54 protein-coding genes, 6 tRNA genes and 1 pseudogene (2 of these 61 running past the window's edge) are annotated in these 57,671 nt (G+C 35.6%); 7 read left to right on the top strand and 54 right to left on the bottom strand.

From position 1 onward, the window contains the following. Nucleotides 1-47, bottom strand: the start of a protein-coding gene (locus OTK01_RS06375; protein WP_029227679.1) for an acyl-CoA dehydratase activase-related protein. It extends 829 nt beyond the left edge of the window; the window shows 47 of its 876 coding nt (coding positions 1-47); the start codon lies at nt 45-47; its stop codon lies beyond the left edge, outside the window. A 94-nt stretch (nt 48-141) separates the two neighbouring features. Further along, nucleotides 142-777 carry an endonuclease III gene (gene nth, locus OTK01_RS06370; RefSeq protein WP_013432734.1) on the bottom strand — a complete coding sequence of 212 codons (636 nt, stop codon included), beginning with the start codon at nt 775-777 and terminating at the stop codon, nt 142-144. A gap of 49 nt (nt 778-826) precedes the next feature. Here nth and OTK01_RS06365 point away from each other — a divergent pair, with 49 nt between their 5' ends. Next, nucleotides 827-1,312: a GNAT family N-acetyltransferase gene (locus OTK01_RS06365; protein WP_029227680.1), complete on the top strand. Its 486-nt coding sequence runs from the start codon at nt 827-829 to the stop codon at nt 1,310-1,312. Here OTK01_RS06365 and murJ read toward each other — a convergent pair. The 14 genes from murJ to pstB form a co-directional block, all read right to left on the bottom strand. Beyond that, the gene (gene murJ, locus OTK01_RS06360) at nt 1,290-2,861 is read right to left on the bottom strand and encodes a murein biosynthesis integral membrane protein MurJ (RefSeq protein WP_029227681.1); all 1,572 of its coding nucleotides are present in this window, start codon (nt 2,859-2,861) and stop codon (nt 1,290-1,292) included. The genes OTK01_RS06365 and murJ overlap by 23 nt on opposite strands. Before the next feature lie 47 nt (nt 2,862-2,908). Further along, nucleotides 2,909-3,988, bottom strand: a complete 1,080-nt coding sequence (locus tag OTK01_RS06355) for a mannose-1-phosphate guanylyltransferase (protein ID WP_014042311.1) — start codon at nt 3,986-3,988, stop codon at nt 2,909-2,911. Nucleotides 3,989-4,086: 98 nt separating this feature from the next. After that, a complete protein-coding gene (hisIE, locus tag OTK01_RS06350) occupies nt 4,087-4,704 on the bottom strand; it encodes a bifunctional phosphoribosyl-AMP cyclohydrolase/phosphoribosyl-ATP diphosphatase HisIE (RefSeq protein WP_013432738.1) in 618 nt (205 codons plus the stop codon). 1 nt (nt 4,705) lies between these two features. Next, entirely contained in the window at nt 4,706-5,458 is a 753-nt protein-coding gene (gene hisF / locus OTK01_RS06345) for an imidazole glycerol phosphate synthase subunit HisF (protein ID WP_014042312.1), read from the bottom strand. Between the two features lie 25 nt (nt 5,459-5,483). Continuing rightward, nucleotides 5,484-6,197, bottom strand: coding sequence for a 1-(5-phosphoribosyl)-5-[(5-phosphoribosylamino)methylideneamino]imidazole-4-carboxamide isomerase (gene hisA, locus OTK01_RS06340; protein ID WP_029227682.1), 714 nt, complete (start codon nt 6,195-6,197; stop codon nt 5,484-5,486). Continuing rightward, a complete protein-coding gene (hisH, locus tag OTK01_RS06335; RefSeq protein ID WP_014042314.1) occupies nt 6,194-6,799 on the bottom strand; it encodes an imidazole glycerol phosphate synthase subunit HisH in 606 nt (201 codons plus the stop codon). Before hisH ends, hisA begins: the two co-directional genes overlap by 4 nt. Nucleotides 6,800-6,802: 3 nt before the next feature. After that, nucleotides 6,803-7,387 (bottom strand): imidazoleglycerol-phosphate dehydratase HisB, encoded by a 585-nt coding sequence (hisB, locus tag OTK01_RS06330; RefSeq protein WP_029227683.1) that lies wholly within the window; start codon nt 7,385-7,387, stop codon nt 6,803-6,805. Between the two features lies 1 nt (nt 7,388). Further along, the gene (gene hisC, locus OTK01_RS06325; protein ID WP_029227684.1) at nt 7,389-8,441 is read right to left on the bottom strand and encodes a histidinol-phosphate transaminase; all 1,053 of its coding nucleotides are present in this window, start codon (nt 8,439-8,441) and stop codon (nt 7,389-7,391) included. Further along, on the bottom strand, nt 8,434-9,729 hold the full coding sequence (gene hisD / locus OTK01_RS06320; protein WP_029227685.1) for a histidinol dehydrogenase: 1,296 nt from the start codon (nt 9,727-9,729) through the stop codon (nt 8,434-8,436). Before hisD ends, hisC begins: the two co-directional genes overlap by 8 nt. After that, the gene (gene hisG / locus OTK01_RS06315; protein ID WP_013432745.1) at nt 9,726-10,355 is read right to left on the bottom strand and encodes an ATP phosphoribosyltransferase; all 630 of its coding nucleotides are present in this window, start codon (nt 10,353-10,355) and stop codon (nt 9,726-9,728) included. The genes hisD and hisG overlap by 4 nt, the downstream gene beginning before the upstream one ends. Continuing rightward, nucleotides 10,352-11,533, bottom strand: coding sequence for an ATP phosphoribosyltransferase regulatory subunit (locus OTK01_RS06310; protein WP_029227686.1), 1,182 nt, complete (start codon nt 11,531-11,533; stop codon nt 10,352-10,354). The genes hisG and OTK01_RS06310 overlap by 4 nt, the downstream gene beginning before the upstream one ends. Before the next feature lie 139 nt (nt 11,534-11,672). Continuing rightward, nucleotides 11,673-12,239 (bottom strand): QueT transporter family protein, encoded by a 567-nt coding sequence (locus tag OTK01_RS06305; RefSeq protein WP_029671850.1) that lies wholly within the window; start codon nt 12,237-12,239, stop codon nt 11,673-11,675. Next, nucleotides 12,209-12,886 (bottom strand): phosphate signaling complex protein PhoU, encoded by a 678-nt coding sequence (phoU, locus tag OTK01_RS06300; protein WP_013432748.1) that lies wholly within the window; start codon nt 12,884-12,886, stop codon nt 12,209-12,211. Before phoU ends, OTK01_RS06305 begins: the two co-directional genes overlap by 31 nt. A gap of 27 nt (nt 12,887-12,913) precedes the next feature. Next, nucleotides 12,914-13,663: a phosphate ABC transporter ATP-binding protein PstB gene (pstB, locus tag OTK01_RS06295; RefSeq protein ID WP_013432749.1), complete on the bottom strand. Its 750-nt coding sequence runs from the start codon at nt 13,661-13,663 to the stop codon at nt 12,914-12,916. Between the two features lie 223 nt (nt 13,664-13,886). On the opposite strand from pstB, the gene OTK01_RS06290 reads away from it, so the two are divergent. Both OTK01_RS06290 and OTK01_RS13350 read left to right on the top strand, forming a co-directional pair. Further along, nucleotides 13,887-14,513, top strand: a complete 627-nt coding sequence (locus tag OTK01_RS06290) for a DUF47 domain-containing protein (protein WP_013403149.1) — start codon at nt 13,887-13,889, stop codon at nt 14,511-14,513. Further along, a pseudogene (locus OTK01_RS13350) lies at nt 14,506-15,505 on the top strand (anion permease). Before OTK01_RS06290 ends, OTK01_RS13350 begins: the two are co-directional and overlap by 8 nt. A 17-nt stretch (nt 15,506-15,522) precedes the next feature. On the opposite strand, the gene OTK01_RS06275 reads toward OTK01_RS13350, so the two are convergent. From OTK01_RS06275 to OTK01_RS06250, 6 genes are all read right to left on the bottom strand, one after another. After that, nucleotides 15,523-17,250: a sensor histidine kinase gene (locus tag OTK01_RS06275; protein ID WP_029227687.1), complete on the bottom strand. Its 1,728-nt coding sequence runs from the start codon at nt 17,248-17,250 to the stop codon at nt 15,523-15,525. Nucleotides 17,251-17,253: 3 nt separating this feature from the next. Further along, nucleotides 17,254-17,952, bottom strand: a complete 699-nt coding sequence (locus OTK01_RS06270; protein WP_013432752.1) for a response regulator transcription factor — start codon at nt 17,950-17,952, stop codon at nt 17,254-17,256. Next, a complete protein-coding gene (gene pgeF / locus OTK01_RS06265; protein WP_029227688.1) occupies nt 17,953-18,747 on the bottom strand; it encodes a peptidoglycan editing factor PgeF in 795 nt (264 codons plus the stop codon). It lies immediately after the preceding gene. 55 nt (nt 18,748-18,802) lie between these two features. Further along, nucleotides 18,803-19,456, bottom strand: a complete 654-nt coding sequence (gene fsa, locus OTK01_RS06260) for a fructose-6-phosphate aldolase (protein WP_013430193.1) — start codon at nt 19,454-19,456, stop codon at nt 18,803-18,805. Nucleotides 19,457-19,519: 63 nt separating this feature from the next. Beyond that, complete coding sequence (locus tag OTK01_RS06255; protein ID WP_029671852.1) at nt 19,520-20,833, bottom strand: bifunctional folylpolyglutamate synthase/dihydrofolate synthase; 1,314 nt, start codon at nt 20,831-20,833, stop codon at nt 19,520-19,522. Continuing rightward, complete coding sequence (locus OTK01_RS06250; protein WP_029227690.1) at nt 20,833-23,457, bottom strand: valine--tRNA ligase; 2,625 nt, start codon at nt 23,455-23,457, stop codon at nt 20,833-20,835. The genes OTK01_RS06255 and OTK01_RS06250 overlap by 1 nt, the downstream gene beginning before the upstream one ends. A 150-nt stretch (nt 23,458-23,607) precedes the next feature. Between OTK01_RS06250 and OTK01_RS06245 the strand changes: the two genes are divergently transcribed. Further along, complete coding sequence (locus OTK01_RS06245; protein WP_013430190.1) at nt 23,608-23,985, top strand: desulfoferrodoxin; 378 nt, start codon at nt 23,608-23,610, stop codon at nt 23,983-23,985. Between the two features lie 75 nt (nt 23,986-24,060). Here the strand turns inward: OTK01_RS06245 and OTK01_RS06240 are convergent, their stop codons facing one another. Further along, nucleotides 24,061-25,260, bottom strand: coding sequence for an acetate kinase (locus OTK01_RS06240; protein WP_029227691.1), 1,200 nt, complete (start codon nt 25,258-25,260; stop codon nt 24,061-24,063). A gap of 26 nt (nt 25,261-25,286) precedes the next feature. Further along, the gene (pta, locus tag OTK01_RS06235) at nt 25,287-26,285 is read right to left on the bottom strand and encodes a phosphate acetyltransferase (RefSeq protein ID WP_029227692.1); all 999 of its coding nucleotides are present in this window, start codon (nt 26,283-26,285) and stop codon (nt 25,287-25,289) included. Between the two features lie 198 nt (nt 26,286-26,483). Here pta and lexA point away from each other — a divergent pair, with 198 nt between their 5' ends. Beyond that, a complete protein-coding gene (gene lexA, locus OTK01_RS06230) occupies nt 26,484-27,092 on the top strand; it encodes a transcriptional repressor LexA (RefSeq protein WP_013403138.1) in 609 nt (202 codons plus the stop codon). Nucleotides 27,093-27,094: 2 nt separating this feature from the next. Here the strand turns inward: lexA and OTK01_RS06225 are convergent, their stop codons facing one another. The 6 genes from OTK01_RS06225 to miaB form a co-directional block, all read right to left on the bottom strand. Further along, on the bottom strand, nt 27,095-28,375 hold the full coding sequence (locus OTK01_RS06225; RefSeq protein WP_029227693.1) for a methionine gamma-lyase family protein: 1,281 nt from the start codon (nt 28,373-28,375) through the stop codon (nt 27,095-27,097). A gap of 90 nt (nt 28,376-28,465) precedes the next feature. Next, entirely contained in the window at nt 28,466-28,756 is a 291-nt protein-coding gene (hfq, locus tag OTK01_RS06220) for an RNA chaperone Hfq (protein WP_013403136.1), read from the bottom strand. Nucleotides 28,757-28,820: 64 nt separating this feature from the next. Further along, the gene (miaA, locus tag OTK01_RS06215; protein WP_013432760.1) at nt 28,821-29,759 is read right to left on the bottom strand and encodes a tRNA (adenosine(37)-N6)-dimethylallyltransferase MiaA; all 939 of its coding nucleotides are present in this window, start codon (nt 29,757-29,759) and stop codon (nt 28,821-28,823) included. 24 nt (nt 29,760-29,783) lie between these two features. Continuing rightward, nucleotides 29,784-31,550, bottom strand: coding sequence for a DNA mismatch repair endonuclease MutL (gene mutL / locus OTK01_RS06210; RefSeq protein ID WP_013432761.1), 1,767 nt, complete (start codon nt 31,548-31,550; stop codon nt 29,784-29,786). After that, on the bottom strand, nt 31,547-34,138 hold the full coding sequence (gene mutS, locus OTK01_RS06205; protein ID WP_029227694.1) for a DNA mismatch repair protein MutS: 2,592 nt from the start codon (nt 34,136-34,138) through the stop codon (nt 31,547-31,549). The genes mutL and mutS overlap by 4 nt, the downstream gene beginning before the upstream one ends. 3 nt (nt 34,139-34,141) lie before the next feature. Then, nucleotides 34,142-35,557, bottom strand: coding sequence for a tRNA (N6-isopentenyl adenosine(37)-C2)-methylthiotransferase MiaB (gene miaB / locus OTK01_RS06200; protein WP_029227695.1), 1,416 nt, complete (start codon nt 35,555-35,557; stop codon nt 34,142-34,144). 177 nt (nt 35,558-35,734) lie between these two features. Between miaB and OTK01_RS06195 the strand changes: the two genes are divergently transcribed. After that, entirely contained in the window at nt 35,735-35,932 is a 198-nt protein-coding gene (locus OTK01_RS06195; RefSeq protein WP_013403131.1) for an alpha/beta-type small acid-soluble spore protein, read from the top strand. Between the two features lie 64 nt (nt 35,933-35,996). Here OTK01_RS06195 and OTK01_RS06190 read toward each other — a convergent pair whose 3' ends face one another. The 22 genes from OTK01_RS06190 to OTK01_RS06085 all read right to left on the bottom strand — a co-directional run bounded on the left by OTK01_RS06190 (nt 35,997) and on the right by OTK01_RS06085 (nt 55,255). Next, on the bottom strand, nt 35,997-36,428 hold the full coding sequence (locus OTK01_RS06190; protein ID WP_013430180.1) for an ACT domain-containing protein: 432 nt from the start codon (nt 36,426-36,428) through the stop codon (nt 35,997-35,999). Nucleotides 36,429-36,494: 66 nt separating this feature from the next. Continuing rightward, nucleotides 36,495-37,796 carry a phenylacetate--CoA ligase family protein gene (locus tag OTK01_RS06185; protein ID WP_014042337.1) on the bottom strand — a complete coding sequence of 434 codons (1,302 nt, stop codon included), beginning with the start codon at nt 37,794-37,796 and terminating at the stop codon, nt 36,495-36,497. A 2-nt stretch (nt 37,797-37,798) separates the two neighbouring features. Further along, on the bottom strand, nt 37,799-38,392 hold the full coding sequence (locus tag OTK01_RS06180) for an indolepyruvate oxidoreductase subunit beta (RefSeq protein ID WP_013432765.1): 594 nt from the start codon (nt 38,390-38,392) through the stop codon (nt 37,799-37,801). Between the two features lie 4 nt (nt 38,393-38,396). Continuing rightward, a complete protein-coding gene (gene iorA / locus OTK01_RS06175; RefSeq protein WP_029227696.1) occupies nt 38,397-40,133 on the bottom strand; it encodes an indolepyruvate ferredoxin oxidoreductase subunit alpha in 1,737 nt (578 codons plus the stop codon). A gap of 22 nt (nt 40,134-40,155) precedes the next feature. Continuing rightward, nucleotides 40,156-41,457, bottom strand: a complete 1,302-nt coding sequence (locus OTK01_RS06170; protein WP_013432767.1) for a phenylacetate--CoA ligase family protein — start codon at nt 41,455-41,457, stop codon at nt 40,156-40,158. Nucleotides 41,458-41,610: 153 nt separating this feature from the next. Beyond that, complete coding sequence (gene clpB, locus OTK01_RS06165; RefSeq protein WP_029227697.1) at nt 41,611-44,205, bottom strand: ATP-dependent chaperone ClpB; 2,595 nt, start codon at nt 44,203-44,205, stop codon at nt 41,611-41,613. Nucleotides 44,206-44,289: 84 nt separating this feature from the next. Further along, complete coding sequence (locus tag OTK01_RS06160) at nt 44,290-44,736, bottom strand: Hsp20/alpha crystallin family protein (protein WP_013432769.1); 447 nt, start codon at nt 44,734-44,736, stop codon at nt 44,290-44,292. Between the two features lie 184 nt (nt 44,737-44,920). Then, nucleotides 44,921-45,382: a transcriptional regulator NrdR gene (nrdR, locus tag OTK01_RS06155; protein WP_013432770.1), complete on the bottom strand. Its 462-nt coding sequence runs from the start codon at nt 45,380-45,382 to the stop codon at nt 44,921-44,923. Beyond that, the gene (locus OTK01_RS06150; protein WP_029227698.1) at nt 45,379-47,052 is read right to left on the bottom strand and encodes a sensor domain-containing diguanylate cyclase; all 1,674 of its coding nucleotides are present in this window, start codon (nt 47,050-47,052) and stop codon (nt 45,379-45,381) included. The genes nrdR and OTK01_RS06150 overlap by 4 nt, the downstream gene beginning before the upstream one ends. 309 nt (nt 47,053-47,361) lie before the next feature. Then, nucleotides 47,362-47,448: transfer RNA gene (locus OTK01_RS06145), tRNA-Leu, on the bottom strand. Between the two features lie 70 nt (nt 47,449-47,518). Then, nucleotides 47,519-48,628, bottom strand: a complete 1,110-nt coding sequence (locus tag OTK01_RS06140) for an ABC transporter permease (RefSeq protein WP_029228840.1) — start codon at nt 48,626-48,628, stop codon at nt 47,519-47,521. Nucleotides 48,629-48,657: 29 nt separating this feature from the next. Beyond that, nucleotides 48,658-49,380, bottom strand: a complete 723-nt coding sequence (locus tag OTK01_RS06135) for an ABC transporter ATP-binding protein (RefSeq protein ID WP_029228841.1) — start codon at nt 49,378-49,380, stop codon at nt 48,658-48,660. A gap of 31 nt (nt 49,381-49,411) precedes the next feature. Beyond that, entirely contained in the window at nt 49,412-50,509 is a 1,098-nt protein-coding gene (locus OTK01_RS06130) for an HlyD family secretion protein (RefSeq protein ID WP_029228842.1), read from the bottom strand. A 3-nt stretch (nt 50,510-50,512) separates the two neighbouring features. Further along, nucleotides 50,513-51,124, bottom strand: coding sequence for a TetR/AcrR family transcriptional regulator (locus OTK01_RS06125; RefSeq protein WP_029228843.1), 612 nt, complete (start codon nt 51,122-51,124; stop codon nt 50,513-50,515). 193 nt (nt 51,125-51,317) lie between these two features. Then, nucleotides 51,318-51,392 (bottom strand) — tRNA-Glu (locus OTK01_RS06120). Nucleotides 51,393-51,412: 20 nt separating this feature from the next. Further along, nucleotides 51,413-51,489: transfer RNA gene (locus tag OTK01_RS06115), tRNA-Met, on the bottom strand. Between the two features lie 22 nt (nt 51,490-51,511). Then, nucleotides 51,512-51,587, bottom strand: a tRNA-Met gene (locus OTK01_RS06110). Nucleotides 51,588-51,592: 5 nt separating this feature from the next. Continuing rightward, a tRNA-Leu gene (locus OTK01_RS06105) sits at nt 51,593-51,682 on the bottom strand. Nucleotides 51,683-51,737: 55 nt separating this feature from the next. Continuing rightward, a tRNA-Leu gene (locus OTK01_RS06100) sits at nt 51,738-51,822 on the bottom strand. 123 nt (nt 51,823-51,945) lie between these two features. Beyond that, complete coding sequence (locus OTK01_RS06095) at nt 51,946-52,338, bottom strand: secondary thiamine-phosphate synthase enzyme YjbQ (protein WP_013430170.1); 393 nt, start codon at nt 52,336-52,338, stop codon at nt 51,946-51,948. Between the two features lie 20 nt (nt 52,339-52,358). Then, nucleotides 52,359-52,871 (bottom strand): nitroreductase family protein, encoded by a 513-nt coding sequence (locus OTK01_RS06090; protein WP_029228844.1) that lies wholly within the window; start codon nt 52,869-52,871, stop codon nt 52,359-52,361. Between the two features lie 20 nt (nt 52,872-52,891). Next, on the bottom strand, nt 52,892-55,255 hold the full coding sequence (locus tag OTK01_RS06085) for an ATP-binding protein (RefSeq protein ID WP_029228845.1): 2,364 nt from the start codon (nt 55,253-55,255) through the stop codon (nt 52,892-52,894). 186 nt (nt 55,256-55,441) lie between these two features. On the opposite strand from OTK01_RS06085, the gene OTK01_RS06080 reads away from it, so the two are divergent. Beyond that, the gene (locus OTK01_RS06080; protein WP_029228846.1) at nt 55,442-56,200 is read left to right on the top strand and encodes a DUF6062 family protein; all 759 of its coding nucleotides are present in this window, start codon (nt 55,442-55,444) and stop codon (nt 56,198-56,200) included. A gap of 8 nt (nt 56,201-56,208) precedes the next feature. On the opposite strand, the gene OTK01_RS06075 is transcribed toward OTK01_RS06080, so the two are convergent. After that, nucleotides 56,209-57,012, bottom strand: coding sequence for an Asp23/Gls24 family envelope stress response protein (locus OTK01_RS06075; protein ID WP_014042379.1), 804 nt, complete (start codon nt 57,010-57,012; stop codon nt 56,209-56,211). A 56-nt stretch (nt 57,013-57,068) separates the two neighbouring features. Further along, nucleotides 57,069-57,671, bottom strand: partial view of a 2-C-methyl-D-erythritol 4-phosphate cytidylyltransferase gene (gene ispD, locus OTK01_RS06070; RefSeq protein ID WP_029228848.1) — the 3' portion only. The gene runs 72 nt beyond the window's last position; only the last 603 of its 675 coding nucleotides appear in the window; the start codon falls outside the window, past its right edge; the stop codon is at nt 57,069-57,071.

The raw sequence follows: 57,671 nt of genomic DNA, 5'->3' as shown, positions 1-57,671 counted from the left end.
TTTTCCATTCCAGCATAGCAAAAACTATTTGGAACTCCAACCTTCACTTTTCAATTCTCCCTTTCAAAGATTGAGACCGTTTTTTCTATTTACTTATTTTTCACCACTTTGGCAGTAAAAATACAAAAAAAATAGGCCCTTCTATTTTCGGGCCTTGAAATACTCACAAACATCTTTTATAGTACACACTTCACATTTTGGTTTTATTGCCTTGCAAACTGCTCTCCCATGGTAAACCATCAAATTGCTAAATATAGTGTACAACTGAGGCTCTACAATCTTCTTTAGCTCAAACTCTATCTTTGTTGCATCTTTACTATTTACAAGTCCAAGCCTGTTTGAAAGTCTTTTGCAGTGAGTGTCAACTATTATGGAAGGTATTCCATAGATATTTGCCATTATTACATTTGCTGTCTTTCTCCCAACTCCTTTAAGTTTTACAAGTTCTTCAATAGTAGTTGGCAACGTACCATTATATTTTTCAACTAATATTCTTGCAGTCTCTTTTATACTTTTAGCTTTATTTTTATAAAACCCAACAGGCTTTATGTCGTTCTCAAGCTCAGAGATATTTGCCTCTGCAAAGCTTTCAAGTGTAGGATACTTTTTGAAAAGCTCAGCGGTAATCTTATTTACACGCTCGTCTGTACTTTGTGCTGCCAAAATGGTTGCAATCAAAAGCTCATATGGTTTATTATAATTTAAAGTACAACTTGGTTGTGGATAAATTTTTAAAAGTTCTTTTATTACATAACTTGCTTTTTCTTTTTTAGTAATTTTCGTTCACTCCCTAATAATTTTTTGAGGAAAGGAGAAAAAAGGTAAAATGAATATTCGCAAAGCAACAATTTCTGATATCCCAGACCTGCTTTATATCTACAACTATGAAGTTTTGAATTCAACATCCACATTCGATATTCATCCCAAGACCACAGAAGATTTTTTGAAATTGCTTGACAGCCATAGCAACAAATACCCTATTTATGTAGCAGAAGAAAATTCCACTATATTGGGATATGGGTATCTTTCTCCATTCTCAGAAAAAGAAGCTTATTCAATCACAGTTGAAGATACCATATACATACATCCATTGCACAGAGGCAAAGGCATTGGCAAGCAGATTTTAAAATTCTTAATAGAAAGAGCTAAAGATACAGGAGCTGCCAACATAATTGCAAAAGTGTGTGCTGAAAACTATATAAGTTTGCATCTACACAAATCATTTGGTTTTGTAGAAGTCGGAAAGCTAATCAAAGTTGGTAGCAAATTTGGTAGGTTTTTGGATGTTATTATTTTGCAGCTAATCCTCTAACCTTTTTAAGCACTTTTATTGAGTTTTCCAATATCCACTGAGCTTCTTTTATTTTCAATAAATATATTACTGTACTATATGAAATTACACCGACAAATCCCCAGATCAAAAGATTAGTTACCTTAGTTATAAATGTCACAGACGTTTTTATTTGTATCAGATTTTTTGCTAAAACAATACTTACAACCATTACAAAAGAAGCAAATAGTGCTTTTACAAAGACTATCATTGAGCTTTTCAGCTCAATCTTTCCTATCTTTTTAAACAAACTACGCATAAGCAAAAATACTGATACATACGCAACAATGCTTGTACCCAGTGCTAAACCTTTGTGTTTTAGGTATTTGACAAGAACGATATTTAAAACTATATTAATTGCTACAGCTAAAATACCATTTTTCATTGGTGTAATGGTATCCTGGATTGAATAGAAAGTTCTGCTAAGGATTTCTCTCACTGCATACCCTAAATACCCTAAGGAAAAAAACATAAGCGCTCCACTTGTCAGATAAGTTGAACGGCTGTCAAATGCCCCTCTTTCATATACAAACTGGACAATCTCGCGTGATAATACCAGAACCGCAGCTGTAATTGGCACCATAATCAATATGAGAGAATTTATAGAAAGTACCAAATATTTTTTGAACTCATCTTTCTTTTCACTTGAAAAAAATCGTGATAAATACGGATAAATTACAGCCGAGATTGAGCTACTAAATATGCCATAAACCACTCCATTTAGTTTATCTGCAAAGTTCAAAGCTGAAATACTCCCCTCAGGTAAAAACGAAGCCAAGTACCTGTCAACAAAAGAATTAAGCGACATAACCGATGAACCAATAAATACAGGCAGAACAAGCTTAAAAAGTTTGATTATATATGGGTCACGTAAATTAATATCTAATTTAAACTTAAACCCCTTTTTGATTGCAAACGGCATTTGAAATAACACCATCGAAAAGTATCCAAGTACAAACGCAACAGCAACACCATAGATGTCAAATTCTTTCTTTAAAAAAGCTGAAAAGATGATAATTACATTGAATGGTAGTCCTACAAGTACAGGCACCACAAAATTTTCATTAGACTGAAGAAATCCTTGCAAGATATAGTTAGCTCCTAAAAAGATTATATAAAAAAATGTAATTCTCATCAGTTGCCAAGTTAAGTTTTTTGCAGACTCATCAAATCCCTTAAAGATTGTTTTAACTATAAAAGGCGAAAGAAAAGAACCTACTACTGCCACAATGAGCGCAGCTATCACAATTAAAAAAAGTGATTTGCTGGCAAATCTGCTTGCTTTCTCTTTGCTTTCTTTTACTAATATCTCATTGTATATAGGGATAAAGGTAGTAGAAAAAGAAGCCAAAATACTTGCAAAAAAAACGCCCGGCAACAGCTGGGCTGCAATTAAAGAGTCCAATTTATAACTTGTTCCGTAAAAAGCACCTAAAACAACTTCACGCAAAAATCCAAACAATTTTGACAGTATAGTTGCAACGATAACAAAAAAAGTAGCTTTGGTAATTCTTTTGGCACTGTCAGACATATAAGACCGCCCTTCTTAAAAAAATAATGATGAGTTATTAAAAAAGATTATATAAACTTGTCCAGTTTTCGTTCTTTAAGAATTTCAACAATCTTTTTAACATCCTGTGCTCTGTTTTTTGAACAAACAAGAACTGCATCTTCTGTCTCAGCAATAATTACATCAGACACATTAATTGTGGCGATAAGCCGGTTGTTTCCATAAATTATGCAGTCACGCGTATCAATCCCAACATGCAAAGCTTTCACAATGTTACCATCATCGTCTGGTGGAAATATTGCTCCAAGAGAGTCCCATGACCCTACATCATTCCAGCCAAAATCGCCAGGTACAACTACCACCTCGTCAGCTCTTTCCATTATTCCATAGTCAATAGATATATCCTGAAGAGATGGATATATCTCTCCTATCTTCTCAAACTCTTGGTCTGTCCAAAGATACTCATATACAGAATAAAACCTATTGTAGATCCTGGGCAGGAATCTATTGAAGTTTTGAATGATTGTGTCTATCTTCCACACGAACATTCCACTGTTCCATAGGTAATTACCGCTTTTTATATACGCTTTTGCTCTGTCAAATGATGGCTTTTCGACAAATTCCAAAACCTCATAAGCTTTTTTCTCATATTTGTCACTGGAATCTCTGTCAAATTTTATATAACCGTAGCCAGTTGATGGAAAAGTGGGGTTTATTCCAATTGTTATGAGCTTGTCATGCTTTTCAGCAATTTCAATGCAGGTATTTATTACTTCAGCAAATCCCTCGTTATCTTTAATATAGTGGTCAGATGGAAATACACACATTATTCCATCTTCATGTATTTTTTTAATTTTAAGTGCAGCATATAAAATACAAGCTGCAGTGTTTCTTCCAATTGGCTCATAAATGATGTTTTTTCTATCTATCTCTTCATCAAGGACCTTTTCTATCATCTCTTTTTGGTTTATGTTTGTGACAATAAAGATATTTTTCTTGGGAATGACCTTTGATATCCTATCAATTGTTTCATTTATCAAAATGTCATTTCCAGAGAGGTTTAAAAATTGCTTTGGCGACGAGCTTCGTGACAAAGGCCAGAACCTTGTACCGCCACCACCTGCCATAACCACTGCAAATCTTTGCATTTTTAAACCCCTCCTCTTTAAGAAATAGTAGAAATCTTCAACATTTATATTATACAATATTTTTCAAATTTTAAACAATGGAAAAATGCCAAATAGCATTATTTCCTTCTCCCCTCTAAGCTTTTAAAAATATCTGTCCAGTCAAGATCAAAATACGCCAGTAAAACACTCAAGTGGTACATTAAATCAGATATCTCATAAATTATCTCTTCTTTTTGACCATTCTTTGCTCCAATTACTACCTCTGTTGCTTCCTCGCCAATCTTTTTAAGTATCTTATCAAGCCCCTTTTCAAATAAGTAACAGGTATACGAACCTTCCACCTTATTTTGCTTTCTATCATTAATTGTTTTCATCAGTTCAAAGATAATATCAGTTGTAATCTTTTTTTTATCACCTTCCAAAGCAGTGAAAAAACATGTTTTGTTGCCAGTATGACATGCAACCCCTGTTTGTTCAACAATGGCAAGCAAGGTATCACCATCACAGTCTAAAAACAAACTTTTCAATTTTTGAACGTTGCCTGAAGTCTCCCCTTTTTTCCATATCTTGTTTCTGCTTCGACTAAAATAGTGCATATACCCTGTCTGAATGGTAAGTTCTAAAGCTTCCTTGTTCATGTACGCCAGCATAAGTACTTCGCCTGTTGAGCTATCCTGTACAACAACAGGCACAAGTCCATTTTGGTCAAACTTCAAAGCTGAAATATCTATCATTTTATATCCTCACCTCAATGCCGTGATTTTTTAAGTAACTCTTTAAATCTCCAATTAAAATCTCTCCAAAATGAAATATAGAAGCAGCCAAAGCAGCTTCTGCTCCAGCCTTGAAAGCCTCCAAAAAATGCTCTGGCCTGCCAGCACCACCTGAAGCAATGACAGGAATGTTTACGCTACTACATACAGCCTCTAAAAGCTCTAAATCATACCCTGCTTTTGTCCCGTCTCTGTCCATTGAGGTAAGTAGTATCTCTCCTGCCCCTCTCATTTCAACTTCTTTTGCCCATTTTACGGCGTCAAGTCCTGTGTCTATCCTTCCACCGTTTATATACACATGAAAACCGTTACTGTGCCTTTTTGCATCAATTGCCACCACAATACACTGCGAACCAAAAACCTTTGCAGCTTCATTTACAAGGTCGGGGTTTTTAACCGCTGCAGAATTAATCGAAACCTTATCAGCCCCAGCCAAAAGCAAATTTCTAATGTCATCTAAATTTCTTATTCCACCACCTACTGTAAAAGGAATAAAAACTTTTTCAGCTACATTCTTTACAACCTCTATCATTATATTTCTCTCTTCATGTGAAGCTGTAATATCTAAAAATACCAGCTCATCAGCACCGAGCTGATTATACTTTTGAGCACTTTCGACCGGGTCGCCAGCATCAACAAGGTTGATAAAGTTTATACCTTTTACAACCCTTCCTCTGTTGACATCAAGACATGGAATTATTCTCTTTGCAACCACTTTGTCTCTTCTCCTTTTTGAAATTTTAAAGTATATTAATTATCTCCTCTAACTTGAGCTGACCTGTATAAAGGGCCTTTCCTACAATTGCCGCATCAACCCCTATACTTTTAAGTCTTATAATATCCTCTTTTGATGAAATCCCACCTGATGCTGTCAAAAAACCATCAAAAAGTTTGCGAATATGTTTTGCAGCTTCAAAGTTATGTCCTTTCAGCATTCCATCAGTTGTTATATCTGTGTAAATAAGTCTTTCAAACCCCAGATCTTTTATCTTAATAATTCCTTCTTCAATAGAAATTTTCGTTGTTTCCTGCCACCCGGAAAGTTTTACAAAACCATCTTTAAAATCAAGAGAAGCAATAAATTTTTCTTTCCCAAACACTTTCATAACTTCATTTACAAAATCAGGATTTTTAAAGATTACAGAACCCAAAATGATATAGTCAATTCCTGAAGAGAGATAAAGCTCAACTGTAGCCTTGTCTCTAATGCCCCCACCGCATTCAACTGTCAAGCATGTAGCTCTTTTTATGTTTCTTATAACTTCAAAATTCACTGGCCTCCCAACTTTTGCTCCATCCAAATCAACAACATGGATGTATTTAGCACCACTTTTTTTAAAAAGTTTTGCCTGCTCAATTGGATCTGAATTGAACAGTTGAACCTGGTTATAATCTCCCTGAGTAAGTCTTACACACTTTCCATCTATAAGGTCTATTGCAGGTATAACAATCATAGCAATCCCCCAAAATTTTTAAGTATTTGTAGGCCTACTTCTCCACTCTTTTCAGGATGAAACTGAGTGGCAAATATATTGCCACTTTCTATTGAGGAGTCAAACTCAATACCATGCTCACAAACAGAGGATACTATCGATTTATCTTTATTTTCCACATAATATGAATGAACAAAATAGACAAACTGTCCATCCAAGCCTTTCAAAAGCTTTGAGTTTCCTTTTATTTTTATCCTGTTCCATCCCATGTGTGGGATTTTGATGTTCTCTTTTTGAGGAAACTTTTTGACCTCTCCCTTGAAAATTCTTAAACCCTCACAACCGCCTTCTTCGCTAAATTCGTACAATAGCTGATAACCTAAGCAAATACCCAAAAATAAAGACTCTTTTATTTTTCTTCTCAAGACGTCAACAAGACCAAATCTTTCAAGATTTAAAATAGCCACATCAAATGCTCCTACCCCTGGCAGAACAATTGCTTCGGCCCTTTCAATTTCATCTTTGCTTGACGTAACAAAAGCTCCAAAGCCTATGTATTCAAATGCCTTTTGCACACTTCTCAAGTTACCCATCCCATAGTCCACAATGCATATCCTTTTCACAACTTATAGCACTCCTTTTGACGATGGAATTCTATCATCGATTATTGTACAAGCCTCTTTTAAGGTTCTTCCAACAGCTTTAAAAATAGCTTCGCAAACGTGATGGTCATTCTCACCAGCAAGTTTTTTTATATGAACTGTGGTTTTAGAAGTCCAAACAAAAGCTTTGAAAAACTCTACAACCATCTGAGAAGTCATATCTCCAAGCTTCGGTAGCTTAAAATCTACATCAAACGCCAAATAAGGCCTTCCTGAGATATCCACTGCCACCATTACAAGTGCCTCATCCATAGGGAGAATAATATGTGCATATCTTTTTATACCTCTTTTATCTGACAAAGCCTTTAAAATAGCCTGGCCTAAAACTATTCCAACATCTTCTATGGTGTGATGGTCGTCAATGAATATATCACCCTTCGCTTCAAGCTGAATATCAAATTTCCCGTGATGAGAAAATAGTTGAAGCATGTGATCAAAAAAACCTATTCCTGTTGAAATTTTGTAATCACCATTTCCATCAATATTCAAAATTAATTTAATATCTGTTTCTTTTGTCTTTCTCTGAACTTCAGCAATCCTTTGACTCATTTCATGCATTCTCCTTCTTAAACTGAATGAGATTTTCTATTATTATATCATTATCTTGAGGCTTGCCCAATGTAATTCTTAAAAGTTTGTGGCTTCCCACCTCAAACTTTTTTACAAGAATTTTGTTCGCAACTAGATATTCAAATATTCTGTCAGCATTCTCATCAACAACTGTTACAAAATTTGCTTCTGATGGAATAACATAGTAGTATTCTTTGAGTTTTTGTATCATCTTATCTCTTTCATCTTTTATTAGCTGGATGTTATTTTTTAGCTTTTCGAAATTTTCAAGCACCTTGATAGCTATGTTTTGGGTTAAGACATTGACATTATAGGGGGGTTTTACTTTGTGAAGGTTTTCTATAATATTTTCATTTGCAATGCCATAGCCACATCTTATACCTGCAAAACCTATTTTAGAAAAGGTCTTAAGAATTATTGCATTATTGTATCTTTTTGTAAACTCTATATAGTCAATATCGCTGTATTCACCGTAGGCATTGTCAATTACCACAAGCTTTGAAGGAAATGCTTCCACAACAGCCTTTAAATTTTCAGCACTCCATGCAATCCCAGTTGGATTATTGGGAGTATCAATAAATATTACCTTTATTTTTTCATTCGTACTTATCTTATCAATCACCTTTTCAACGTCAATTTCCCATTGGGAAGTAACATCAAAAAAACAAAACCCTACGTCAAAAAGTTCAGCAGTTATTCTATACATGGTAAATGAAGGATATAGGAAAAATACCTGGTCATCCTGCTCACAGCATGCTTGAACAATAAGCTGAATTATCTGGTCTGAACCATTTCCTACAATAAAATTTTCACTTTTCAAACTGTAAAACCTTGCTAAAGCATCTTTGAGTGGTTGAGAATTGATTTCTGGATAAAAACACAAATTAGGTATGCTATTTTTTAAAGTATCCCAAATTATATCTTTTAACTCTTCAGGAAGTTCAAGAAGATTTTCGTTGGCATCTGCTTTAACCAAACATTCTATTTGGGGCGTTGTATAGTTTGAAAAATTTTTTAATCTTTTTCTAAACATCTTCTAACCTCACCTTCAACGAATTTGCATGAAAGAGGAAACCTTCTTTTTGCGCTATGTTTATTGCATGTGGTGCATCTGTTAAAAACTGTTCTTTTGAATACTTTATTAAACTCATTCTTTTGACAAAATCATAAACCCCGAGGGGAGAAAAGAAACTTGCTGTACCAGATGTTGGCAGCACGTGATTTGGTCCTGCAATATAATCGCCAATAGGCTCAGGGGAATATTCACCTATAAAAATTGCACCAGCGTTTTTAATTTTAAGCAAAACTTCCTCTGTATCATTGCAACAAATCTCTAAGTGTTCAGGTGCAATTATGTTCGCAATCTCGGCAGCTTCAGAAAGACTATCAACAACTATTATCACACCGTTTTTTTCGATAGCTTCTAAAGCAACTGAGTTTTCAAATCTCGCAAGCATCTTCTCAACATTTTCAGAAACCTCTTGAGCTATTTTCATTGATATTGTAACCAAAATACACCTTGCCATGGGGTCATGTTCTGCCTGGGACAGCAAATCTGCAGCAATATATCTCGGATTTGCAGAACCATCTGCAATAACCATAACTTCACTTGGCCCTGCTACTGAGTCAATATCTACATATCCAAACAACAATTTTTTAGCAGTTGCTACATAGATATTTCCTGGCCCTACAATCTTATCTACCTTGGGTATAATCTGTGTTCCAAATGCAAGTGCTGCAACTGCTTGAGCTCCTCCCACTTTATAAATCTTATCAACACCGCAAATTTTTGCTGCTGCCAAAGTGTATTTGCTGACACTCTTGTGCTTGTCAGGTGGAGTTACCATAATTATTTTTTCAACGCCAGCAACCTTTGCAGGAATTGAATTCATTAAAACTGTGGAAGGATATGCACCTTTTCCTCCCGGAACATAAATCCCTACCTTTTCAAGAGGCTTTATAATCTGGCCAAGTAGCGACCCATTTTTTACATAAAACCAGCTTTCCTCTTTTTGTCTCATGTGATACTCATAGATATTTTTATACGCAGCATTCAAAGCATCTATGAAATCTCTATCTTCTCTTTCACATTCGAAATACGCTCTTTCAATTTCTTCCTGGGCCACTTGCAGTTCATCTAAGCAAATATCATCACAATCAAAAAGTTGGGTGTAGTAAAGCACAGCTTCATCTTTTTTATCTTTTACATCAGAGATTATTCTGCGAACTCTCTGTTCAATCTCTTCCTCGTTTTCCCATTTTCTTATTAGAGCCGTCTCCATGTAGTTTTCAATCTCTTGTTTGCTGTACAAGATTCTCACTCTTCAATCATCCTTTCTAAACGATTTATAATATCATCTATCTGAGTTTTTAATTTTAGACTTGCCCTGTTTGCAATAAGCCGAGCACTAATGTCGTATAGCTTTTCATACACTTCAAGTCCATTTTCTTTCAAAGTCCTGCCACTTTCCACAATGTCTACTATCATGTCTGAAAGTCCTAAAATAGGAGCAAGCTCTACTGAACCATTGAGCTTTATTATCTTTACATCTTCTCCTCTAACATTTTCAAAATACTCTTTGGCAATGTTAGGAAATTTAGTTGCGATTGTCTTATCAGGCTTTTTCAAAAGAGCTTCGCTCATCCCTTTAGGTCCTGCCAAGGCTACAAAACATTTCCCAATTTTTAAATCCAAAAGTTCATACACCCTTTTGTTCATTTCAAGCAGAACATCTTTGCCCACAACACCAATATCTGCAACTCCATATTCCACATAAGTTGGTACATCAAAAGGTTTTACCATGAGAAAACGTAAAGAACTTTTATCATCTTCCATCACTAATTTTCTGCTCTCATCAGATATATCAATGTCCACAAGCGATACTTTCTTCAAAAGTTCAACTGTTTGCTGAGCTAATCTCCCCTTTGGTAGCGCTATAGTAATCATCCCAAATCCTCCAAAACATACGTTTTTGTACCATCTTCATTTACATATATAAATCTCTCTGCTTTCATACTTTTGCTAATAAGAAAGGCTTCTTCTATATTTGCTGGTACTGTATGAAAATAAATTTTCTGGCTTTTGTTATCCGAGTTGAGAAGAAGCTTCAACGCTATTTCAAAGTACCCTTCCTTATAAAAAACAAGGCTATCGTATAACTTATCATTCCTTGGAGTATTTTTTAGTTTCCACTCTAAAATTCTGTCTACACCAATTGCAAATCCAATGGCATATAGTTTTCTACCAAATATTTCACACAAGTTATCGTATCTACCACCATTTAGTACAGGATAGCCAAGTTTTTGCAGATAGCCAGAAAATATTATACCTGTGTAATAGTTCAGGTGTTTTACCATTCCAAAGTCAATAGTAATATAATTTTGGTAACCCAGTTTTACCATATTATTATATATCTCGCTTAGTCTCTCTATCGCCAGTTTAGATATCTCATTGTTTGCAAACTTTTTAGCTTCTTTTATCTTATCCTCTCTACCATAAAGTCTTGTGAGGCTCCTGAAAACATCTATCACTTTTTGGGAAATGCCCTTTCGAATCAAAAAGTTTTCAATCCCTATATAGTCCTTCTTGTCAACAAGCTTGCAGAGCACCTCTGATGAAGTCTCGTCAATCTCACAGTCCTTAGCAATTCCCTTAAAGAAATTTACCTCACCAACATCTATTGTAAAGTTATTCACTCCAAGTTCAAGTAAACTTTCTACCGCAAGCACTAATACCTCTAAGTCTATATAAAAACTATCAGATGTATGAAAGTTTTCTACGCCTGCTTGAAAAAATTCCCTCAAATCCCCTGCTTCCTGTTGAAGAAACTGATATGCCTTGCCAAAGTAACACAATTTGAGCGGATAAACACTTGTTTGAAACTTAGCTGCAATCTCTGCAACCTTTGGAGTAAATTCATTTCTCAAGGCAACTACAGTTCCATCGCTGTCCATAAATTTTATAGTGTTGCTGCCATTTAAGCTTTTTGACTTTTCATAATCTTCAAAAGTTGAAGGTTCAATCAATCTGTACCCAAATTTTTTAAATAAAAAGATAGTCCTTTCTCTTACCTCTTCTAAGGTATCAGACACTGGAGGATAGTAATCCACAAACTTTTTGCTCATCTTTTTCTTCCTTTCATTACTTTATCATAATGAAGTGATGAACAGATATCATGTTATATTATATTACAAAAGATCTGAAAAAGCAACAAAAAAGTGGAGCCATCATCTGAATCATATAAGGCTCCACTTGTTAAGAATCTTATAAGAGATTTTTGCCTTTTAGCTGCTTTTCAAGTGCCAAAAATAGAGGTAACCCTAAGAAGTATGTGGCAATTGTCTCTCCCATTCCAATAGACACTACTGTAAAAAGATACCTGATAATTGGACTTAGATTTTTCAACCACTCAATTTTCAAGCTGTCTATAAAATATTGCCATATATAAGCTGATACAACCACAGCATTTACTATAATAGTGGGCAGAGGCAAAAAAGGTTTTTTCTTTATTCTGGTTGTAAGCAGCGCAGCTACCAGTGTCGCAAGAGAACCAAAAATAACATCATATATACCTGTTATACTTACTACCATGCCATATAGGTTTGCTAAAAAACACCCCACAAACAGACCAATGGTGGCTGAAACTGGCATCAGGGCAGGAAGAAGAGTAAGTGCCTCTGATACTCTTATCTGCAGTGGTCCATATGATATAGCTGGCAAAAACGCGGTTAAAACAAAATATAGCGCTGCAATCAGAGCAGCCCTTGCAATTACTTTACTGTCAATCTCAATTTTCTTTTTCACTTTGTTTCCTCTTCCCTGCCTTCCCATTCATGTTTATGCATACCTGTTATCTTGTACACAACCCATTCGGCTATATTTGTAGAGTGGTCTGCTATTCTTTCTAAATACTTTATGACCAATAAAAACTGAACGCATTGAGAAACTGCTGCCGAATTTTCTTTCATTATTTGCTCAAGCTCATCAATAAGGTTTTGATACATTGTGTCAACCAAATCATCACGCTTGACAACAGACTTTGCAAGTTCTATGTCAGAATTTACATACGAGTCTAATGCATCTTTTAACATCGAACGAGTGATTTCAGCCATTTTAGGAATGTCAATTAAAGGTTTTACATAATCCTCTTTTGCAAGCTTGAGCGTTATCTGAGAAATATCCTCTGCATGGTCAGCAATCCTCTCAATATCTGTTGCAATTCTCATTGCAGTTATTATAAGCCTTAGGTCACTTGCAAGTGGCTGCTGGGTGGCAATAACAATAGCACATTTTTTCTCTATCTCTTCTGTAAGCTCATCAATCTTATCATCGTTATCTATTATTCTGCGTGCAAGTTCAACATCTTTTGTCTTAAGTGCCAAAATTGCTTTGTCAATAGCTTCTTCTGCCATAGCTCCCATCTTGAGAATATCAAGATGGATTTCTTTGAGCTCATTTTCAAATGTTGGTCTTGTCATATCAAAAATTCACCTCTCAACATATAATTATCCGAACCTGCCGGTAATATAGTCCTCTGTTCTCTTGTCCCGTGGAGTATTAAATATAGTAATTGTCTTGTCAAACTCTACAAGCTCCCCATTCAAGAAAAATCCTGTGAAGTCAGAAATTCGAGCAGCCTGTTGCATATTATGAGTGACTATTATTATTGTGTAGTTTTTCTTGAGCTGCTCTAAAAGCTCCTCTATTTTTAATGTTGAAATTGGGTCAAGGGCAGATGTTGGCTCATCAAGCAAAATTACCTCAGGCTCGACTGCCAAAACCCTTGCAATACAAAGTCTCTGTTGCTGACCTCCAGAGAGCGAAAATGCACTTTTTCTCAGCCTATCCTTTACTTCATCCCACAGATAGGCTTTTTTAAGACTGCTTTCTACAATCTCATCAAGTACTTCTTTCTTTTTAATACCATGAATTCTTGGACCATACGCTACATTATCATATATGCTCATTGGGAATGGATTTGGTTTTTGAAATACCATTCCAATTTTTTTTCTGAGCGTGATAACATCAATCTCTTTGTAGATGTCTTTGCCTTCAAAATATACATTTCCTTCTATTTTAACGTTTTCAATAAGGTCATTCATTCTATTTAAGGTCCTCAAGAAAGTAGATTTTCCACAGCCAGATGGTCCTATCAATGCAGTTATAGCTTTTTCGTTTATCTTTATGTTTATATTTTTCAGAGCATGGTTTTCACCATAATATAGATTTAAATCCTTTGTTTCTATTATTACCATCTTGAAGCAACCTCTCCCTACTTTTTGATAGCTACAACTTATATATTTTATAACTCCAACATTAAATTCTTGTTTAATGTATGTTAAAACTGTGTTAAATATTATATAATATTCTTTGTGTGATGTAAAACTTTTTATAAAATTCGCAGGATTGATAAATAAAAATCTCTTTTATTAAAATGGTCTTTGTGACAAAAATTCTACAAAGAAGGGGTCGTGAAATATGTGGAGTATAATTCCAAAAGAAAATCAGTTTTTTGTTTTATTGGAGAACGCTGTTGAAAATGCTTATCAATCAGCAGTGATGTTAAATCAACTCCTCAATAACCTTTCAAATATGCAAGAGCTCATCTCAAAGCTTGAAAAAGCTGAAAACAAAGGGGATGATATTACCCACCAAGTGATTGAACTTCTCAACAAAACTTTTATCACACCTCTTGACAGAGAAGATTTGTTTGCAATAATCAAAGAGATTGACAACATTGTCGATTCGCTCGAAACAGTTGCGCATAGGTTTGAAATCTATAATGTAGACACCGTCAAGCCTGAGGCAAAGATCTTATCGGAGATGATCATAAACTGCACAAAAGAATTAAAAGGAGTTGTGGAAAACTTAAAGGATTTAAAAAATACCAAACTCATAAAAGAAAAAATAATAGAAGTAAATAGAATTGAAGATGAGGGCGACATTGTGTACAGAAACGCAATCAAAAAACTTTTTGCCGAAAATAGGGACAAGCCTATTGAAGTAATCATTTGGAAAGAAATTTTTGGCTTTTTGGAAGACACGCTTGATGCGTGCGAAGATGTAGCAAATGTAATAGAAGGGGTTGTGACAAAAAATGCATAACATACCACTTAATTTACTTTTAATAATCATTTTAGCCCTGACTTTTGATTTTATAAACGGTTTTCATGACACAGCAAATGCTATTGCAACATCAGTTTCAACAAGAGTGTTAGCACCGCGCACTGCCATATTTATGTCAGCAGTATTTAACTTCTTTGGTGCGATGATAAACACAGAGGTTGCAAAGACAATTGGCCATGGAATAGTTGACCCGAGATTTGTTACACAAAACCTTGTGCTTGCGGCTGTAATTGCAGCAATTGTGTGGGACTTGATTACATGGTGGTGGGGAATACCTTCTTCCTCGTCACATGCAATAATTGGTGGTCTTGTGGGTGCTGCAATTGCCGCCACAAAATCACTTGCCGATATAAATTGGATAGGGTTTGTCAAAAAGATTGTTCTTCCTTTGATTGTCTCCCCTATCTTAGGTTTTGTATTTGGATATCTATTTATGATGATTCTTTACATAGTGTTTGCTAAAGTACATCCAACTATAATTACATAGATATTTCTCAAAGCTCCAAATACTCTCTGCAATGTGGATGGCATATAGTCATGGTTCAAACGACGCTCAAAAATCCATGGGAATAATAACCATGGCGCTGGTAGGAAGTGGAATCTTAAATGAGTTTGTTGTGCCTGACTGGGTAAAATTTGCCTGTGCTCTTGCCATGGCTTTGGGTACATCAGTAGGCGGCTGGCGAATAATTAAAACAATGGGAATAAAGATAATAAAACTTGCACCAATAAACGGCTTTGCAGCAGAAACCGGCGCAGCACTAACAATCCAGTTTGCAACTCATATTGGTGCACCAGTTTCCACCACTCATGTCATCTCGTCCTCTATTATGGGGGTAGGTGCATGTAAAAAGTTTTCAGCTGTTAGATGGGGGGTTGCAAGAAATATTGTTATTGCATGGGTTTTGACAATCCCAATGTGTGCTATTTTGGGAGCTATCATTTCTATTTTAATCAATTGGATAGCATAGCTATAAAAAAGGCTGGCCTATTGATGTGGGTCAGCCTTTTTTACAATTGGAATTGTTACCGTAAACTCACTGCCTATACCTTCCTGGCTTTCAACCCAAACTTTTCCTCCATAAAGCTCTACTATGTGCTTTACAATAGAAAGACCCAAGCCTGTGCCTCCAAGCTTTCTTGACCTTCCCTTATCCACTCTGTAAAATCTTTCAAATATTCTCTCAATTTCTTTTTCAGGAATTCCAATTCCTGTATCCTTAACTTTTATAGTTACTGTGCTATCTGATTTCTCCACTGTCACCCATACTTTCCCATTTTCTTTGTTATACACAATTGCGTTATCTATTAGATTTATAAAAATCTGCTTTAGCCAATCGCGATATATGTTCATCTCAAGACCCTCTTGGACCTTTACATCAAGTTGAATATTCTTCTTCTCAGCTTTTATTTTTAAAAGTTCAATGCTCTCAAGCATAACTTCTTTAACCACCACTTTTTCTTCTAAAATGGGCATTGCCGCATTCTCTATTTCCGAAAGATAGAGAAGGTCATTGATGAGTCTCACAAGCCTTTCTACCTCAACCTCAATAATGTTGAGAAACTTAATGGCAACATCTTTATCATCAATCGCACCATCTTTAAGTGTTTCTACAAAACCCTTTATTGAAGTAAGTGGTGTTTTGAGTTCATGCGACACATTAGCCACAAAGTCAGACCGAATTCTTTCTAACTTTTTCAAAAAGGTAATATCACTTAGTATAAAAAGTACCCCTTCTTTATTGTCTTCATATGAAATTCTCTTCTTGCTTACTTTTAAAAATTTTGTTTTATTACTGATGCTAACTTCCAGCTCTTTTTCATTTATATCCTGCTGGAAAAGAAACTCGAAAAGTTCATATACTCGGGCGCACTCAAGCAAACTAAATCCAACCTTGAGGTTTGTCTCTAAAATGTTTTCTGCTCCCCTGTTGAACATGAGTATTCTTTTATTCACATCAAAAAAGATTATACCAATGTCTAATGAGTCTAAAAGAGAAGTGAGTCTTTTTCTCAATACGTTAGATTCGTTTATCTTTTCCTCTAAAAGTTGATACATCTTTGAAAAGCTAAGACTAAGCCACTTCAAATCTTTTGGACTTTTCACATCTTGAATGCTAAACTTTTCAAGTCCTTCTGAAATAAGCGAAATCAGCCCTTTTAACGGCTGATATAAAACAGATGAGATTCCTATTGCCAATGCTATACCCAGAAAAATACACATCACTGCAAATTTTAGAGTATTTAATAAAACCTTTTTTAAGATTGTGTCAACTTTGTCAAGAGGAACTGAAACTCTTATAAACATTGATGTATCGTGAATTTTAACCTTTTTGGCTGCATACAAAAAGTAATGTCCCAATGTTTTACTTTTTCTTATTGAAAACTCTACTTTTCCAAAAACTTTATTAGCATTTGCAATCTCTGGTCTTTTTAAGTGATTTTCCATTTTCTTTACATCTGCTTCAGAGTCGTAAAGAACAATTCCATTACCACTTACAATGGTTACTCTAAAATACCCCTTGTCATAGATTTCTTTTAGCTTTTCAATGTCAAAAGACCAAATGTACTTCTCCACTTCATTTATTTTAGCAACAAGCCATCTTTTGTTTTCGTCTATATATATATTTTTATAAGCCTCATAAGAAAGAATTCCTTGAAGAAGTGTAATGACCACCACAACTAATATGGTATAACCAAAAAGCTTTGACCTCATGCTTTACTCAGACCTTTCATTAAACCTGTAACCTACGCCCCTGACGGTTTCTATGTAACGCGGATTTTTCTCATCGTCCTCAAGTTTTCTCCTCAAAAACCTTATGTGTACATCAACCGTTCGTGTATCTCCATCAAACTCGTATCCCCATACCCTTTGCAAAATAAAGTCTCTGTCCAACACCCTGCCTTTATTTTCGATAAGAAGCTTCAAAAGCTCAAACTCTTTGAACGAAAGAGATACATCCTGATTATTTTTCTTGACAGTTCTTTTTGAAAAATCTACTTCTACATCTCCAAACTTGACCTTATCTTCAACCTCAGGCTTTAAACTTTCTACTCTTCTCAAAAGTGCCTTCACTCTTACAACCAGCTCTTTTACACTAAAAGGCTTTGTTATATAGTCATCTGCACCAAGCTCAAGCCCAAGTATCTTATCAATTTCTTCAGATTTCGCAGACAGCAATATCACCGGAAGATTTTTTGTATCTCTATTGAATCGAATCTCTTTTAAAACTTCATATCCATCCTTGTCACTCATCATAATATCAAGTATGACAAGGTCAACTTTGTTATGCTTCAAAATCTCCAGTGCCAGTACGCCACTATCTGCTTCAAATGTATTATATCCTTCTTTTCTAAGATTAAATTTAAGAAGCTCAAGAATATGCTGCTCATCATCAACTATTAAAATATTCTTCATTTACCTTCTCACCATCCTCAAGATTGCCACCATACTTCCCAATTTCTCTGGTCTGTTTAGGTCTCTTCTGTACGAAAAGAATAGGTCTGCATCTTCATATGTGCACATATCGCAGGATATTATCTGACAGCTCTCAATACCATTCTTTTTCAAGTCAATCATTATTGCTTTTTTCAAATCGATAAAAAAACTCTCTTTAGACTCCAAACAAACCTCATCTCCAAATTCTCTCAAAAACATCTCGTAGACATCTTTGCCCACCTCAAAATGTCTTCTACATATTCCTGGACCAATTGCAACAAGTAAGTCTTCAGCTGAAGATGAAAATTTTTTCTTCAGAATCGCAAGAGCATTTTGAGTTATATGTTTCAAGGTCCCTCTCCAACCAGAATGAATCAGAGAAATTACTCTTGTCTTTGTATCAACAATATAAACAGGAATACAATCTGCATGCATTGTTATAAGTGTAATTCCAGGGACATTTGTTACAAGTCCGTCAGCCTCTGCCTCTTGATTATATTCAAAAAAATCAAACCCTCTTTCTACAATTATTATATCATTTTTATGCACCTGTTTTGCATAGAAAATATTTCTGTAGTCTATTTGCAAAGCTTCAAAAAGAATGCGAAAGTTTTTGTCTATATCCTCTTTTCGTTCTGCCCATTTATAGCTCAGATTAAAATTATCATGTCCACAACCTTGCCGTGTTGTGAAAAAACCCTCTATACCATAATCTTCAAATTCACTTATTCTAAATATCTCTATCCCATTTATATTCTCTTTTACAAATCCCATCTTTCCCCTCCAGTCAAAAATTTAAAAAAACAGCAACCCTTCTTTCAGGGTTGCCTTAACTCTTCTTAGGTACCTTTTCCCAGTCTTTTAAGAATCTTTCGATACCAACATCAGTCAGAGCATGTTTTGTCATCTGCTCTAAAACCTTAAATGGTACTGTGGCTATATGAGCACCTGCTTTTGCAGCCTCAATGACATGTATAGGATGTCTTATACTTGCCGCAATTATCTCTGTTTTAATATCAGGATAGTTCTTGAATATTTGTACAATCTCCTTTATAAGCTCTATACCATTTTGCCCAATATCATCAAGTCTTCCCACAAATGGTGATACATAAGTTGCACCAGCTTTTGCTGCTAAAAGTGCCTGAGCTGCTGAGAAGATGAGAGTAACATTTGTCTTAATACCTTCTTTTGAAAGAACTGACACAGCTTTGAGCCCTTCTGCAGTCATTGGAATTTTAATAACTATATTTTTATGAATCTTAGCTAAATCTCTTGCTTCCTCAATCATCCCTTCTGCTTTAAGAGAAATTACCTCTGCAGAGATTGGGCCATCTACAATAGAACAAATCTCATTGACCACTTCTTTGAAATCTCTGCCCTCTTTCGCAATCAAAGAAGGATTTGTGGTGACACCACAAATTATTCCCCATGAATGAGCTTCTCTTATCTCATTCACATTTGCAGTATCAATAAAAAGTTTCATTTTTTACAACACCTCTTTCTTTTAATTTTCTTCGTATAATATTTTATACCAATTGCTGTATAATTACAACACATCGAACATGCTTTTGAGAAAACTTCTCGCTGCCCCCACAAGATATAAAGAACCACAAATTATAACTGCACCATCTTCTTCACACACACTTAATGCATATCTAATTGCATCTTTAAAATCTGCTATAAACTCAAGTCCAAACCTCTTTGAAACATCAAGAGCTTCTTCTTCTGAAAAAGCCCGCTTTTGATAAGGAACAAGAGTAAAGATAACCCTTTGCGCCACGCTCTTTATCAAAGAAATCATTTTCTCATACTCTTTGTCCTTTAAAATGCCCACAACAGCCACAATCTTCTTACCATTCAAGTACGTTTTGCAGTTTTCTGCAAGCACCTTCATCCCATCAACATTGTGCGCACCATCTAATATAACCAAAGGTGCATTTATCAAAACTTCAAACCGACCGTTCCATCGTGCATTCAAAAGTCCTTTTACTAACGCTTCGATTTTTATATCATACTTTTCTTGCAAACATTCATACGCATAGATACAGCTGAGAGCATTTTCTATCTGATGTGTGCCAAGTAGCTTAATCTCAAGGTTTTTATAAATTCCTCTTGGAGTTACACAATCAAAAATAATCCCGTCCAGAGTATTTTTCAATACATGATAATTTCCTTCTACCTCAATTAGCTGAGCATTTTGCTCCTTACACACTTTCGAGATGACCTCTTTTACCTCTTTATATCGCTGAAGTGCCAGTATTACTTTGCTATTTTGCTTTATTATTCCTGCCTTCTCAAAAGCAATCTTTTCAATAGAAAAGCCCAAAATGTCCATATGGTCAAAACCAATGGATGTAATTATGCAAAGCTCTGGGTTTTCTATTACATTTGTTGCATCAAATCTTCCACCAAGCCCAACCTCAAGTACTACAAAGTCTACATTTTTTCTTTTAAAAAACTCAAAACCAATGGCAGTTACAACCTCAAACTCTGTGGGATGTGAAAAACCTTGTCTCAACATCTCTTCAATTTTTTCTTTAACAAACTCTGTAATACTGGCAAGTTCTTCACTGTCTATCGGTTGATTATTCAGTTTTATCCTCTCATTAAAAGATTCAAGAAAGGGTGAGGTGTAAAGCCCCACCCTAAAGCCCGCTTCAATTAACATCTGATTTATAAAAGCACATGTGGAACCTTTCCCATTCGTGCCCGCAACGTGAATAACCTTTAACCCTTTTTGAGGATTTCCCATAAACTCAAGAAGTTTTGTTATATTCTGAAGACCAAGCTTTGTACCAAATTTATAGGTTGAATGAATAAAATCTAAAGCCTGTTCATAAGTCATGGGCATCTTTAACATCACCTGAGACTTTCTAATCTTTCTATCTGCTGTACAACTGAAAGCAGCATCTGCTTGTACCTTTCGTACTTTTCTTTTTCTTCATTTACAACCTTTTCAGGTGCTTTTTGTAAAAAGTTTTGATTGCTCAGCAGTTTCTCAGATCTCTCAACCTCTTTTAAAAGTCTTTCCTTTTCGTCAAGCAGTCTTTTAAGCTCTGCTTGAACATCAACTATTTCTTTCAATTTCACATACGCAACTCCCCATGACAGTACCAAAGCTACGCTATCTTCTGGAACCTCATTTGAGATTATCACCTGGTCAAAATTTGCAAGTCTTTTGACGTAAATCTCCCATAAGCTCAATTGATTTGCCATTGAAAGGTCGTCAGTCTTTATATATACCTTAGGCTTGATATCAGGCTTGATATTCCTCTCTAACCTTAAATTTCTAAGACTTCTTATAAGCTCTATGAGTTTTTCAACCATTTGAATGTCTTCAGTAAATTGATATCCTCTTGGTTTTGGCCAGGTTGCTATCACAAGACTCTCTTCAACGTGCGGAAGGTTCAAATAAATTTCTTCTGTTACAAATGGCATAAACGGATGCAAAAGCTTTAATATATCTGTAAGAACTGTCAAAAGTACATACTGTACCTCTTTATTGTTACTTGCTTCCTTGTTATAAAGTGTAGGTTTTGACATCTCAATATACCAGTCACAGAACTCGTCCCATATAAAATCATAAAGTTTTTGAGCAGCAATTCCAATCTCGAACTTTTCAAGGTTTTCTGTAACTTCTCTGATGAGTGTGTCGAGTCTAGACAAAATCCATCTTTCGGTAAATGTAAACTTACTTTCATCAGGTTTAAAACTTGTGTCAATGTCAAGGTTCATGAGCACAAACCTTGCAGCATTCCAAATCTTGTTTGCAAAGTTTCTATTAGCTTCAACCTTTTCCATATGAAATCTTGTGTCATTGCCAGGTGATATACCAGTGACAAGGGTAAATCTAAGAGCATCAGCACCGTACTTTTCTATTACCTCAAGCGGGTCTATCCCGTTACCCAATGATTTGCTCATTTTTCTGCCCTGAGCATCTCTTACAATACCGTGTATCAAAACATACTTAAAAGGTTCTTTACCCATATGCTCTAAACCAGAAAAAATCATCCTTGCAACCCAGAAGAAAATGATATCATATGCAGTTACTAAAACATCTGTTGGGTAGAAGTACTTCAGGTCTTCTGTCTCCTCTGGCCAGCCAAGCGTAGAAAATGGCCACAGAGCAGACGAAAACCAAGTGTCAAGCGTATCTTCATCCTGGTACACGTTGGAAGAATCGCACTTTGAACATACCTTTACTTCTTCTCTGCTCACCATCATATTTTCACAGTCACGGCAGTAATAAGCAGGAATTCTGTGCCCCCACCACAGCTGTCTTGAAATACACCAGTCTTTTATATTCTCCATCCAGTTAAAGTATATCTTTTCAAATCTTTCAGGTATAAATTTAATCTTCCCTTCCTTTACAACTCTTATTGCAGGCTCTGCTAAAGGTTTCATTTTGACAAACCACTGTTTTGAGACAAGCGGCTCTATTACAGTTGAACATCTATAACAGTGTCCCACATTGTGTGTATAGTCCTCTTCTTTCACAAGAAGACCAAGCTCTTTTAAGTCTTTTACAATATTCTTTCTTGCCTCATATCTTTCCTGCCCTGCATATTTTCCTGCATTTTCGTTCATATACCCTTTTGTGTCTATCACCTGGACCATTGGAAGGTTGTGTCTTTGCCCAATCTCAAAGTCGTTTGGGTCATGGGCAGGAGTTATCTTTACAACACCTGTTCCAAATTCCATATCAACATAATCATCTGCAATTATTGGTATTTCCCTATTCACAAGAGGGAGCACCACTGTCTTCCCAATCAAATGCTTGTATCTTTGGTCATTTGGGTTTACTGCAACAGCAGTATCACCAAGCATTGTTTCAGGTCTTGTTGTAGCAACAACTACGTGATATGAATTATCCTTTGCTGGATACTTTATATAATAGAGCTTTCCTTTTTTCTCTTCATACTCCACTTCAGCATCAGAAATGGTGGTATGACAAGTTGGACACCAGTTTATCATCCTCTCGCCTTTATATATAAGACCTTTTTCATATAGTCTCACAAAGACTTCTTTTACAGCATTTGAAAGTCCTTCGTCCATTGTGAACCTTTCTCTGTCCCAGTCGCAAGATGCACCAAGTTTTTTGAGCTGTTCAATAATCCTGCCGCCGTATACTCTCTTCCACTCCCAGGCACGCTCTAAAAATTTTTCTCGTCCTATCATCTCTTTTGTCAATCCTTCTTCTTTCATCTTCTCAACAATCTTTGCTTCGGTTGCAATGCTTGCATGGTCAGTACCAGGGAGCCAAAGAGTACAGTATCCTTGCATTCTTTTAAACCTAATAAGAATATCTTGGATGGTATTGTTCAGTGCATGGCCCATATGTAGCTGCCCAGTTATGTTTGGAGGTGGAATAACAATCGTAAAAGGTTTTTTTGAATAATCAATCTTTGCATGGAAATACTTTTTATCAAGCCACATTTTGTAGAGCCTGTCTTCTACCTCTTTCGGATTATATACTTTTTGCACTTTCACATCCTCCTTAAAATGTTTTTATTTCATTTTTTATATTATTTCAATTTTAATTTTGTTTCAAACTTTGTGTTAGGAATGTTAATTTAGTGGGTATAAAGTAATTGTAATTGAAAAAATTAATTTTTACAAGGGAGGGTTTAATCGATGATTAAAAGAGGAAATGTATACAAATGTGAAGTCTGTGGAAACATAGTAGAGGTTTTGTATGCAGGTGGTGGCCAGCTTGTATGTTGTGGACAACCTATGACGCTGCTTGAAGCTAACACAGTTGATGCAAGTTTAGAAAAGCATGTTCCTGTTATCGAAAAGACAGAAGAGGGCATCTTGGTCAAAGTAGGTGAAGTTGCTCATCCAATGGAAGAAAAACACTACATCATGTGGATAGAGCTCATTGCTGACGATAAAGTCTACAGAAAATATTTAAAACCAGGCGATGAACCAAAAGCATTGTTTGAGGTTTCGGCCGAGAATGTAGTGGCGTATGAATACTGCAATTTACACGGATTGTGGAAAAAAGAATAACAAACAATAGGGGGTTGCATAAAAAGCTTTTGGTTTTCTCTTATTGTTTGCAACCCCCTATTTTATTTATATAGCTTATTTTGAAAGAAGTCTTTTTGTCTCTCTTGCAATCATAAGTTCTTCGTTTGTAGGAACTATTAAAACCTTTACCTTGCTCTCAGGCTTGTTTATTTCAAAAACCTTACCTTTTTCTACATTGAAGTTTCTTTCTCTATCGTACAGAACACCCATATACTCTAAATCAGTCAAACACTTATCTCTCACAAGAGCGTTGTTCTCACCTATTCCAGCAGTAAATATTATTGCATCCACTCCACCTAATACTGCTGCGTACTCACCAATATACTTTTTGACCCTATAACAGAACATGTCAATTGCAAGCTGTGCTCTTTCATTACCCTCATTTGCAGCTTTCTCTAAATCTCTAAAGTCACTGCTCACACCTGATATACCAAGCACACCCGACTTTTTATTCAGAAAATCATTCATCTGCTTTACATCCATTTTTTCTTTTTCCATAAGATAGAGTATCACAGCAGGGTCAATTGTTCCGCTTCTTGTTCCCATTGCAAGACCAGCCAAAGGAGTAAATCCCATGCTTGTATCAACCGACTTTCCGTACTTTATTGCACACACACTCGAACCATTTCCAAGATGACATGTTATAAGTTTTAACTCCTCAAGTGGTCTTTTTAAGTACTCTGCAGCTTTAATTGCAACATATTTGTGTGATGTCCCATGAAATCCATATTTTCTAATTTTATACTTTTCATACACCTCATATGGAAGCGAATACATATATGCATATCTTGGCATTGTTTGATGAAATGCTGTATCAAATACAGCCACATTAGGCTTTCCTGGAATCTCTCTCTCACATGCTTCAATTCCCATTAAATTAGCAGGATTGTGAAGAGGCGCAAGTTCAATACATTCTCTTATCGCTTTTTTTACCTCTTCATTGACAACCACCGCATCACTGAAATATTCCCCGCCATGCACTACTCTATGACCAATTGCATCAATTTCATCCATAGAATGGATAATACCAGCTTCTTCATGTGTGAGCATCTCTAAAACCAGCTTAATAGCAACATTGTGGTCCTTTATTTCCTGTTCTTTTACAATCTCTTGACCATTCTTTTGATGTCTAATAAATGCCCCCGGCAAGCCAATCCTGTCAACAACACCCTTGCAAAGAGCAACCTCTGTATCGGTATCAATAAATTGATACTTTAAAGATGAACTTCCCGAATTTAATACTAAAACCTTCATTTTCTCATTCCCCTTCTATCAATAATTTATTTCATCATAGCCTGCACAGCAGTAATAGCAATAACCCCCACAATGTCTTCAGCTTTACAGCCTCGGGACAAATCGTTTACAGGCTTTGCTATTCCCTGGGTAATAGGACCGTACGCTTCTGCTTTTGCAAGCCTTTCTGTAAGTTTGTATGCAATATTGCCAGCATCCAAATCAGGGAAGATTAGAACATTTGCTTGCCCTGCAACAGGACTTCCCGGTGCTTTCAGCTTTGCAACAGAAGGAACTATTGCAGCATCTGCTTGAAGCTCACCATCTATCAGGATATCTGGAGCTTTCTCTTTTGCGATTTTTGTCGCCTGAACAACCTTATCTACCATTTCAGACTTTGCTGAACCTTTTGTAGAATACGAAAGCATTGCTACTTTTGGAGTTTTTCCAACCAAGGCTTCAAAGCTCTTTGCGGATGAAATAGCTATATCAGCAAGCTCTTCTGCTGTTGGATTTGGATTCAAACCTGCATCAGCATATACAAAAACTCCATTTTCACCATATTCGCAGTTTGGTACAACCATAATAAAGAAGCTTGAAACAAGTTTTACCCCAGGTGCAGTTTTTAATATCTGCAGAGCTGGTCGCAAGGTATCTGCTGTTGAGTGAATAGCACCAGACACCATACCATCTGCCAAACCTTTGTATACAAGCATAACACCAAAATACATCGGGTCTTTCATAATCTTTCTTGCATCTTCCAGTGTTACACCCTTGTTTTTTCTTAGCTCATAAAATTCATTTACAAATTCATCAAATCTATCAAAATTGTCTGGGTCAATAAAAATAGCATCATCTACATTTGCACCATACTTTTCTGCTTCTTTTTTAATCTCATCTTCTTTCCCAATCAAAACTATCTTAGCTATCTTTTCTTTTAGAGCTATGGAAGCAGCTTTTAAATTTCTTTCTTCGTAGCTTTCGGGAAGTACAATTGTCTTTATATCTGATTTTGCTTTTTCGATAATTGTATCAATAAAAGCCATTTTTGATACTCCTTTCGTTTATTATTTGACATATCGCACCTTATATATTATAAAACAAGTTGTATCTTGTATACAAGAATTATTTTACTTTTAAAATGAATTTCCGCCTCAAAATACTAAACAAAAGTTTGAAGAATGTATGTTTTTGTGTTATAATTATTTCAAAATAATACTGTTAAAGAAGGGGAAATAAGTAGCATGAAAAAACAGCTTACAAAAAAGCAAGAGGAAATTTTAGAGTTTATAAAAAAGAGGATTAAAGAAAAAGGATATCCCCCTGCAGTGAGGGAAATTTGCGAGGCGACAGGTCTAAAGTCTACTTCAACTGTTCACGGCCATCTGACTCGGCTTGAAAAAAAGGGTTATATTAGGCGTGACCCATCAAAACCAAGAGCTATCGAAATCGTAGACGACGAGTTTTATGTACACAGAAACGTCGTGCAACTACCTCTTGTTGGAAAGGTAACAGCAGGCGAACCAATCTTAGCAGTGGAAAATATAGAAGAAACTATGACACTTCCGTATGACCTTGTAGGAACAGAAGATGCGTTCTTGCTCCGAGTTAGAGGAGATAGTATGATTGAGGCAGGAATTTTCGACAATGATATAATAATTGTCAGAAGACAAAATGTAGCTGAAAATGGAGATATTGTTGTTGCCTTAATAGATGATGAAGCAACAGTAAAAAGATTCTATAAAGAACACGACCATATAAGACTTCAACCAGAGAACAAGGCTATGGAGCCAATTATCGTCAAAGACGTAAAAATCCTCGGCAAAGTTATAGGACTTATCAGGAGGATGTAAGATTACATCCTCCTGATATTTTCAATGGCATGTAACACTCCAACAAGTCCGATTTCAAACGAAGAGCTGCCCTGCAAGTATGCAGCATAAGGCTTTCGTATTGGCGCATCACAAGAAAGTTCCAAAGACGTACCCTGTACAAATCCGCCTGCTGCCATTATTACTTTATGAGAATATCCTGGCATATCCCAAGGCTCGGGTAAAACATTGCTGTCGACAGGACAGCCTTTCTGCACTCCTTGACAAAATCTTACAAGTTCGTATTCGTTTTTAAACACTATTGTTTGAATTATGTCTGTTCTTTTTTCATTAAATCTTGGCAAAACCTCATATCCTAACTTTTCCATTATATACGAAGTAAACACAGCCACTTTTAAACTTTCGGCTACTATGTGTGGTGAGAATAAAAGCCCTTGTAAAATCTCTTTGTTAAATCCAAGAGATGGTCCAACTTCTTTCCCCATGCCGGGAGAATTCAGCCTGTCTGCACACATCTCAACAAGCTCTTTTTTGCCTGCGATATAGCCGCCACATGAAGCAATCGTCCCACCAGGATTTTTGATAAGTGAACCCGCTATCAAGTCCGCTCCAACTTCGGTGGGTTCTAATTTTTCTACAAATTCACCATAACAGTTGTCAACTACAACAAATGTTTGAGGAGAAATAGATTTTATAAACTTAATTACCTTTTCTAACTTTTCAATTGAAATTGAACTTCTGACAGAATATCCACGTGAACGCTGAATGAAAACTACTTTTATAGAGTTTTCTTTTAAAATGGTCTCTATTTTTTCAAAGTCAAAGTCATTGCCCTTCAAATCGATTTCTTGGTATTTTATTCCGTACTCAATAAGGTTTCCATGCCCACCCTCCTTTATACCTATTACTTTTTGAAGTGTATCATATGGCTTTCCACAGATTGAAAGAAGGATATCACCTGGTCTGAGCAGAGCAAATAACATTGTGGCAATTGCCTGTGTCCCTGAAATAAATTGGATTCGTACAAGTGCATCCTCACATCCGAAAACCTTGGCAAAGATTTTTTCAATCACGTCTCGCCCACTATCTGAGTACCCATATCCATCTGTTTTATTTAGGTGGGTATATGAAAGTTTGTTTAGATGAAAAGCATTTAAAACCTTTAATTGATTGAATGACTTTATTTGCTCTATAAATTCGAAATTTTCTTTCAAATCTTTTAAAGCTTGCTCTGTTAAGTTTATTAAATCATGAGAAAAATTATAAAATTTTTTTAGTCCTTCGATATCTATCTTCAATATCATTTGCACCTCTCTTTTAAATTCTGATTGTCAAAAATTAAAGAAAGCTCATGAAACATATGTTCATGAGCTTTCTTTATAAAATTGTACGTTTTATTTTGTCTCCTGACCTTGATTGTTATTTGATTGCTGAGAAGCTTGCTGATTATTCTGTGCCTGAGCCATATAATTTATTGGCTTTGAGGGCATGATTGAGGATATCGCATGCTTGTAAATTAGCTGCTGCTTGTTATTATCTGTCTCTACAATCAATGTAAAATTGTCAAAACCCTTGATAGTACCTTTTAACTGAAAACCGCTGAGCAGGAAAATTGTAACATTTACTTTTTCTTTTCTTAATTGGTTTAAAAATAAGTCCTGCAAGTTTAAACTTCCTTTCGCCACTTTATGTATTCCTCCCCAAACTTAAAAGTTTTTTATATTATAATTTTTATATGTTTTTCTTAAATTATACCACACTTTTGCAAAGTTCAAAACATTTTTTCACAACTTCTTCAAACCTCATACCTGTCACATCCAAAAACATGAATTCACCCTGATATTTAAACCAAATCCTCTGCCTTTTTGCAAACTGTCTTGTTCTTAATTTAAGCTCGTCTTTGGCCTCTTGCAATGAAATCTTCCCTTCAACATATGGTATTACCTGCTTATATCCAAGCCCCTGCATAGATTTTAAATCCTTTGAATATCCTAAACTTAAAAGCATCTTAACTTCATCTACAAGTCCCATATCAAACATCTTTTCAACTCGCTGGTCAATTCTCTGCCATAAAGCTTCTCTTTCCATTATAAAACATAGCGGCAATAAATTATATTTTTCACTTCCTTTTCTTCTTACCTTGTCTAAAAACTCTGTTGGCTTTCTGCCAGTCAAAAAATAAATTTCTAAATATCTTATAACCCTTTTTACATTGTTTGGATGAACAGAATTTGCAGCATCTTTGTCTATTTCTTTAAGAAGCTCGTAAAGATACATATTACCTTTACTACTAAGCTCATCATAAAGCTTTTTTCTAACTTGTTTTGAATCCCCCATCTCAGGAAATTCAACATCGTCCACAACTGACTTTATATAAAAGCCAGTTCCGCCTACAAGCAAAGGCACCTTACCTCTTTTATAAATATCCAAAATTGCATTTGTTGCATCCTTTTGAAACATCGCCACATTATAGTCCTCATCTGGAAATACTACATCAATAACATGATGTCTGACAGCTTCTCTTTGCTCCTTTGTAGGCTTTGCTGTACCAATATCCATAAGCTTGTATACACACATCGAATCTGCAGACACAATCTCGCCATTTACAAGCTGAGCAAGCTCCACTGCAACATCTGTTTTTCCGGTGGCAGTAAGGCCTGCAATAACAATTAAAGGTATTTTCTCCATTCTTTTGTTCACCTGCGCTGATATTTATACAATTCTTTTGAACATTTTTTCAATTTCTCTCTTAGAAATCTCTACTACCACTGGTCTTCCATGTGGGCAGTGAAAAATTTCTTTCTTTATGAGCACAAGTTCAACTATTTCTTTTTTTTCCAAGTCTGAAATTTTACTATTTCCTTTTACTGCTGCTCTGCAAGCAATTCTTTTCAACAGGTCCTCAGAAATTTCCACAAGGCTCTTGTTTTCCACCATCTGTTCGTATATCATCTCTATCACATCAAGTAAAAATATTGTATCGATATTACTACTTAGCAGAGCAGGCCATGTTCTCACTACTATTTCATTTTTCCCAAAATCCTCTATTTCAAAACCTATTTTCTGAAAGACAGAAGCATTTGAAATCACAAACTCTTTTTGTGAAGATGGAAGCCGAACAACAACAGGAGAAGCCAACACTTGGCTTTGAACATTTGAAGAATAAACTTGGCTTTTAAAATCTTCAAATAATCTTCTTTCGTGCACCGCGTGCTGGTCAATAAGGTATAAGCTGTCATTACTTTGTACAATGATATAGGTATCAAAAGCGTAACCAACAATCTTATAGTTTCCTGCATCAAAGTTTTCAAAACTCTGCTGCTCAATTACAACCTCTGCTCCTTTTGAAAACATTTCAAAGAAATTTGGCTGCTCGGAAATAACCAAAGATATATCGTTTGAGTTTGCAGACAAAATTTCAGTGTATTTTCGTTCACGCTCAGCATCATTTCCATCATTAGCTTTGCCCAAATCAGCCTTGGGAATCATTTTTTCCGATTTTAACGAGTCTGCTATAGCTTTATAAATGGTGTTATAAACAAATCTTTCATCCCTGAACTTTACCTCGAGTTTTGATGGATGGACATTGACATCAATCTCAGAAGGCGGAATTTGCACAAAAAGAAACACTATTGGAAATCTACCTGTGATGACCGAATTCTTAAACGCTTCATCAATGCACGATGAAAGAAGTTTGCTTTTGATATATCTTCTGTTGACATAAAAATGATAACCTGAGCGTGTGGCTCTGCTCACAGTGGGGTTTACAAAATAACCCCAAACTTTTAGAGATTCTTTCTCAAGAGAAAACTCAACAAGATTTTTTACTATCTCTATCCCAAATATAGAGCCAATGACAGACTCAATCTTATTATCTCCTGGTGTAAAAATTTGTCTTTTGCCATCTGCCTCTGCCCGAAATGAAATTTCTGGCCAGGCAATTGCAATCTTTTCAACCACCTCAAGACAGTACTTTTGTTCAGTTGACGGAGATTTTAAAAATTTTAGCCTTGCAGGAGTATTGTAAAAAATATCTTCAACAATGATCCTTGTCCCTTCTTTAAAAGGACAAAAACTTTTAGAAAGAACCTTGCCACCTTCTACTTTCACCATACACCCCTGTTCTTCCTCTAAATGCTTAGAAACAAGTGTCACCTTTGCCACGCTCGATATTGCACAGAGCGCTTCCCCTCTAAATCCCATTGTTTTGATGCTGAATATATCCTCAAAAGATTTTATCTTGCTGGTTGTATGTCTTTCAAACACATATTCAATGTCATCAGGGTGGATTCCCTTTCCATTATCATATACCTCAATTCTCTTCATACCACCTTTTTCTATTTTAACATCGATTAAACTTGCTCCTGCATCTATTGAATTTTCCAAAAGTTCTTTGAGGCAGGATGCCGGTCTTTCTACAACCTCGCCTGCCGCCAAGATGTGAGTAATGCTTTCAGGAAGTTTGTAAAGCTCTCTCATATCAATTGCCTCTCTTTGGCTTTAATTATTTCATGTTTAAGCTCACTTAGGATGTTTAAAGCCTGCACAGGAGTTATATTCAAAATATCAAGTTTTTCAATTTTGTCTATTATCTCCTCTTTTTTATACGAAAAAAAATCTATCTGCTCAGTAAACTCTTTTTTGATTTCTTTTCTAAGTTTTCTAATATTTTTTCTATTTATATCAGCTTCCTCAAGCTGTTTTAGAATTTCCTCTGCTCTCTTTAACACCTCTTCCGGAATTCCAGCAAGCCGCGCAACATGAATTCCATAACTTGAGTCACATCCGCCTCTGACAATCTTTCTCAAAAATATAATGTTTTTACCCTCCTCTTTGACATCAACCCTGTAGTTTTTTACACCTGGAATCCTTTCTTCAAGCTCTGTTAGCTCATGGTAATGAGTTGCAAAAAGGGTTTTTGCACCAATCTTAGATTTATCAGCAACATACTCTAAAACTGCCCATGCTATAGAAAGTCCGTCATACGTGCTTGTTCCTCTCCCAACCTCATCAAAAATTATAAGGCTTTTTGGCGTTGCATTTTTCAATATGTTCGCAACCTCTGACATCTCTACCATGAAGGTACTCTGCCCAGATGAAATATCATCAGATGCCCCTATCCGTGAAAAGATTTTATCAACTATACCAATGTGTGCCTCATCAGCAGGTACAAAACATCCCATCTGTGCCATTATGACAATTAAAGCTACCTGCCTCATGTATGTAGACTTGCCAGCCATATTTGGACCTGTAATAATCAAAACCCTGTTTTCTGCCTGGTCAAGTTCGGTATTGTTCGGAATGAAATTGCCTCTGCCTATCATCTTTTCAACAACTGGATGTCTACCATTTTTAATGTATATTCTATCCCCTAAGCAAACATTTGGCCTGACATATTCATTGTCAATTGCAATGCGTGCAAATGAACACAGAACATCCAAGATGGCAATATAGCTTGCTGTCTTTTGAATCCTTTCAATCTGAGCCTCAATTCTATCCCTTATTTCGCAAAAAAGCTGGTATTCAAGTTCGATGATTTTCTGGTCAGCGCCCAATATTTCATCTTCCAATTTTTTGAGCTCCTCTGTTATATATCTTTCTGCATTTGCAAGGGTTTGTTTTCGGATGTACCTGTCCGGAACAAGAGAGTAGTTTGACTTGGTCACCTCAATATAGTATCCAAAAACCTTGTTATAACCAATTCTGAGATTTTTTATGCCTGTGAGGTTTCTCTCTTTCTCTTCGTACTGAACCAAAAGTTCCTTGCTATTTTTGGATATATTTCTCAATCTATCTACTTCTTCATTAAAACCATCTTTAATTATTCCACCCTCTTTTAGGGTCACAGGTGCATCCTCATTTATAGAACTGTCAATAAGCGCATATATATCTTCTAATGTATCAAGACCCTCATAAATCTCTTTTAACAGTTGTGCAGAAAATGAAGAAAGAAGTTTTTTTAAAGCTGGCAGCACTTCAATCGACCTTTTTAGACTTAGCAAATCTTTGGCATTCACATTCTTATATGCAAACTTTGAAGAAAGTCTTTCTATGTCATACATTCTACTCAAAAGCTCTTCTATCTGTACTAAAATGGAATAGTTTGATTTGAGCTGCTCAACACTGTCGAGCCTTCTATTAATCTCAATAACGTCAATAAGAGGTCTTTCAATCCATTTTTTCAATAGCCTTGAACCCATTGAGGTCTTTGTTCGGTCCAAAATACCAAGAAGGCTATTCTTTCTGGAGCGCTGAATAATACTCTCTGTGAGCTCCAAATTTCGTTTTGTGTTTATGTCAATTTGAAGATAGTTTTGGACTCTGTAAAATTCAAACCTTCTTATATAATCAAAGGAAATTTTTTGGGTCTCTATTAAATACTTTAGCAGATTCCCTACGCTCAAAATTAGCCTTTCATCTATTTTACCTACATTTATCTGATTTTCTATGACCTCATAGCACTTTTGTAAATCCACAAACTCTATCATCTGCACAAAAGAAGTGCAGTTTTTCTTCAAGAATTCATAAAGCTCATCTTCTGAACGTGAGATTAAAATCTCACTGGGATTGTATTTACCAATTTCATTTAATAGTTTTTGAAGGTCTTCTTCAAGAAGGCAAGAATACATCTCCCCAGTCGAAACATCTACAAATGTCAATGCAAATTCAGACCTGTCTTTTGATATACAACATATGAAATTATTGGCTGTCGAAATATTCTCGTCAATAAATGTGCCTGGAGTTATTATTCTTGTAATTTCCCTTTTTACAATTCCCTTTGCAAGCTTTGGGTCTTCCACCTGTTCGCAGATAGCAACCTTGTATCCCTTTTCTATAAGCTTTGCAATGTAACTGGTCGCAGAATGGTACGGCACACCGCACATAGGAGCTTTTTCATTGTTTCCACAATCTCTGCTGGTTAGGGCTATCTCAAGCTCTTTGGACGCCACAATCGCATCCTCAAAAAACATCTCATAAAAATCGCCAAGCCTAAAAAATAAGATGCAATCTTTCACTTTCTGTTTTATCTCCATATACTGCTGCATCATAGGAGTTAGCTCTTGCATAATCTAAATCACCTCGCCGTATAGCCAATGCTCTGCAGCTTCTAAAATCTTTACATTGACAAACTTAAACATAAACTCCTCAGGACACTTCACATTGACAACCTTGTTTGTTCTTGTTCTTCCAACAAGCAAGTTATTTCTTTTAGAACGACCGTCAATAAGAATTTCATACGTTTTGCCAAGCATTTGCCTGTTCTTTTTCAAAGCTATCTCTTCAACAAGTTTTACAAGCTGTTGAAATCTTTGGTGTTTTATATCATCTGGAACTTGATTGGGCATTTTTTCAGCTGGTGTTCCTCTTCTTTTCGAATAGATAAATGTATATGCAGAGTCAAACTCTACCTTTCTGCACACATCAAGGGTATCTTCAAAATCTTCATCCGTCTCTCCCGGAAAACCTACAATAATGTCAGTAGTAATTGCTATATCAGGAATATTTGTTTTAAGCTTTTCAACAAGTCTAAGATAGTCTTCTTTTGTATAGTGCCTGTTCATAGCCTTCAATATCCTTGTTGACCCTGACTGAACTGGCAGATGTATATGTTCACAGACCTTCTCCAAATCCCTCATAGCCACAATAAGCTCGTCTGACAAATCCTTGGGATGAGAAGTTACAAATCTAATCCTCTCAATTCCTTCTATTTCATTTACCTTTTCAAGTAGCTTCGGGAAAGTGATACCATTTCCTAAGTCTTTTCCATATGAATTAACATTTTGCCCCAAAAGAGTAACTTCTTTTACTCCATTTTGAGCAAGCTGTTCAATTTCATAGATAATCTCTTCAGGTCGCCTGCTTCTTTCTCTTCCTCTGACATATGGAACTATGCAATAAGAGCAAAAGTTGTTACATCCATAAATTATATTGACAAACGCGCTAACTCCTTGCCTTCTTGCAGTTGGAATTCCCTCAACAACCACATCCTCATCTTCCGAAACGTCAATAACGGTTTTTTTCTCAGTAATAGCAGTGTAAAGAAGCTGCGGAAATTTATGAAGACTTTTTGTGCCAAATATTATATCCAGAAATGGGAACAATTTTGCAAGTTTTTGCGCAACTTCAACCTGCTGTGGCATACATCCGCACACACCAATTATCAAATCAGGCTTTTTGTCCTTTAATCTCTTTAAAGGTCCAATATTTCCATATACTCTTGACTCTGCATGTTCTCGTACGCTACACGTGTTAAATATTATCAAGTCAGCTTCTTGGATGTTTTCAGTTTCAATGTATCCCATTGCATTGAGCATTCCAGCTAATTTTTCAGAATCATGAACGTTCATCTGACAGCCATATGTCACAATGTGATATTTCTTATTTTTGCCATTTGCAAGGTAATACTCTGTATTCATTTTTTCAATCTCTTCAACAAACCGTGCCTGTGTTCCAAAATCTATATAATAAATGCCTTTGTTTTCCAATTTTATCCCCCTCAAAACTTTTTATTTGACAAGCTTTATTATAGCATTTTATTTGTCAAATTATAATATCTTAAAGTCTCCCATTTTTTTCTTAATATTTCTTTAATACTTGGTGCACACTTCTTTATTGAAAGCAGAAACAAAAATCTTCTTCAACAAAAAGGGAGGAAAACTAAAATGCCAAGAAGAAAGAGACTTGTTCCAGAGGCAGCACCTCAGCTTGACAAATTAAAACAGGAAACTGCCAGCGAAGTTGGTGTAACTCTTGACAACTACAATCCTAATATCACTGCAAAACAAGCTGGAACTGTCGGTGGATATATGGTCAAAAAGATGATACAGGACTATCAAAACAGGGCAAAAAATCAGCAATGACAAGACGGGGAGGAAAGCCAAAACTTTCCTCCCCGTCATCTTAATAATTAATAGAATTAAATTATTACAATGCATATACCTCTTCAGCTGGAAGTATTTTTACATTGTTTTCTTTTAGCACTTCAATTGCCTCATCAGCTTTCTCTACTTTTAGTATAACAAGAGCCTGGTCACTAAGCTTACCAACAAAAGCGTACATGTACTCTATCCCTATGTCTTTTTTGTAGAGTATTTCAAGAACCTTTGCAAGCCCTCCTGGTTTGTCTTCCACAGCAATGGCAATTACATCTGTTGCTGAAACTGTAAACCCATTTTCTTTTAAAACCTGCAAGGCTAAATCAGGCTTGTTAACAATAAGCCTCAAGATACCAAAATCGGTTGTATCAGCAATTGACAAAGCTGAGATGTCTATATCGTGCTTACCTAATATCCCTGTCACTTCTGCAAGCCTGCCTGATTTGTTTTCCAAAAAAACTGAAATTTGCTTTACAAACATCCTAATTACCTCCTACAATCACAAACTTACCACTTTACCTATTATATAGATACCCAATTTTTTTAATTATATTTTTCTCTTGTCAATAACTCTTTTGGCCTTCCCTTCACTTCTTTCAATTGTCTTTGGTTCAACAAGTCGAACCTTTACAGAAATTCCAAGAGTCTCTTCAATAGCCTTTGTTATTTTCTTCTCAAGCTGCTCAAGCTTCTTGACCTCATCAGAAAACATTCTTTCAGAAACTTCTACCAAAACCTCAAGAACATCAAGATTGTTAACCCTGTCCACAATCAGCTGATAATGTGGCTCGACTTCACCCATCTCAAGCAGGACGCTTTCTATCTGAGATGGGAAGACATTGACACCTCGAATAATTATCATATCATCTGTTCTACCAATTACCTTTTCCATCCTTACTAATGTTCTTCCGCACTTGCACCTATCATAGTGAAGAGCAGTTATGTCTCGTGTTCTGTATCTTATAAGCGGAAGTCCTTCTTTTGTAATTGTGGTAAATACAAGCTCACCATATTCTCCCTCGCCTAAAACCTCACCTGTTTCTGGATTGATTATTTCTGGTAAGAAATGGTCTTCATTTATATGCATTCCACACTGATATTCACATTCAAACGAAACCCCGGGTCCAATTATTTCTGAAAGACCGTATATATCGTATGCCTTGATATTCAATTTTGATTCTATTTCTTTTCGCATGTTTTCCGACCACGGCTCTGCACCAAATACCCCTGACTTTAGCTTAAGCTGAGATTTGTCAATTCCCATCTCTTCCATAGTCTCAGCAAGATAGAGAGCATATGAAGGTGTGCAAGCCAAAACTGTTGTTCCAAAATCCACCATAATCTGTATCTGTCTTCTCGTATTTCCAGATGAAATTGGTATTACTGATGCACCAATCCGCTCTGCCCCGTAGTGAACACCAAGCCCACCTGTGAAAAGACCATAGCCATATGCTATCTGGACAAACGAATGTTTGTCTGCTCCAGCTGCCACAAGTGTCCTTGCCATAACCTCAGACCAAATACCAATATCATGTTTTGTGTATCCGACAACAGTAGGTTTGCCTGTTGTTCCAGAAGAAGCATGAATTCTTACAATTTCGCTCAAAGGTACTGCAAAAAGCCCATACGGATAGTTATCACGCAAGTCCTGTTTTGTAGTAAATGGAAGTTTTTTTAGGTCGTCCAAGTTCTTTATGTCTTCAGGAATAATGCCACGCTCTTGCATCTTTTTCCTGTAATACGGCACACTGGTATATACTCTTTTCACAGTTTCAACAAGTCTTTTAAGCTGAATCTCTTGCAAAGTACTTCTGTCCATGCACTCCATATGTTCATCCCAATATCTCATCTTCACTTTTCCACCTCACACATTTCTATTCTTCTACCAAGCTCAAATGCTTTTAAATTAATTTCAATAAACTCTTTTTTTACATTCCTCTCTATAGACTTTTTAAATAAAGCCTCATCTATATCCAAAAACCTGCTAAAAAATCCCAGCATCAAGGTGTTTTGAACCCTTGAATTTCCCAGAGAAGAAAGTAGCTTTTTTACCTCAATCTTGTAAGCCCTCACACCAATCTCTTGCAAGATTCCTTCCACATCAGGATATTCATATGCACCTGTTATTACACTAACAGGAGGAATTTCATAGTCAGAGTATATTAAAGTTCCCTCTTTTTTGAGATATCCAAGCCATCTGAGTGCTTCTAACTTTTCAAACGCTAAAATGAAGTCTGCTTGTGCAATATCAACAAGAGGCGAGAAGACCTTTTCAGCCGCCTTAACATATGTAACCACACTTCCACCTCTTTGTGCCATACCATGAACTTCAGAAATCTTAACATCATAGCCTGAATTTAACAAAACTTCTCCTAATATTTTGCTAAACAGGATATTGCCCTGACCACCCACACCAACAACTAAAATATTAAGTCCTCTTTTCATGCAATCACTGCTCCTTTTGACTTGAAATTGCGCCAAATTTACATACATCCTCACACATACCGCACGCAAGACACAAATTTTCATCAATGGTAGGTTTCTCTTTTATTGATATTGCAGGACAGCCCAAGCTCAAGCACACTTTGCAATTTTTACATTTTTCAAAATCAACATACCTTTTTGAAATAGAAAACTTATATCTTCGATGAAGCCTGCAAGGCGCTTTTGCAATCACAACCTTCACACCTGAAATGTCTAAAAGCTTTCTTATTTTCTCTAAATTCTCATTTATTTTATAAGGATTTATCTCTTCTACCACCGAACATCCCAAAACTTTGCAAAGAGCTGCTAAGTCGAGTTTATAAGTCTGCTCTCCTTTTATTGTATACCCTGTTGCAGGATGGTCTTGGTGTCCTGTCATTCCAGTTGTTGAGTTGTCCAAAATCATAACAAGTATGTCAGAGCCATTGTACACAGCATCAACAATACCTGTTATTCCTGAGTGAACAAAGGTAGAATCTCCAATCACTGCGATAACTTTTTGCTTTTTATCTGATGCATTTGATATTCCGTGCGCCATTCCAATACTTGCACCCATGCAAACGCAACTGTCCATTGCATTAAAAGGAGATAGTGCCCCTAAAGTGTAACATCCAATATCCCCTGTGATGATAACATCTTTTAGCCTGCTTAAAACATAAAAAATTCCTCTGTGGGGACACCCAGGACAGAGCACAGGAAGCCTTGGTGCAAGCTTTTGTTCTACTTTGTATGGAAGTTCAATTTCTTTGTTCTCCACTGCCTTTTTTATAAATGATGGCGAATATTCTCCTGTCAATTTAAAAATTTCTTTTCCTACAATATTGTTTATCCCCATCGCTTTTATGTTCTCTTCCAAAAATGGGTCAAGCTCTTCCACCACATACACCTTTTCAAATTGAGAACAAAAATCTTTTATTAGTCTTTCTGGAAGTGGCCAAACCATGCCAAGTTTCAAAACCCATGCATCAGGATAAGCTTCTTTGACATACTGGTAAGCTATTCCTGAGGCAATGAAAGCCATTTTCTGTGTTCCTTGTTCAATCTTGTTGATTTCAATTGTCTCTGAAAATTCTTTTAATCTTTTTAATCTTTTTTCTACAAATTCATGGCGTGGACGGGCCATTGCAGGCATCATGACATACTTTTGTATATCTTTTTTGTATTCAAACAATACTTCTTCTCGCTGTCCTTCTTCTACAACAGATTGAGAATGAGCAACTCTTGTGGTAAGACGCAAAATTACAGGAGTATCAAACTTTTCGCTTATCTCAAAACCAATCTTGACAAAATCAATACATTCCTGACTATCAGATGGCTCTAATACAGGCACTTTGGCTGCTTTTGCTATATTTCTGGTATCTTGCTCGTTTTGGGACGAATGCATGCCTGGGTCGTCCGCAACAGCTATCAAAAGCCCGGCATTTACTCCTGTATAAGATGCAGTAAAAAGAGGGTCTGCTGCCACATTCAAGCCTACATGTTTCATTGAACAGATGGCACGCTTGCCATAAATAGACGCACCAATTGCAACTTCAAGCGCTACCTTCTCGTTTGGCGCCCATTCACAATAGATTTCATCATACTGGGCTATTGCCTCTGTAATCTCTGTTGAAGGTGTGCCAGGGTAAGCTGTTGCAACCTTAACTCCTGCTTCATAACATCCTCTGGCAACAGCAAAATTTCCAAGCAAAAGCTTTTTCAATTTATCTCAGCCTCCATTACTTTCAATTGGTTTTATTTCTCAAATCAATTACTCTTTTTGCCTTTCCAGTAGTTCTTTCAAGAGTTTTTGGTTCAACAAGTTTTACCTTAACATTTAATCCCAATACAGTAAATATCCTGTGCTTTATCTTGTTTTCTAATTTCTCAAGTTCAGCATATCTTTCCAAAAGTTTTCCATCAACAAGCTCTACATGAACTTCTAAATCATCCAAATATCCTTTCTTTGTGACAACAAGTTGATAGTGAGGACCTATACCTTCAATTCCCATTAGAACACTTTCTATCTGAGAGGGAAATACATTGACACCTCGGATTATTAGCATATCATCTGTTCTTCCTTTAACAGATGTCATTCTCACATTTGTCCTTCCGCACTTGCAGGGCTCATATATAAGTGAGGTGATATCCCTTGTTCTGTATCTTATAAGAGGCATACCTTCTTTTGTAATGGTTGTCAATACAAGCTCTCCTGTTTCTCCTTCTTCAAGAACCTCTCCTGTGTCGGGCTTTATTATCTCAGGATAGAAATGGTCTTCATTTATATGTAATCCTTCTCTATATTCACATTCACCAGAAACTCCTGGTCCAATTATTTCTGAAAGGCCATAATTCTCTGTTGCAAAAAGTCCCCACTTCTTTTCAATCTCTCTTCTCATCTCAACTGTTGAAGCTTCTGCACCAAAAAGACCCAATCTTAGTTTTATCTTTGACTTATCGATGCCAAGCTCGCTTGCAACCTCGTCCATGTAAAGTGCATAAGATGGTGTACATACCAAAACTGTAGCTCCAAAATCCTGCATAACCATAAGCTGCTTTTCAGTATTGCCACTTGAAATTGGAATTACTGTAGCACCAACCCTTTCCAAACCCTGGTGAAGCCCAAACGCACCAGTAAAAAGTCCGTAACCAAAGGCAATCTGAGCAATATCATGTTCTCTGACACCTGCTGCTGTGACTATTCTTGCAACAACCTCTGTCCACACTTCCATGTCATGTTTTGTATATCCTACAACTGTGGGCTTACCTGTTGTGCCTGAGGAAGCGTGAATTCTAACAATTTTTGAAAGAGGAACGGTAAAAAGACCGTACGGATAATTTTCTCTCAGGTCATCCTTAGTTGTGAATGGAAGAAGACGAATATCTTTTAAAGTCTTGATGTGATGTGGTTTTACTCCTATCTCATCAAATTTTTTGCGGTAAAAAGGAACATTTTCATAAACCCTTTCTACCGTTCTTTTGAGTCTTTCAAGCTGCAGTTCTTCATACTGTTTTCTATTGAGTTTTTCATATTCAGACCATATCATCCCGACCTACCATCCTTCCTACCTTTTATGTATAAATTCAAGTATGCAAAAACCACAAACTTATTAAGTATTATATTTTAATATCTTATCTTTTTCAAGCAAAAAACTAAAAAAAAAGACCATGTCAAACCTCACAAAATGTTTGACATGGCTTTATCTTACTATAACAAACTTTCCATTTTCAATATCTATATCAATACTGTCACCTTCAACAATTGTACCTTTTAAAATCTCTCTTGCTATAAGAGTTTCAACATTTTTTTGCAAGAACCTTTTTATTGGCCTTGCACCAAAGTTTACATCAAAGGCATTTTCCATAACAAACTCTTTTGCTCTTTGTGTCAGCCTTATTGAAATTCCTTTTTCTATTAGCTTCTGCTGGATTTCTGCAACTCGAAGGTCAATAATTTTTATAATCTGCTCTTTTGTGAGAGGTTTGAAGATTATAATCTCGTCAAGCCTGTTTAAAAACTCTGGTCTAAAATGTAATTTTAATTCTCTATCTATTAGTTTCCGTGTCTCTTCATCTATTTCACCATTTGAAATTTTGGCATTCAAAAGATACTCACTTCCCAAGTTAGAGGTCATTATTATTATTGTATTTTTAAAATCCACAGTTCTGCCCTTAGAATCAGTAAGCCTTCCATCATCCATTATCTGAAGAAGAATATTAAAAACATCTCTATGAGCTTTTTCTATCTCGTCAAAAAGCACAACAGAATAAGGTTTTGTTCTAACAGCTTCTGTGAGCTGGCCTCCTTCTTCATATCCTACATATCCTGGTGGTGCTCCAATCAAGCGTGAAACTGAGTGTTTTTCCATATACTCTGTCATGTCAATTCTTATCATATTGTTTTCAGAGTCAAACAGAGCTTCAGCTAACGCTCTTGCAAGTTCTGTTTTACCAACACCAGTTGGACCTAAGAACAAGAAGGTACCTATTGGTTTTCTCGGGTCTTTTATTCCAGCTCGTGCTCTCATTATTGCATTGCACACAGCTTCAATTGCTTCATCCTGACCAACAACACGTCTGTGCAAAATTTTGTCAAGCTCTAAAATCTTTTGCCTTTCTGTCTCTACAAGCTTTGCAACAGGAATTCCTGTCCACTTTGATACAATCTTTGCAATCTCCTCTTCTGTTACTTCCTCTTTTAAAAGTCTTTTTTCTGGTGGTATTTTTTCTAACTCCTGACGTTTTCTATCTAAAGCTTTTTGCAGCTCTATGAGCTTGCCATATTTCAGCTCAGAAAGTCTATTTAGGTCATAGTTTCTTTCAGCCTCTTCAATTTGAATCTTAACATTTTCAATCTCTTCTTTGATTCTTCTTACCTCTTTTATCAGCTCTTTTTCATACTCCCATTGAGCTGAAAGCTCATCTGCCCTGCTTTGAAGCTGCGCAATTTCCTTTTCAATCTCCTCTATGCGCTGTTTTGCACTCGGGTTCTCTTCTTTTTGCAAAACATTCTTTTCAATCCTCAGCTGCATAATTTTCCTTGTAATTTCATCCAGTTCTGTAGGCATAGAGTCTATCTCTGTTCTCAAAAGTGCAGCTGCCTCGTCAATCAAGTCGATTGCTTTGTCAGGTAAGAACCTATCTGAAATATATCTGTCCGAAAGCTTTGCTGCTGCAATTAAAGCATCATCTGTGATTCGTACTCCGTGATGGATTTCGAATCTCTCTTTAAGCCCTCGCAAAATGGAAATGGTATCTTCAACAGATGGAGGATTTACTAAAACAGGCTGAAATCTTCTCTCAAGTGCAGCATCCTTTTCTATATATTTTCTATATTCGTCAATTGTTGTTGCACCGATACAATGCAGTTCTCCTCTTGCCAGCATGGGCTTTAAAAGGTTTCCTGCATCCATAGCACCTTCTGCTCTTCCTGCTCCAACTATGTTGTGTATCTCATCAATAAAAAGTATTATTCTTCCTTCAGAAGCAATGATTTCATTTAAAACAGCTTTCAGCCTTTCTTCAAACTCTCCTCTGTATTTTGCACCTGCAATGAGGGCACCCAAATCAAGAGCAAAAATTGTCTTGTCTTTAAGCCCCTCTGGAACATCTCCTTTTACAATTCTTTGTGCAAGCCCTTCAACAATAGCAGTCTTACCAACTCCAGGTTCACCAATCAAAACAGGGTTATTTTTTGTCCTGCGCGAAAGTATTTGAATAACTCTTCTTATCTCTTCATCTCTTCCAATTACAGGGTCAAGCTTGCCTTTTCTTGCAAGTTCGGTAAGGTCCCGTCCATACTTTTTTAAAACCTCATAAACTTCCTCGGGGTTAGGATTTGTTATTCTTTGATTTCCTCTAATTTTATAAAGCTGTTGCAAAAATTTTTCGCGTGTAATTCCATATTTTCTGAATATGCTCTTAGAAGAAGGGGTATCTGAGTCTATCATAGCTAAATAAACATGCTCAACACTTATATACTCATCCTTGAATTTTCTTGCTTCTTCTTCAGCTTTGATTAAAATTTCGTTTACATATCTACTTACGTATACTGTTGAAGCACCAGGCCCGTATACCATTGGAATTTTTTTGAGTTGTTCTTCAATATCTCTTTTATAAAGCTCTGTGTCAATACCCATGTTTTTGAGAATCTTTGCTACAAGTTTATCATCTTCATTCACAAGCGCATAATGAAGATGCTCTGGACCTATTTCCTGATGTTTGTAAACAATAGCTGTATTTTGAGCATCTAAAAGAGCTGTTTGAAGACTTTGAGTAAATCTTTCCATATTCATCTCGAATCAACACCTCACGTAAAAAGTATATAAAGGACAGTATAAAACAATCAGGGAAGGTCTTTGCCTTCCCTGAGAACTTGCTTATTCTATATCAATTGTTCTTACATTTGGTTTCGAAGGTTTTTCTTTTGGAAGTACTATTCTCAAGATTCCGTCCTCGTATTTTGCTTTGATACCATCTTCTTTTACATTGTCAAGATAGAATGTTCGGGAAAATGCACCATATCTTCTTTCTCGTCTTATAAAGTTTTCTCTCTCTTCTTTTTCTTCTTTCTTTGTCTCTGCCTTTATTGTAAGTTTGTTGTCATAAAGCTCTATCTTGATGTCCTCTTTTTTGACCCCTGGAAGCTCTGCTTCTATAATATACTCATTTTCAGTCTCCTTAATGTCAGTCCTCATGAATCTTGTACCTTTCTCAAAAGGAGCAAAGAAATCTTCAAACCAGTCATCAATGTCAAAAAACTCTCTTTCAATCTTTCTCATAATGTCAAATGGTCTTCTGCCAAATGGAACTAAGTCTCTGAGCATCTCGCATCACCCTCCTCTTTTCCATTTTTTATTTTTAGGGCGATTTTTGATTTTGACTATCTTTGACTTTCAATTACTATTATATACTTTTTCCTCTTTCTTTCAATTTTCAAATTTGCTCAAAATCGACGATTTTCTGTGATTTTTCTTACTCTATCTATATTTTTCTCACTCTCTCTCAAGATTATTCTATCTTTTCTGTTAAAAGCTTCTGAAGCTCTTCTATAAAGGTATTTATATCCTTAAACTGCCTGTAAACAGAAGCAAACCTCACATATGAAATCTCATCAATCTTCTTGAGCTTTTCCATAACCATCTCACCAATTTCTCTTGACGATATCTCCTCGCGCATAGAATTATAAATCTCATTCTCAATTTCATCTACAATCTTATTCATCTGCTCAATAGAGACAGGTCTTTTCTGGCAAGCTTTTATAATTCCATTTAAGATTTTATTCCTGTCAAACTCTTCTCTCCTATTATCTTTTTTAATAACTAAAATGGGCTGCCTTTCTACTTTCTCATATGTGGTAAACCTTTTCTGACACTTTAAACATTCACGTCTTCTCTTTATAATTCTACCCTCATCAGTTGGTCGAGTATCAACAACCTTGCTATCTTCATATCCACAAAATGGACATCTCATACTTTCATCTCCAATTCCTGATTATATACTACTGTACAATTTTTACCACTGCTTTTTGCCCTGTACATGGCAACATCTGCACATTTGATAAGGTCCTTTACATTGTCAGCATGCAAAGGATAAGAAGCAATACCAAAGCTAACAGTAACTCTTGTTTGAATCAAATTATCTTCTATTGTTTCACTTTCAATAGCTCTTCTTATTCTTTCAACCACCTTATAGGCTTCATTGCTTTCAAGATGATTAAATACTATTATAAATTCTTCACCACCATAGCGTGCAACAATATCACCTTTTCGCACTTTTTCTTTTGCTATTTTAACTATTGTCTGCAATACCTTATCACCAAATAAATGACCATAGGTATCATTTAGCTTTTTAAAGTTGTCAACATCAAAAAGAGCAATGCTCACTGGATATCTTCCGGCAGATGCTTGAATCTCTCTTTCCAAGACTTCATAAAGATATATTCTATTGAAAGCACCTGTCAGCCCATCAACCATGGCCATTGATCTCATCTGCTGATACAAGCTGGAGTTTTCCAGGGCAATTGAAACTTGTGCAGCAATGGATGTTAAAAATCTAAGATTGTCTTCTGTAAACACATCTTCAAATATATGTTCAAGTAATATTATTCCATACTTGTCATTCTTTGTTGCTAATGAGGCATACATTATGGATTTTGTAGCTCTTCCGTTTATAAACGGACAGTCCTCACTGCTTACCTTATTTCTATAACCATTTTCACAATTTAACGCAACACTTTTGAGCCACTCTATATTCTCCTGTTTAAAACTTTCTTTTTGCTCGCTTTCTGGAAGATTAGAGAATGCTACATAAAGCTCTGTTTTGTCTTTATTAAATAACAATATCGAGCTTTTGTCAACACCAGTGACACCAATTAAAACATCATTAACAAACTTTAGAAGCTCATTTGTGTCAAGTATTTGTGTTATTATTTTACTAATTTCCTGAAGATTAAAAAACTCCCCCAGTGAAATATTGAGTCTTTTGTTAATCTCCTTTAAATAGCCTATTTCTCTTTCCAATTCTTTGATTTTTGCGTCTTTTGCCTCACTAAGTTGCTGCTGTTTTTTCAAATTTTCTTCGTATTGTTTTAGCTTTATATTAATTTCATTAGTTTGGCTTTTTTCAAAGAGTTCAAGCTTGTTAGACGAAGAAATCAAAAAAGTGTAAAATAGGATATAAAATAGGTTTCTCAAATCTTCGCTGTTTATATTGTTGGTAACAAAATCGAGAAATATAAAAAATGTATATGAAAAAATTAAGACTATTGCTACCTGCCTTAAGCCTTTTATATTTACTCTTTCAATGTAAAACAGGAATACAAGCGATATGACAAACATCAAATCAAAAAGCCTCTCATATCCGAAAAAGAATACAAGATTTACAACCTCAAAAAATTTCAGATACCTAAAGACTTCCTCACTAATCTGTCCATCTTTATTAAAAAGCCATGTTTTGAATACATTGTAACCTGCTGAGATAAACAAAAATATTAGAGGAACAAGCCACTGTGAAAAAGAAAGAGCTTCTATGGCGGGTGAAAATAATAGTTTATCAAAAAGTAAGTACACTGCTATTGCCAAAATTAAAAACCATGAAATTTTTATGTATTCTCTTTCAATTGCTATTTTTTCAGTGCTCACAAGCCTTCCTCCCATTTATAACAATCTATTGTCTTCAAGTAACAACTTTTTTTTTTTTTTTTTTTTTTTCATTTATGTTATATATTTACATTTACCAAAAATACAGCTCAAGTATACTTTTATTTTATTATATTACATCTCACAAGCTCTGTCTATAAAAAGAAGTGACAAACCTTTGAAGGGAATCAATGGAATAATTGTATAAAGTGAAGCTTGAAATTCTAAAACAAAAAACCCGTTAGACAACAAATGTCTAACGGGTCTATTTTCATTTTATCCCATTCAACTTATACCTTCTCACACGTTATATGGTGCGGATGGGGGGATTTGAACCCCCATGGGGAGAGCCCCACAAGATCCTGAGTCTTGCGCGTCTGCCAATTCCGCCACATCCGCAAAACTTTACTCTTTCTTTAATATATTTTAAGCTATTACCACATGGTCTGTCAATAACATTATTTTGGATTCAATCAAGCTTTTTTGAAAATTTCTTTACAGAAGCCAGCAGGAGAAGTATTCCAAGAAACACTAATACCAATACTTCTTTCCAAAGTTGTTCAACTCCTACTCCTTTTAAAACAATTCCACGCAAAATTATAAGAAAATAAGTAAGAGGAACAAAATTACCCAAAAACCTTATCACAGATGGCATTGCTTCTCTTGGAAACATAAAACCTGAAAGTAGAACGCTTGGAAGTAAAAACAAAAGTGCAAGTTGCATTGCCTGAAGCTGGGTTTTCGAAATAGAAGAGATAAGTATTCCAATCATAAGAGCACACAGAACAAATTCCAGTCCAAAGAGCAAAAGTAATAATATACTGCCTCTTACTGGCACTTTAAACCAGGTAACACCAAATAATAGCGCCACCAAAAAATCTCCAAATCCAAGAAATATATAAGGTATAAGCTTACCCAATATCAGTTCAATTGATTTTATAGGTGTTACAATCAGCTGTTCAATAGTTCCCTTTTCTCTTTCCCTCACAATAGCAAAGGCAGTAAGTATAATTGTTATGTTCTGCATTATCAAACCCATAAGTCCGGGTATTGTAAAAAGTTCGCTTTTCATTGAAGGATTGTACTTGACTCTTGTTCTTAAATCAATAATAGGCTTATTTTGCATACTTTGGTTATACATATTTTGTATTGTTAAAATACCACTTGTAAATACTGTCTTTGCTATTGTTGGGTCTGTACCATCGACAATGAATAAAACTTGTGGACTTCTTTTTTGTTTTAGCTTTGTAGAAAAATCTGAAGGAATAATCAGAGCAGCTTTAATTTTTCCACTGTCAAGCCACTCATCAATTTCTTTCTGATTCTGTGCAAACAAATTTGGCTTAAAATACCTGGTATTCCTAAGTTTTTGAATAATTTCTCTGCTTTCAAGTGTATTTGATATATCAAGTATGCCGATTACAACATTCTCTATATCCATTTTAACAGCGTATCCAAAGAGCATAAGCATAATAAACGGTGCTACAAATGCCAAAACAAAACTTGCTTTGTCTCTTTTTATTTGAATAAATTCTTTTTTAGCAATAGCAAAGAACCTTCTTGCTGAAAATCCTCTCATAGCAAACTAACACCTCTTTTTGAACACTTTTACTCAGAAAATACCTTCACAAAGACATCCTCTATGCTGTCAGACATATACTTTTTCTTTACATTATAAGGCGTGTCAATTTCTTTTAAAATTCCATTGAACATAAAAGCAACAATATCACACCTTTCTGCCTCGTCCATATAATGGGTTGTTACAAGCACTGTCACACCGCTGTTTGAAAAAAATTTTATCATTTCCCAATATTCCTTTCTTGAAATGGGGTCAACTCCTGCTGTGGGCTCATCCAAAATCAGGATTTGCGGGTTGTGCAGTGTGGCACATGCAAAAGCAAGCTTTTGTTTCATTCCGCCGGATAAGGTACCGACTTGAGACTTTTCTCTACCTTCAAATTTGAAGAGCTTTACAAGTTGTTTCTTTTTTGCCTCAATTTCGTTTTTTGAAAGGCCATACACAGCTCCATAAAAATTGATGTTCTCTTCAATCGTCAAATCCTCATACAAACTAAATTTTTGAGAAACATACCCAATATTTTGTCTTACCTCTTCAGGGTATTTTGAAACATCCTTCCCAAGAACTTCAACATAACCCTCTGTAGCTCTTAATACTCCGCAGATTATTTTTATAGTTGTAGTTTTCCCAGAGCCATTAGGGCCAAGCAGTCCAAAAATACAACCCTTTGGCACCTCAAATGAAATATTATTCACCGCAACAAAGCTACCGAATTTCTTTGTAAGTCTTTCAATTTTTATAGCCTTGTCCAAATTAACCTTCACCTACCTTTCTGAAAATGATTTATAAAATTACATCCACAATCATCCCAGGCTTGAGTATCTCTTTATTCTTTGTAATGCTTATCTTTACCATAAAAACCATTTTTTGTTTTTCATCTTTTGTTTCTACATTCCGCGGAGTGAATTCAGCTTTATCAGAAATATACGCAATCTTTCCATATGCTATCTGGCCACTCTCAGAAGCAATACTCACTTCTTTCCCTATATTTACCTTTCCAAGCTTGGTCGAGGGTACATAAATTTTAAGGTAGTATTGGGCAAGAGAAATTTGAGCTACAAAACTACCAGGTCCAATAAATTGACCTTCTTCAACGCCCTTTATCGAAATAATACCATCTGCTGGTGAAATGATGGTGGCTTTTTTTAGATTTTCCTCACAAAGTTTCAAGTTTCCTTCTGCTATCTTTACATATTCCATAGCTTGCGAATAATTCTTTTGAGCAATTTCAACTGATATTGCATATATTGACTTGTCTTCAGGCATTACAGTCTCGTTTTTTACCATTTGAAGCTGAACTTCAAGAGAATTAATTTGATGTGCCAAACTTTCGTTTTGCGCCTCCAAGGAATTCAGCTGAAATTTTAGTTCGGTCAAAGCTTTAATCATTTCAGGGTTTGAAACCCTAACAGCTTTTAAATCTTCAATAGCTTGGCGAAGCAGAGAAATGTTCTTTTCATTGCCTGCCTTAAGTTCTTTCAGTTGAAAGATACTTTCTTTCAACTGCTCTAACTGATATTTAGATGGCTTTTTGCTTACAAGAGCATATTTTAATTTCGCAATTTCAAGGTTTTCTTTTGCAATTTCAGAAGAAATCTTTGCAACTTCAAGATTGTACAAAGCCAAGTTTTTCTGAATTTCCAAAATGCCACTATCTAGTTTGGCTATTACATCTCCTCTTTTTACTTTAGAACCTTCCTCAACATACACCTTTTCAACTCTGCCGGCAATTTCACTATTTACATCTATGCTTTTTACCTCAACTGTCGACGAATAAATATCTTCATCATTTTTTGCTTTACATCCTGTCAATAAAAACAAAAAAATTATACAAAAAGATGCCAACAAAACCAATTTTGTTTTGTTTTTTATACTTGCCATTTTTTACTCCTCCCCAATTGCTTTTTTGAATACCAAAAGTACATTGTTAATCTCTCTATCCAGTTCATCTTCAGAAGTCTCAATTCCCAAAATGTATTTTTGAATAAAAAAAGTTAACACTGTACCTATCATTACCCTTGAAAGGCCTTTTGCCATATCAGAACTGATACCAGCTTTTTGCATAAGTATTCTTTCAATAAGCTGCTTTGCTTGACAGGTTTTGGGTACCATTTTTTCACTTACCTCTTTTTTTAAGAGGTCATTGTATTGTATTTCAATCAACACAACTTTGAAAATATCAATATTTTTTTCTGCCATCTCAAGTCTTTCACGTATTAATGACTTTATAAAATCTGGAGTTTTAAAAGCCATACTCTTTTTAATATTTTCTTTTAATGGTAAAAGAGCAACCTGGCTTAAAATCTCTGTCAATCCTGCTTTAATAACCTCTTTGAGAAGGGTTTCTTTGTTTTTGAAATATTTAAAAAGTGTGGCCTCAGAAACTCCTGCCTCCTTTGCTATTTGAGCTGTGGTTGTAGCAGCATAACCATTTTGAGAAATAAGCTTTATAGCTGCTTGAATTATCTTATATTTTGTTACTTCACTCTTTTTCACTAATTTCTCACCACCCTTTATTTAGTAAGTACTTACTCACTTTTTATTATAAATTAAAAGATTGGGAATGTCAATTTCAAAAAACGAAACATCACATTTGAAATTGTGGTGAAAAAGGATAAGAAATATATTGAAAAGATCGTATAAAATAAATAAAAGGGCCTTTTAAAAAGCCCTATTTTCCTTTTTTATTTGGTGACCCCGAGGGGATTCGAACCCCTGTTACAGGCGTGAAAGGCCTGTGTCTTAACCACTTGACCACGGGGCCATACTTCTTATTACATAAAATGGTGGCGGCGAACGGATTCGAACCGCTGACACTGCGGGTATGAACCGCATGCTCTAGCCAACTGAGCTACGCCGCCATCTTTGATATTTTAAAATTTTTGGTTGCGGGGGGAGGATTTGAACCTCCGACCTTCGGGTTATGAGCCCGACGAGCTACCAGCTGCTCCACCCCGCGACATCTGGTGCCGGAAACCGGACTTGAACCGGTACGACCTTATTCAGGTCCCAGGATTTTAAGTCCTGTGCGTCTGCCAGTTCCGCCACTCCGGCATCGCAATTATATATTTTAATGATTTCACTTGCTTTTGTCAAGATATTTTTCTCTTGGTGCGGGTAGAGGGACTTGAACCCCCACGGCTGTTGCCACTAGATCCTAAGTCTAGCGCGTCTGCCAATTCCGCCATACCCGCTTGTTTTTGCGTATTATATTTTAGCACAAGCTTTCTTCTTTGTCAAATGTAAAGGTTTTTGCTCCGAACACCTGTCTTAATCCTTGCTATTGTTTTATGAGGTGTTCGGAGCAAATAAAAACTTTATTTTATATACACATATATCTTCCTTCTCCTTGGACCATCAAACTCACAAAAGAACACTCCTTGCCATGTACCAAGCATCATTTCACCGTTTCGAATTATAATATTAACAGATGAACCTATCAAGCTTGCCTTTATATGCGCATCAGAATTCCCCTCACTGTGGCTATAGCCATTGTTCGCCGGCACTAACTTTTCAAGTTGTTTTTTTATATCACTTACAACCGACGGGTCAGCATGCTCATTGATTGTAATACCTGCAGTTGTATGTGGAACAAATACTGTCATTAGTCCTTCTTCGATATTAGACTGTCTAACAATTTCTTTTAGCTTACTTGTAATATCAACAAAGTCCACCCTGTCTTTTGTTCTTATCTCAATTTCCCTAAACAAATCAGAAATTCCCTCCCGTATTATTTTCTTTGGTATTTATCCCAGTGAAGTATCGAAGATAGTGGCTTTTTATTTCTCACAGGTTCTTCATCAGCATAACCTATTGCAATGAGCGCACAAAGTTCTAAATTGTCTGGAACGTTTAGCAGCTTCTTGACATCTTCTGAATGCTCCTTTTTATAGCTTGCAACCCAACAGCTGCCAAGTCCTAAAGCTTTTGCAGCCACTAAAATATATGTGGTCGCCGCTGACATATCTTCTAAAATATATTCGAAATCTTTCTCATAAAGCACAGCAACACAGCACGAAGCATCTTCTATGAATCTGCCATATCGGGCTTTTTGAGCAATTCGTCTTTTAATGTTTTCATCTGTTACTACAACAAATTCCCAGCCTTCATTTCCTCTTGCAGTAGGTGCAAATCTTGCAGCATCAATTATCTTTTCAATAACTTCTCTGTCAATAGCCATATTCTTTTTATATTTCCTGATACTTCTTCGAGACTTTAAAACTTCTAACATATCCATAGACATCTCAAAATATCTCTCCTTTCTTACTCATCTTTTTTATCACTAAAACTTACCAAATTGTCTAAGTATCTTTTTAACTTTTGTCTTGCCAAAAGTACCACTTCTTCAAACTTTTTGCCTGTCAAAATCTCAACAGCTTCATCGATTGTTTTTACTGCCCAGATGTGAAAATTTTCTTTTCTAACTTCTTCTACCACCTCGTCACACAATACCAAATTTTTTATATTTTGATGTGGGATTATAACACCCTGCTTGCCATTTAAACCTTTTTTCTTGCAAACATAATAAAAACCCTCTATCTTTTTTGTCACACCACCAACAGGCTGAATCACTCCCTTTTGGTTTACAGAACCTGTTATTGCTATTCCCTGATAGATGGGCACATCACTTAAGGCTGAAAGCAGGGCACAAAGTTCAGCTGCTGATGCAGAATCACCTTCAATGCCAGAATATAGCTGTTCAAAACATATAGTTGCATTTAACGTAAGTGGCATATCTTGGGCAAACAGCTGTGAAATATAGCCTGAGATAATTAAAATACCTTTGCTATGAGTTTTTCCAGACATTTGTACTTCACGTTCAATATTTATTATACCACTTCTTCCGCTACTTGTGGCAACTGTTATTAAAGAAGGTTTGCCAAAAACATAGTCACCAACATCCAGAATTGCAAGAGCATTTATTTGGCCAGACTTATAGCCATCCACATCAACTAAAATAGTACCTTCCTCAATCATCTGGTTTATTTTTTCTTCATATTTTGCGCTTCTGTATTCTTTTTCACAAATTGCTTTGCTCACATGTTCCTTCTTCACCACATTACTTCTTTCCAGTTCAGCCCAGGTGTTAGCTTCTGCCAATATCTCAACAATTTCATTAAACCGCGTTGAAAGCTTTTCCTGGTTCTCAACAAGTCTGCAGGAATATTCAATTACCTTCTCAACGGCATCCTTGGAAAATGGCAATGCATTTTCTTTTTTACAAAATGAACTAATAAACTGAATCATCTTATAGAGATTATCTTGATTGTAATCCATTTCGCTGTCAAAATCAGCTTTAATCTTGAAAAGCTTTTTAAAATCTTCATCGTATGTGTATAGGATGTTATAAATATATTCACTGCCAATTAAAATAACCTTTAAATCAACTGGTATAGGTTCTGGTTTTAAAGAAGGGGTTATAAAAAGTCCATAAATATCTTTTAGATTTTCAATGTATATCTGACCTGTTTTTAGTACTCTTTTCAAGGCTTCCCATGCCTGTGGATAGCTTAGCAAATCTTTTGCCTGAAGGATGAGATATCCTCCGTTTGCTCTGTGAATTGCTCCCGCCTTGATTTTTGTGTAGTCTGTAACAAGGATGTTGCCCATCTCGCTATCATATTCAATTTTACCTATGAGATTGTAATAGGTTGGATTTACTTCATAAACAACAGGCGCACCCTCTAATTCCGAATTGTCAACAATAACATTGACCTTATATTTATCAAGTCTTGACATCTTTTTATACGGAACAAATTGAAAAGGTAAAGATGTATCCTCCTCTTCTTTGTCCAAAAAATCGTCAAGGTTTTCAATTATGTCATCTGTCACACTATCAATATAGTCCAAAATTTTTTTGTTATCTTTATACTTGCTTCTGATTTCATATACATAATGACTTATCGTAAAGACGGCTATCCTCTTTTGTAGTTCTTTTATTCTTTCTTTCAACTCTTTTTCAAGAATCTTTATTTTCTTTAGAACTTCTTGAGTTTCAAGTTGAAGCTTCTTGACTTTTTTTTCTATTTCATCTCTGATAGTCTTTTCTAACTCAGGATATTCCTCTTCTGAAATAGCCCTCCCATTTACAATAGGAATGAAATACACACCGCTTGGAGTGTACTTTATCTCAAAATCATATTCTCTTGCTTCTTCAGCTAACCTATCTAAAAGCTGTGTCCTCTTTTCCTGGTACTCATTGTAGATATTGTTTTTGTCATTTTCGTATTCCTCACTGTTAAAAACCTTCTTCAAATCATTAATTACAAACTCTAAAAAATCTGCCATATCTTTCTTAAAAACTTTGCCCATTCCCTTCGGCAGAGATATTGCAATAGGCGAGTCAGGATTGGCAAAATTATAAACATAAACCCAGTCGTTCGGAGCAGGTTTGTTTTTTGCTATCTCCTTTAAATAATTTTCGGCAAAACTTGTCTTACCTGTACCTGTGGGACCACACATGTAAATGTTGTATCCTTTTGTGGTAACGCTCAGTCCAAACTCAAATGCTCTTTTGGCTCTTTCTTGACCAATTATTGTTGTCAAAGGTTCTATCTCGTTTGTGTTTTTAAATTCAAAATTGGATAAATCTACATTCTTTTTTAATTTATCTGGTGTAAGCTTCATAAACTTTTCACTCCATCTTTCTAGTTTTACTTTAAAAATTTTATACCCATTTTTTCGATATTTATTCTTTTTTATAAAAACAACTTTGTTGTTGTTAGAAAGAGAAAAAGGCTGTAAAATAAATGTTATGAACCATTTTAAAACTGGTAACTATTAAAAATAAAAAATATAAGGAGTTAGATGCTAATGAGAAACGAAAAGATATACATGATTCCTGTCAATGATGCTTTTTCAGTAAATTGTGAATGTGCTTTTTGTTACCTTGAAAATAATTTCGAAAAACAATGCATTGAAATTGTGCTCGGTGAAAGTGTTATGGAGGTTGATGCAAGGATAGAAACTAACAAAAAAGGTTTTTGCAGAAGGCATTTTCACATGCTGCTCGAACAAAAAAATAAGCTTCCTTATGGCCTTATATTGGAAACTCACCTTAATGAAATAAAAAAACATCTTGAAAAACTTATATATTCCAATTTCTCAGCGGCAACGTTGCAGCAAAAAGACGGATTTATAAAAAAACTTCTTGGTAATCAAAATTTGAACAAAAACAAATTGACAGATCTAATCCAATACTTAGAAAACCTCTCTGTCCAGTGCGTTATCTGTGAAAGAATTCAAGCAAGAATGAAAAATTATTTTGAAGTATTCTTTTTCATGTGGAAAAACCAGAAAGATTTTCAGCAAAAAGTTCTTTCTTCAAAAGGATTTTGCCTACATCATTTCAATGAACTTTTGAAGTATTCTTTAAATTGTTTGTCCGGAAAAGAACTCAACAATTTTGCCGAAAAAATTTGTAAAATTGAGCTTGATAATCTCTCTCGAATTTATACAAACGTTTGTGACTTTAATAAACAGTTTGACTATCGAAATGCCAATAATACTGTGACTGAAGAGATAAGAAACTCTCTTTTGAATGCTACTGAAAAACTTGGAAAATACAAGTAAAAGTATTTTTACACCTGTACTCCTTTTGCAATGATGTGAATGTACTCTACATTTATTGAGGTATAATATTCTATCTCCTCTTTTATCTCCCTTTGTATTCCTTCAAGTGCAGATTTTATGTTGCAACCAAATTTTAATATAACCTCAATCTTTATATACAACAGATTATTTTTGATAGCAAGGTCAATTGAAAGTATCTTAGCAATATCATTGCTTTTTTTGAGTACTCTGCGAACATACGCAATCAAGACATTTTCTGAAATAGTATATTCACCCAAATAGCTAAAGGTAGGTCTTACTATAGTCTTTTCAGCAACAATATAATCGTTGAGGTTTATTCTTTTAAAAAGCTTTAAAGGATATATCAGCAAACCAGAAAAGTCCTTTTTTATTTCAAAAGTTGGAACAGGTACAACGTGTTTTCCTTCTTTATTTCGCATGGTTATTGCTTTTTTTATCTCAAAGTCGCTCGAAACCTCTTTGATATCAACAAACCTTTCAATAGTTCCCAATTCTAATCTTTTTGCTATCATCTGTGCCATTTGCTTGGATGTAGCTAAGATTAAAATAGAATCAATGTTCAAATCTTTTATTGCCTTTTTCACTTCATTTGCATGATCATCTTCCATAAAAAGCGCTCTTCTTACTGAAGCCAAATATGTAGGTTCTTTCTTTGCAGACTTTCCTGCAACAAGCTTTGAGTTGTAAACCAAAATACCGTCGTCTATTATAGCACTTGCTCCCAGCATCTTCGCAACCACTATTGCCTTATAGCTTTTACCTGTACCACTTGGTCCAACTAAAGCATACACTTTCACAGCCTCACAACCTTTTCAAAAAGTTTTAAAACCTTTCAAAAGATATTTTACTACCAATACCCCTTCTCTACAATAGCCTCCGCAATCAGAAGGTCTTCTTTTGTTGTTATTTTGAAATTTATGCTACTATTTTCAATTATCTTAGGCTTTATACCCATCAACTCAACATACTGAAGGTCATCTGTAAACAACTCATTTTTAACCATCTCATATCCTCTATATATTAAATCAAACTTAAAAACTTGAGGGGTTTGTATCAAACATATATTAGACCGTGGCAATGTATTTTGAATGTGACCATCCACTACAAACTTTACAGTATCCTTTGCCAAAATGCCAGGCGCAACTGCAAAATGAGTCTCAACCTCAGCAATTAATTTTTCCAGAAGCTCTAAAGTAATAAAAGGTCTTGCAGCATCGTGGATTGCAACAATATCACACTCACCTTTTAAAATCTCCAATCCTCTTTTTACAGTGTCTGCTCTCTCTTTCCCACCATAATCCCAGGAAATAACCTTGCTGAATTTATTTTTTAAACATCTTGCAATATCTTCAAAACCTTGAGGTACAAGCAGCACAACTCCATCAATAAAATGTGATTTTTCAAACACTTCAAGAGAATATTCAATTATCATTTTGCCCTTTAAAAATAA

Origin of the sequence: Caldicellulosiruptor acetigenus (assembly GCF_026914305.1) — a bacterium.
GTDB lineage: Bacteria > Bacillota > Thermoanaerobacteria > Caldicellulosiruptorales > Caldicellulosiruptoraceae > Caldicellulosiruptor > Caldicellulosiruptor acetigenus.
This window is presented reverse-complemented; position numbering and strand designations above follow the sequence as displayed.

Excerpts from the sequence above, each read along its gene's own strand:
- OTK01_RS06365 (WP_029227680.1), top strand. The coding sequence starts at position 827 with ATGAATATTCGCAAAGCAACAATTTCTGATATCCCAGACCTGCTTTAT.
- murJ (WP_029227681.1), bottom strand. The coding sequence starts at position 2,861 with ATGTCTGACAGTGCCAAAAGAATTACCAAAGCTACTTTTTTTGTTATC.
- OTK01_RS06355 (WP_014042311.1), bottom strand. The coding sequence starts at position 3,988 with ATGCAAAGATTTGCAGTGGTTATGGCAGGTGGTGGCGGTACAAGGTTC.
- hisIE (WP_013432738.1), bottom strand. The coding sequence starts at position 4,704 with ATGATAGATATTTCAGCTTTGAAGTTTGACCAAAATGGACTTGTGCCT.
- hisA (WP_029227682.1), bottom strand. The coding sequence starts at position 6,197 with ATGATTGTTATACCTGCAATAGACCTTATAGATGGAAAGTGTGTAAGA.
- hisB (WP_029227683.1), bottom strand. The coding sequence starts at position 7,387 with ATGAGTCAAAGGATTGCTGAAGTTCAGAGAAAGACAAAAGAAACAGAT.
- hisC (WP_029227684.1), bottom strand. The coding sequence starts at position 8,441 with ATGTTTAGAAAAAGATTAAAAAATTTTTCAAACTATACAACGCCCCAA.
- hisG (WP_013432745.1), bottom strand. The coding sequence starts at position 10,355 with ATGATTACTATAGCGCTACCAAAGGGGAGATTAGCTCAGCAAACAGTT.
- OTK01_RS06310 (WP_029227686.1), bottom strand. The coding sequence starts at position 11,533 with ATGAGCAAAAAGTTTGTGGATTACTATCCTCCAGTGTCTGATACCTTA.
- OTK01_RS06305 (WP_029671850.1), bottom strand. The coding sequence starts at position 12,239 with ATGGGAAGGCAGGGAAGAGGAAACAAAGTGAAAAAGAAAATTGAGATT.
- phoU (WP_013432748.1), bottom strand. The coding sequence starts at position 12,886 with ATGACAAGACCAACATTTGAAAATGAGCTCAAAGAAATCCATCTTGAT.
- pstB (WP_013432749.1), bottom strand. The coding sequence starts at position 13,663 with ATGGTAATAATAGAAACAAAGGATTTAAATCTATATTATGGTGAAAAC.
- OTK01_RS06290 (WP_013403149.1), top strand. The coding sequence starts at position 13,887 with ATGTGGAGTATAATTCCAAAAGAAAATCAGTTTTTTGTTTTATTGGAG.
- OTK01_RS06275 (WP_029227687.1), bottom strand. The coding sequence starts at position 17,250 with ATGAGGTCAAAGCTTTTTGGTTATACCATATTAGTTGTGGTGGTCATT.
- OTK01_RS06270 (WP_013432752.1), bottom strand. The coding sequence starts at position 17,952 with ATGAAGAATATTTTAATAGTTGATGATGAGCAGCATATTCTTGAGCTT.
- pgeF (WP_029227688.1), bottom strand. The coding sequence starts at position 18,747 with ATGGGATTTGTAAAAGAGAATATAAATGGGATAGAGATATTTAGAATA.
- fsa (WP_013430193.1), bottom strand. The coding sequence starts at position 19,456 with ATGAAACTTTTTATTGATACTGCAAATGTGAATGAGATAAGAGAAGCT.
- OTK01_RS06255 (WP_029671852.1), bottom strand. The coding sequence starts at position 20,833 with ATGTTAAAGATGCCCATGACTTATGAACAGGCTTTAGATTTTATTCAT.
- OTK01_RS06245 (WP_013430190.1), top strand. The coding sequence starts at position 23,608 with ATGATTAAAAGAGGAAATGTATACAAATGTGAAGTCTGTGGAAACATA.
- OTK01_RS06240 (WP_029227691.1), bottom strand. The coding sequence starts at position 25,260 with ATGAAGGTTTTAGTATTAAATTCGGGAAGTTCATCTTTAAAGTATCAA.
- pta (WP_029227692.1), bottom strand. The coding sequence starts at position 26,285 with ATGGCTTTTATTGATACAATTATCGAAAAAGCAAAATCAGATATAAAG.
- lexA (WP_013403138.1), top strand. The coding sequence starts at position 26,484 with ATGAAAAAACAGCTTACAAAAAAGCAAGAGGAAATTTTAGAGTTTATA.
- OTK01_RS06225 (WP_029227693.1), bottom strand. The coding sequence starts at position 28,375 with ATGATATTGAAGATAGATATCGAAGGACTAAAAAAATTTTATAATTTT.
- miaA (WP_013432760.1), bottom strand. The coding sequence starts at position 29,759 with ATGGAGAAAATACCTTTAATTGTTATTGCAGGCCTTACTGCCACCGGA.
- mutL (WP_013432761.1), bottom strand. The coding sequence starts at position 31,550 with ATGAGAGAGCTTTACAAACTTCCTGAAAGCATTACTCACATCTTGGCG.
- mutS (WP_029227694.1), bottom strand. The coding sequence starts at position 34,138 with ATGCAAGAGCTAACTCCTATGATGCAGCAGTATATGGAGATAAAACAG.
- OTK01_RS06195 (WP_013403131.1), top strand. The coding sequence starts at position 35,735 with ATGCCAAGAAGAAAGAGACTTGTTCCAGAGGCAGCACCTCAGCTTGAC.
- OTK01_RS06190 (WP_013430180.1), bottom strand. The coding sequence starts at position 36,428 with ATGTTTGTAAAGCAAATTTCAGTTTTTTTGGAAAACAAATCAGGCAGG.
- OTK01_RS06185 (WP_014042337.1), bottom strand. The coding sequence starts at position 37,796 with ATGAGATATTGGGATGAACATATGGAGTGCATGGACAGAAGTACTTTG.
- OTK01_RS06180 (WP_013432765.1), bottom strand. The coding sequence starts at position 38,392 with ATGAAAAGAGGACTTAATATTTTAGTTGTTGGTGTGGGTGGTCAGGGC.
- OTK01_RS06170 (WP_013432767.1), bottom strand. The coding sequence starts at position 41,457 with ATGATATGGTCTGAATATGAAAAACTCAATAGAAAACAGTATGAAGAA.
- clpB (WP_029227697.1), bottom strand. The coding sequence starts at position 44,205 with ATGAATATGGAAAGATTTACTCAAAGTCTTCAAACAGCTCTTTTAGAT.
- OTK01_RS06160 (WP_013432769.1), bottom strand. The coding sequence starts at position 44,736 with ATGCTCAGAGACTTAGTTCCATTTGGCAGAAGACCATTTGACATTATG.
- nrdR (WP_013432770.1), bottom strand. The coding sequence starts at position 45,382 with ATGAGATGTCCATTTTGTGGATATGAAGATAGCAAGGTTGTTGATACT.
- OTK01_RS06140 (WP_029228840.1), bottom strand. The coding sequence starts at position 48,628 with ATGAGAGGATTTTCAGCAAGAAGGTTCTTTGCTATTGCTAAAAAAGAA.
- OTK01_RS06130 (WP_029228842.1), bottom strand. The coding sequence starts at position 50,509 with ATGGCAAGTATAAAAAACAAAACAAAATTGGTTTTGTTGGCATCTTTT.
- OTK01_RS06090 (WP_029228844.1), bottom strand. The coding sequence starts at position 52,871 with ATGTCTATGGATATGTTAGAAGTTTTAAAGTCTCGAAGAAGTATCAGG.
- OTK01_RS06085 (WP_029228845.1), bottom strand. The coding sequence starts at position 55,255 with ATGAAGCTTACACCAGATAAATTAAAAAAGAATGTAGATTTATCCAAT.
- OTK01_RS06080 (WP_029228846.1), top strand. The coding sequence starts at position 55,442 with ATGAGAAACGAAAAGATATACATGATTCCTGTCAATGATGCTTTTTCA.